We start from the raw sequence: 57,129 nt of genomic DNA on the forward strand, positions 1-57,129 counted from the left end.
CCCGGCGAGCGCACGACGTTCACGGTGACGCTCCCGCTGGAGGCAAAAAAATAAGCCAGTCGCTAGGAGATTCGCGGGGCTCTGTCGAATGTTGCACGTTATGACACGAAAACCGCTATCCACTCGCCAATATATCGCCGTCGCCGCGCTTTTCTTCGCCGTCCTTTTGGGGCTCAGATGGTCCTGGACCCATCTCTTCTTCCCGATCGAGCATCCCGTAATCGAGGACGGCGTGCTCGATCTGCGCGGCGTCGACCTGGAAGCCTCTCACCCGTTCGCGCTGGACGGCGAGTGGCTTTTTTACCCCTCCCGCCTCCTCTCCGAGAAGAAGCCAGGGCGGAGACGTACCCGTCCCGCCCTATTCATGTGCCCGGAGACTGGCGGAGCGCGCTGGACGCCCACGACGGAGCGCCCTCCTATGGCTATGGTACGTACCGGCTGCGCATTCTGACCGATCCGCTGAAGAAGCCGGTAACGGCGTGGCTTAGCCGCGTCCAGTCCGCCACGGTCGTGTCGATGAACGGCTTTTCGGAAGGAACGATCGGCCGGGTGGGCGCGACCAAGCAGACCTATGTGCCTAAGAGCGTCTCCTTCACCTCGACCTACGACGCTGAAGGCGTGACGGAGATCGACCTGCTCGTGCAAGTGTCCAACTTCGACCACCCCTTCCAGGGCGGCTTCACCCGCTCCGTGCTGTTCGGCGCGCAGTCGTCGATCGACTTCACCAGATGGTATTCGATCGGCTTCCAGATGATCACCTTCGTCGTGCTGATGCTCCATGGCTTCTACGCCTTTATCCTGTACCTGCTCAACCGGCGCGACCGGACGTTCCTGCTCTTCAGCCTGCTCACGCTCGCCGCCGGATTGACCGTGACTTCAGATCATGACAACTTGCTCATGCTATGGCTGCCGATCGACTTCGCCTGGAGCCTGAAAATCCGGCTATTCTCTTACATGTGGCTGTCCTATCTGATCCTCCTGCTTTACAAGCGGTTCAGTTCGGAGCCGCCCTGGAAGGCGGGCTCGCGTATCTTCGCCGCCGCGTTGTGCGCCTATACGGCGTTCGCCGCGATCGCGCCGGCCTCTTGGGTGTACGTATCGCGCCATTATTTCCTATTCGGCGCCTTCTATCTCCTGCCGTTCGCGAGGATGGCCTGGCTCATCGTCCGGATGTACGTCCGCAGGCGCAGCGACGAAGGCTCCGTGTTCCTTATGGCGGCGGGCTTGGCTGTGCTGTCGAGCGTCATCTGGGGCATCATCGGCTTTACGCCCACGCACTATCCGATCGATATCATCGTGGCGATCATCGGCTTCTCGTCCTACTGGTTCCAGGTCTACTTCCGCAACGCCAGGGAGAACGCGCAGCTTAACGAGCGTCTGCGGGCCGCCGACAAGGTGAAAGACGAGTTTCTCGCCAACACGTCGCACGAGCTTCGCACGCCGCTGCACGGCATCATGAATATCGCGGAAACCGTGGTGGCCAAGGAGCGCGGCAGACTGAGCGACGGCGCGCTGCAGGACATGGGCCTGCTGATCGGCGTCAGCCGGCGCATGTCCCATCTGCTGGGCGATCTGCTCGACGTCGCCCGGCTGCAGGACGGCGGCGTCAAGCTGCGGATCGCGCCGATGCGCATCCAGTCGATCGTGCCGGGCGTGCTGGACATGCTGGGTTTCCTCGCGGAGAGCAAGACCGTACGGCTGCGTTCGGACGTCCCGGACACGCTGCCGGCAGTCCTGGCGGACGAGCAGCGCATCGTGCAAATTCTATATAATCTGCTGCACAATGCGGTCAAATTCACCGACGAAGGCGTCGTCTCCGTGACCGCGGAGCTGCGGGACGGACGCGTCGTCGTCTCGGTGTCCGACACCGGCAGCGGCATGGACGAGGAGACGCAGGACCGCGTCTTCCGGCGGTACGAGCAGGGAGCCGGCGACCATGGCGACGGCATCGGGCTCGGCCTCGGCATCTCCAGGCAGCTCGCGGAGCTGCACGGCGGCACGCTGTCGGTGCGGTCGGCGCCGGGCGAGGGCTCGGCGTTCTCGTTCGATCTGCCGGCGGCCGGGCCGGCTGCCCTTAACGGGGCGGTCGCCTCCTCCTTGACCGCGCCGGTGGCCTTCGCGACGGCCCCCTTCTCGGAGGCGGGCGCAGAGGCGTCGGCTACGCGAGCGGACGACGAAGCGGCGGCGACAGCCGCGGTGGAGATCGGCGCGGTGGAGATCAGCGCTTCGGAGGCCGGCGCGGTGAAGATCAACGCTTCGGAGGTCGGCGCGGTGGAGATCAGCGCTTCGGAGGCCGCCGCCTCGGAGATTGCCGCGGCGATGTACCTGCCTCCGGAAGGCCGCGCGCTGATTCTCGCCGTCGACGACGATCCGGTGAACCTGAACGTCCTTGCCGGCATGCTGTCAAGCGAGCCCTACGACGTCTCTTTCGCCCACGCCGCGCCGGAAGCCCTCGCCATGCTGGGAGAACGGCGGTGGGACCTGCTCATCGCGGATGTGATGATGCCGCGCATGTCCGGTTACGAGCTGACCCAGCAAGCGAGAGAGCGCTACGAGATGTCTGAGCTCCCGATTCTTCTCCTGACCGCGCGCAGCCAGCCTTCGGACATCTATGCGGGCTTCAAGGCAGGCGCGAGCGACTACGTCGCCAAGCCGGTGGATGCGACGGAGCTGCGATACCGCATTCGCGCCCTCGTCGCGCTCAAGCGCTCCGCCAGCGAGCGGCTGCGAATGGAAGCCGCCTATCTGCAAGCCCAGATCCGGCCGCACTTCGTCGTTAATACGCTCAATTCCATGATCTCTTCAGGAGAGACCGATCCCGACCGCATGCGCGAGCTGGGACATGCCTTTGCCTCGTTCCTCCGCATGAGCTTCGACTCGATCAATACCGGGGAGATGGTCGTGCTGTCCCATGAGATCGAGTTGACCGAAGCCTATCTGTTCATCGAGCGCGAACGCTTCGGCGATAGGCTGAAGATCAACTGGGAGACGGAGCCCGGCCTACAGCCGCTCGTCCCGCCGCTATCGATTCAGCCGCTCGTCGAGAATGCCGTCAAGCACGGCGTGCTGCGACAGAGCGCGGGCGGCACGGTACGCGTACGCGTCTTCCGCGGCAAAGGCTGCACCACCGTAGAAGTCGTCGACGACGGCGCCGGCATGACCGAAGAGCAAGCCAGCCGAGCGCTGACGCAATCGGCCTCCGCCGGCCGCGGCGTCGGACTGTACAATACGAACCGGCGGCTAAAACGCATCTTCGGCCAGGGACTTCGAATCGTCAGCCGGCCTGGGCAAGGCACGATCGTTTCGTTCGACATCCCCGACCGGGCATCTCGCAGATCATGATGTTCAGGCGCTCCCGTGCGGCGGCTTGCCTCGGAGTTACACGGTGCTGCCGCGTAACGTCGCATACAAACGGCGGTTTGCCTCGGCGTTATACGACACTGTCGCATAACAAAACCTCCGAGCGGCAGCTTGCCGTGGAGCTACACGGATTTAGCGCACAACGGCGCTCCAGATGCGAGCTGCTTGTGCCGATAAATGCCAAAAGGCACTAACGCCCCTTCCGCGGCACTCGAGGGGGGTGCCGATACGCGCCAATAGGCACTATCGCTGCCTCCGAGCGCGCACGACAGTGCCGATAAGTGCCAATAGACACTATCGCCTGTTCCGCGGCGCTTGAGAAGGTACCGATAAGTGCCAATAGACACTATCGCCGCCTCCGTGGCGCTTACGACAGTGCCGGTAAGCGCATATGGGCATTACCGCAGGCCGGTTTATGTTACTTTTTTTCAGGGGCGATTGCCCGAGCGGCAGCTTGCCACGGAGTTACACGGCATTACCGCACAACGCGGCTCCGAACGACCGTTGATCACGGAGTTATGCGGCACTGCCGCACAACTTCGCCTTTTGTGACGGTTTGCCATGGAGTTATGCGGTATCATCGCACAACGGCTCCCCGAGCGACGGATTACCTCGGCGTTATGCGATACTGTCGCACAACGGCGAACCGCCGCCTCCAACCCACTCAACGAAAAAAAGCCCGTGCCCTCAGGCATGAGCTTCCTGCTTGCTTTCCAACCCTGCGTCCGAGCTTCTAATCCCTGCTCCGAATCTTCGCCAGCAGCCGGATGATCTCCAGATACAGCCACACCAGCGTCACCAGCAGACCGAACGCGCCATACCACTCCATGTACTTCGGCGCGCCTTGACGGGCGCCGTTCTCGATGAAGTCGAAGTCCAGCACGAGGTTCAGCGCCGCGATGATGACGATGAAGACGGAGATGCCGATGCCGAGCGGGGTGCTGTCGTGCAGGTACGGCACCGTCACGCCGAACATGCCGAGCACCCAGCTCAGCAGGTACACGATCGCGATGCCGGCCGTCGCCGCGAACACGCCGAGCTTGAAGTTCTCGGTCGCCTTGATCAGCCGCGTCTTGTAAGCAAGCAGCAGCGCGACGAAGATCCCCATCGTCAGCAGCGCGGCCTGGAGCGTGATGCCGTCGTAGTAAGATTCGTAATTCGCCGATATCGCGCCAAGGAAGACACCCTCCGCCACCGCGTAGACCGGCGCGAGATACGGCGCCGTCTTCGGCGCGAAGCTGATGACGAGCGCCAGCACGAATCCGAGGATCGCTCCGCCGATCGCGAACGGAATGACGTTGCCGCCGTCGAAGTAGTTGTTCCAGGCGACGAAGGCGCCCGCCATCAGCAGGACGAGCATGATGAACGCCTTGTTCACCGTGCCGTCGATCGTCATCGTATCCCGGCCGTAAGCCTGGCCCTGCCTTTCGAATGACTTGTCGTTCAATGTTGGATTGCCGCTGCGCATCAAGTGCGATCCCCCCGCTTCGATTTGCGAAGATTATATCATGGCTCGCCCCATGCCTACCATTAAATTCCACGATTATTCCACGTGGAACATCAAGCGCTCGCGCCGCCGACCGCGGCCAGTCGCACCGCGTCCCTCCCGCCTTGCTTGGCGGCGTACAGCGCCAGATCCGCCTGCTTCAGCAGCCGCTTGAGCTGGGTCCCCGCATCCGCGCCGGCCCCTTCGACCGCATCAGCCTCCGCACGCGCACCTTCCGCAAGTCCCGCCGCCGACCGCGCATCGCCCCCCAGTCCCGCCGTCGCGGCGATGCCGAAGCTCGCCGTCATCCGCAGCTCGCCGCCCGGCACGTCCAGGGGCTGCGCCGCCAGCTCTCGCCGGATGCGGTGCGCCGCGGACTCCGCTCTCTCCGCGGTCAACCCGGGCAGCGCGATGACAAACTCTTCGCCGCCGTATCGGGCCAGCAGATCCTCCGTCCGCAGCGCACGCCGGCAAAGATCCGCGATATGGAGCAGCGCCTGGTCGCCGACATCGTGCCCGTAGGTATCGTTAATGCGCTTGAAGTGGTCGATATCGAAAAGAATGACGGCCAGCGGCTCGCCGGCGCTCGCGGCCTCGATCAGCATCGACGTGCCCAGGCTCATGAATCGCGCCCGGTTGTAGACGCCCGTCAAGCCGTCGTAGTAGGCCATCTGCCGGAGCTGCTCCTGCAGCTGCACCCGCTGCGTGATATCGATCAGGACGATGAGCTTGCCCGCCTCCAGACCTCCGCGGTTGCGCACGACCGACGTACGTACCTGGTAATGGTACGACCGGTCCTCCACCCTCCACGGGATCTCCTGGATATCCGCACCGTCCGAAGCCTTGGCCAGCGCTTCGCTCCCCCCCATACCGGGACAGGAGCGCGGCATCCGTATGCAGCCGCCAGAGCCTGTCCAGCCGATGCCCGATGTCAGGCGCGACCAGCTCGGGGATGATCGCCGCGGCTGCCGCGTTGTAGTCCACCAGCCGGTCCTCCATGTCGAGCACGAGGACGCCGTCGCGCATGCTCTCGAACAGATTGTCCCGGGCGATCGGCACGACGTGGAATAGGCCTCGGGATGCGAGCGCCCACATATAAGCCGCGGAAGTCACCGTCATGATGACGGGAATCGGATCCACGCCGTCCGGCGTCACGCCGCCGAGGTAGAAGAAGTCTCCGACGAGGGGGAGGAGCAGTCCGATCAGCAGCGTGACGAGCTGGAAGCGGTAAGTCTTCTTGCGGCGCCACTGGACGAGCAGCAGCACGACGCCGCCGATCATGCAGCCGAAGGTATAAGCGCCCGCGATGAGATACCAGGGCCCCGCGACCAGATCCGCCTTGGGGGTGAGCGTGTCCGGACGCAGCACGATATCCCGGTAATAAAGGTGATGCGCCTCGTTCGTCATGACGAGGATCAGAGTGATCGCGGGCACGATGAAGAGGCTGATACGCAGCGAGCGCTTCAAATACTTTTCCATGCCGAGGAAGTACATGATCAACAGCAGGTTGAGCGGCGGCAGGAACGGCATGCCCAAGTACTGGATCTTGATCCAGAGGACGATCTCCTCGAGGGACCCCGCGGCCAGCTCCAGCGCGGAACCGAACGTATAGATGGCCGACATCAGGCTGAAGGCGACGAACGTCTTCACCATGGATACTTTCGAACGGCCGGACAGCGCGTAAATGCCCATAAGCACGTTGATGACGCCGGCCGTGATGATTAGCGTTAATATGGCGGAATAGGGGGTTCCCATAGATGATCGACTCCGTTAGCTCTTTGTTGGCCCGCCCTTCCCGGATCCCTGGCGATGCGCATGGCCTGTCCATTTGATCGTATCATAAATACGTCGAATCTTGCGACGAGGTTCGATACATTGTGGGCATCGCCCCTCTTTTTTGATACAATAGACCAAACATTCACACGGATAAGGGGATCGAGATGGAATATATCAGCACCCGGGGCCAGGTGGCTCCCCTTGGCTTTATCGACGCGATTCTGATGGGACTGGCGGACGACGGCGGCCTGCTCGTGCCTAAGGCTGTGCCTCAAGTGGACGCCGCGACGCTGCAGGCTTGGGGCAAGCTCACCTACGCGGAGCTGGCGCTCGAGATCTTCACCCTATATATCGGAGACGAGATCCCGAAGGAAGAGCTGCAGCGGCTGGTCGAGGACAGCTATGGCACGTTCCGCGACGCCGACGTGACGCCGGTGCGGCGGATCAACAACGGGCTATACGTGCTCGAGCTGTTCCACGGACCGACCTTCGCCTTCAAGGATATCGCCCTGCAGTTCCTCGGCAATCTGTACGCGTACGTGTCGAAGCAGACGAATTCGATCATCCACATCCTCGGCGCGACCTCGGGCGACACGGGCGCATCGGCGATCGAAGGCGTGCGCGGCAAAGAAGGCATCCGCATCTGCATCCTTCATCCGTCTGGCAAGGTGAGCAAGGTGCAGGAGCTGCAGATGACGACCGTGGACGACGCCAACGTGCTGAACCTGGCCGTGGACGGCACGTTCGACGACTGCCAGCGCATCATCAAGGAGCTGTTCGCCGACGTCGCGTTCAAGCACAAGTATCATCTGCGCGCCATCAACTCGATCAATATCGCGCGCATCCTGGCGCAGACCGTCTATTATTTCTACGCGTACCTCCAGCTCGCGCAGCAGGGGCAGTCGGAGCGGATGAACTTCAGCGTGCCGACGGGCAATTTCGGCGATATCTTCGCGGGCTATCTGGCCAAGCGCATGGGTCTGCCGATCGGCAAGCTCATCCTCGCGACCAACGAGAACAACATCCTCGAGCGCTTCGTGAACGAGGGCGTATACGCGCCCGGCGAGTTCCGCGGGACGCATAGTCCGTCGATGGACATTCAGGTGGCGAGCAACTTCGAGCGTTATCTGTACTACCTGTACGGGGAGGACTCCGTCGAAGTCTCCCGCCTCATGGGTCAGTTCACGACCGAAGGCAGCATCGTCATCCCGTCCGACCGGATCGGCCAAGTGCAAGCCGACTTCGCCGCTTACGGCGTCAAGAACGACGAGTGCCTCGATACGATCGGCGATTACTTCGCCAAGTACGATTATCTCCTCGATCCGCATACGGCCTGCGGCGTCGCGGCGAGCGATCGCCTGACCGAAGAAGGCGAGGTGACCGTCGCGCTCTCGACGGCCCACCCGGCCAAGTTCGACGAGTCGATCCGCCTGCGCGGCATCGAGCAGACGTATCCGGAGCAGATCGGCGCGCTTTTCGGCAAGGCGCAGCACCAGAAGCAGATCGGCGGCTCGAACGCAGAGATCAAGGCGGAGCTCGAACGGTTTTTCTAAGAGCGGTATCCGAATCTCGATCTGAAATATACGGTAAATGGACCCTTCACGCGCTTCTGCGAAGCCGCGGGGTCCGTTTTTTATTCTCAGGAAGCGTTCAGCGAGGGTTCACGGGAGATTCAGACAAGCGGGCTATGATGTTTATGAGAACCACAACAACATCAATCTTAGGAGGATCTACCATGATGAATCCGAAGAAGCATAAGAAGCTCGCCGTCACCTCCCTTGCCCTCGCCGTCGCCGTATTCGGCAGCGCCGTCTCCGTAGGCAGCGCGTTTGCCGCCACGACGAAGACGACCGCCGCGACCGCGCAGACCCAATCGGCGACCCCGACCGCCGCGGCTACGCAGGCCAAAGGCGACGGACAGCACAGAGGCGGCGGCTTCCGAGCCGGCTGGAACAGCGCCGAGTTGGCCGCGCTGCTGAACCTGACGGAGGACGAGCTCAAGACGCAGCTTGCGGCCGGCAAGACGCTGTCCGATATCGCCGCAGCGCAGGGCGTCGACGCGCAGAAGGTGCAGGACCTGATCCTGTCGGCGATGACCGCGCAGCTGGACAGCCGTCTGGCGGACGGCAAGATCACGCAGGCGCAGTATGACGAGCAGAAGGCGACGCTCGCCGACCGGGCAGCGGATGCGCTGACCGACGCCTTCTCCGGCAAGGGCGGCGGCAAAGGCGGACATGGCGGATTTGGCGGCGGCGGACGCGGCGGCTTCGGCGGGCTCGACCTGAAGGACAACGCCGATATCGCCGCTCTGCTCGGGCTGACAGCGGACGAGCTGTCCGCGCAGCTTGAGACCGGCAAGTCGCTCTCGGATCTGGCCGGGGAAAAAGGCGTCGCCGTAGACACGGTCGCGGCAAAGGTCGTCACGCTGCTCACGGCCGCGCTCGACCAGCGTCTCGCGGACGGCAAGATCACGCAGACGGCGTATGACGCCCAGAAGGCCAAGCTCGCCGACCGGGCGGCCCAGATCGTGAGCCGCGCCTTCACCGGCCGCGACGGCGCCCACGGCAAGGGCGGCAAGGCTCGGTGGGACGCCGACGCTTCGGGCGCCGCCTCCGGCACCTCGGCCTCCACGCCGGCTGCGACCGAAGGCTAACGAACCTCAAGCCAGCGTCGGCGTCCCTGCCGTTTTAATGGACGAGAATTGCTCCTACTATCCCCCTTTCACGTAGAGAAAGCCGCCCTGTCCGACGTTGCGTCGGAAGGGCGGCTTGGCTTTTGCGCGCCGACACTCATTTAACGGAGCCTTCGTCGGCAAAAGCGACGCTGACGCGGACCTTCACGTCCGACTGCCCGAACGCCTCTCCCCAGTTGTCCTTGACCTGCTTGAAAGGCTTGTAATGATACGCCCGCGCGTAAATGCCGAACCCGACAGGGTCGATCTTTTTCCGCTGCAGCTTGGTTATCAATGCCTCGAACTTGTCGCGCAGTTCCTTCGCGCAAGCGAGCTCGGCTTCCCGATGATGGTCGTCGAGATCCAGCGATGACAGCTTCTCCACCACGCTAGCCGAAAAGTGCACGTGCACGGAGAACTTGAACCGGCCTCCCGAATACGCGGAATCAATCTTCACTTTAACCCGCTCCGTCGCGAGGCTGACCCAATCCGCTTCTGCCGCGGATCCCGCCAGACTGGACGGAAGGCGCAGGACGAAGCCGACGGACTGGCCCGCATTTTTTTGCAAGATCCGCATCAGCGTGGTCTCCGGCATGCTCAGCATGTCGACATACCGGCCCTTATGATCGAGCAGGGACGTCCCGTCGATCATGGCGTCCTGCTTGATCGACATCTCGGTAAGAAAGGGCGTCTGGCCCTCCTCGTTCATCTGTCTGTGCAGCTCCTGCAGCGTCGTAGCCACCGACTCCGATCTATCGGAAGCCGACCTGATCATGCCCATCAGCATGAGGGGAAGGATCGGCTGATTCGGCGAATGGTAGTAGAACAGCTGATCGAGCGTACCGTCGAATACGACCACCCTCGGCGTGATCGGATTTCTTCCGTCCCTGAAATAAATGTCCATGTAACGGAACCAGTCGGGGGGTCTCCTGCACGAAGCGTTTCGACAAGGCAATGACTTTGATCTTCCTGCCGTTAAAGGAGCCCACCGTAAAAGCATCCAGTTTGCCCCGTCCCTGGCGCTGCGTATTCGCGACAACCTTGAGCTCCTGACTCTTCTTCTCGGCCTTGCTGAACACCGGGATCGACGTGTAGCTCATCGTTCGATGGTCCTCCGTGATGTCGACGCCTGCGACGAGCGACAGCGAAGCGTCCTCCAAGTCGACGCGGTCATAGCAGCCCGTCAGCGGGCCGAGCGACAGCAGAGTTAAGCCCAGCGTGCGCACGATCCGTTTCAAGGCAGCCCCCGCCGTCCGCGAATCGCGTCGTATAGCAGCAGATAGCCCATGAGCAGCACGGGAGCCGCATATTCGATAGCCATGCCGAATTTGGTGAGCCAATCTCCCATCTCATACGTGACGTTGAAGCTTGGAACGTAAAAGTAGGAGAACACGGCCGTTCCCCCCAACAGGATTCTCAAAAAAAACCGGTGATCCGCCCGCCCGGCCAGCCAGCTCATGCAAAAAGAGGAGAGCAGGTAGATTGGAATCCAGGACATGGAGAAAATAAACAGATAGAGCACGATAAACAAGCCCTCCACCTGTTCGAGAAAAGGGAGCTCGACGGCTTTCAGCATATAAATCGACAGCTGATTGATCTTCGGAAGCTCGCCCGGACTGAAAAAGGCGAAGCTCAGCAGCGTGATGAACAGGTAGGCGGACAACGTGATGAGCTGCGCGCAGCATACGCCGAGCGCCGCCTTTTCTTTGTTTTTCAGAAAAGGGTAGAGAAAGGCGGTCGAACCGAAGCCGAGAAAGTAGAAAAACGTGCTCGGCACGGCGGTCAGGACCGGCCGCCATCCTTCCGGCAGCACGGGCAGCAAATAAAGCCAATGCGTATGTCCCCACACGACGGCGAACACGAACGGGATCCACAGCGACAGCCCCATCGACACCTCTGCATATCTTCCGACGATGCGTATGCCGCCCCGCGCCACGACGTAAGCGGGGATAAGAAGCATGATCAGCGTCAAATAGGCTGGCGTTTCCTGCAAGATGCGGGCTTTGATGACGCGCGTCGAATAGACGATGCCGCCATAGGCGAAGTAGAGAAAGTACGCGGAAAAGACGATCGCCGCCGCTCGGCCGGCCCACTTGCCCGCATACTTGGAGAGCAGCTCGAGAATCGTCCCGTCGGGCATCTTCTTCATGACCTGCACGATGACCAGGTTCGCTGCCGTCGTCGTCAACGAACCGAGAATCAAGGTGATCCACCCGCTGTTCCCCGCGCCCTTGTACAGGACTTGGGGAATCTCAATGAACCCGTAGCTGATGGCAATGCCGCTTATGATAAAAATAAACTGCATCGTCGTAATCTCGTTGAAGGCGTACTTCTTCATCATCCGTCTCCTTTGGGCCGATTGTCTCCTTGCCTGCGGGTCTGCGTAGGATGAGCGCCCACCGGGCGGCGCGTCAGTTTCCAGAGCGGGCTGCGCACGACGGTATCCCGCCAATCGGAAAACCGCATCGGCGAAAACGGCGTACTGAACGGCGTGCCGAGCGTCTCAAGGGAAATCATGTGGCCGACGAGAATCATCAAGCCGACGAGCAGCCCGAATATGCCGAACATGGAGGCGGCCGCCATGAGCGAAAAGCGGATGATCCGAACGGCGGCCACCATGTCCAGGTTAGGCAGAATGAACGAGGAAATGGCGGTGAATGCGACGACGACGACCATGATATTGCTGATCAGGCCGGCCTGTACGATCGCCTGCCCGATGACGATGCCGCCGACGATGCCGACGGTCTGGCCGATCGGCGACGGCAACCGGACGCCCGCTTCGCGGATCATCTCGAGCGTCAGCTCCATGAAGGCGGCTTCGATGAACGGGGCGAACGGCACGGTTCCCCGGTACGTGCCGATCGTGATCAGGAGCTTGATCGGAACGAGTTCGAAGTTAAACGAAGTGACCGCGATGTAGAAGCCGGGCAGGGAGATCGATATAAAAAACGCAAGGAAGCGGAGCATGCGGATAAAGGTCGCGATCGACCAGCGCGTGCTGTAATCGTCGATATTCTGAAAGAAAGAGACGAAGGACGCCGGACCGATCAGCACGGTCGGGGAACGGTCGACAAGCACGGCGAAGCGTCCCTGCGCGATCTGCGAGACGGCCGCATCGGGTCGCTCGGTAATCAGCAGTTGGGGAAAAGGCGAGTACGGATTGTCCTCGATCAGCTCGGCCAGCTCGCCGGTGTTGATGATGACATCGACGTCGAGCCTCCCGATCCGATCTTCGAGTTCCCGCAGGATATCCGGATTGGCGACATCCTCCAGGTAAGCGATCGACACTTGCGTATTTCCCCTGCGCCCGACGGTGAAGTTTTTAAATTTCAACTCCCGGTTCGGCAGGTAGCGCCGGATCATCGCGATATTCTGTTCGATCGTCTCGACGAAGCCCATCTGCGCGCCCCGCAGCGACGTCTCCATTTTCGGATCGGTCGGATTCCGCTGTGGCCAGCCGCCCGTCCGCATGACGATCGCCTCGTCCGAGCCCTCGACCAACAGCACGCTGCTTCCCTTCAACACGGCGACGGTCAGATCGTTCCAGCCGTAGACCCGAACCATGCGCCCGATCTCGATCGGCATTTCACCGTTCGTTCCCGTCTGCATCAGAAGCGGCTTTATGATACTGGTATTAATCTCGGTTTTGTCGGTCAAACCGTCGATATAGACCAATGCGGCATCTTGGCCCGTTGCCCGGATGTTGAGCCGCCGCACGTTCAAATCCAGCGTGTTCGGGAAAAGCTCGCTCAGCTTGTCCAGATTCGAGCGCAGATCGGTCGCGAACGGCTCGTCCGGCAGCGCTTGGCCCCTGGGGCTTCCGGTTGGCCGTTGGGAATTTCGCTTGTGTTTGCCGCCGAATAGAGACAGAATTCCCAACGCGCTCCCCCCCCCTCGCCCAAGATTCGATTCGCCGCCGCGCTCTCGTCCGCGGTCTTCTAACAGGATAGGATATCCAGAAACAAGGAAAGTAGTCGGCGGAGCATAGCCTCGAACACTCGGGGAAGATGCGAATCCGCGAAAAAGACAAGCGAAAAAACCGCCGGAGGCGCAGGACGCGCACACCGGCGGCAACAAGCCGTAAGCGGAAGCGGGAAGCGGGTATACCGCCCGCTATTCGCCGGCCGTCAAGATATCGGGATGAGAATCGTGAAGGCAGGGTTCGGATCGTGCGAATCCTGAGCCATCGGGTACAGCTCGATATGCGTGAATTCGCCGCCCGCCGCCTTGTAGCCTTGCTTTTCGATCCAGGCGTACATATTGCTGTAGGACAGGCCGATCGACTGCCCTTTCTTGTGCTCGTACTTGGCGCAAGTGAGCGCGGGCACCTCGATGCGGACCATATCGCCGGGCACCGCGGCGCCTTCAGGCACCTCCACTGCGGCATAGTGCAGGAAGCCTTCCCGCACCTTGTGCGACGAGAGGCCGAGCAGAAGGTCAGGCTGCGACAGCTTCGGAATCTCGCCGATCCGCCGCTTCAGCTCGTCCTGCAGATCGCGAATCTCGCCCGCCTCCGCGCCTGCGAACGTCCCTTCCCACTTCAACCCGACGGCCTCGAAGCCCGGCAACTCGTAGAGGACAATGTCTCCTGCGGATGCCTCCGTGTCCGCTGCCCGACCTGGTTCATCCAATTTTAGATTGAGGTTCATCTGTACGTGCTGCGACATGGCATTCAGCTCCTTTGCGATAGCTGCCCTTCGTCTAATCCCTTACCTGCAAATCGCGGCTTTGAACCCCGGCCCAAACCACATCACTAACAGATGCGTGGAATCCATGGCGCAGATCGAGACGGCGCCTCAAATGGCAAAGGACCGCCCGGCATCATTCGCCGAGGCGGTCCTCTCCAGCACGTTTTAACGGTATCCCCTTCGATCAGGAACCAGCCTCCCTGCGTGAAGGGGATATTCTTCAAACGCGCTGCAGCTCCCTCGACTTACTCCCCTTCGGTCAAAATCGCCTGAACTCGGCCGACCTGCCCGTCCTGCAGCCGCACCTTAATGCCATGCGGATGCGTGGCCGAGTTGGTCAGCAGATCCTTCACGACGCCTCGCGTCAACTTCCCCGTACGTTGATCCTGCTTCAATACGATATCCACCGTCAGTCCGGGCTTGACGTCGCTGCGGTTCCGCCCGCTGCCTGCCATATACGCTCATTCCTTCCTGTACCAAGCACATCTGTGGCTGCCTATTCTCTCTTTGTCCGCACCCCTTCATCATACCAAGACGGCGAGTCCGGTGCATCTTCGCGATCATGGAGTAGCTGACGTATCTCCGAAATGATACAATATGTATCTAAAGGAGACGCTCTGTATGTTATTGACTGCCCGCGGCAGCGCACGGAACCCGTACCTGCTCTTGGTTCTGTCCGTATTCGATGCGCTGGCGACGGATTGCGGCATTCGACTGCAACTCATCCAGGAAGCGAATCCGATCGCAAAGGCGTTGTACGAATCCAATATCGTCCTTTTCTACGGCTACAAGACCCTCCTGCCGCTTCTTCTGCTGTTCCTGCTCCGCTATGCGCCCGAGCGCCCGATCGTTCGCTTCGGCACCGCGCTCGCTGCCGCCTTATACGCCGTCGTCGCGATTTATCACGTTGTGTGGATTGCGTTCGCCGCGGCAGCTCCCTGACTTTTGATTCTTCGGTGCCCGCCTTATCTTGCGACTGCGGCGTTCAAGCGATACGATACGTGTAGAGCCAGGGAGGCGATATCGCGATGCAAGAGCAGCCCGTAAAAGTTTATAACACCGCCGTCGAGGCGACGCTCGAAGTCATCGGTGGCAAGTGGAAGCCGGTCATCCTCTTCTACCTCACCTTCGGCAAGCGGCGCAACGGCGAATTGATGCGGCTTATCCCTTCGATTACGCAAAAGGTTCTATCGCAGCAGTTGTCCGAATTAGTGGCAGACGGCGTCGCCTCGCGCATCGTCTACAATGTGGTGCCGCCCAAGGTCGAATATGAGTTGACGCCTTACGGCCGGAGCTTGAGAGATTTGCTTCATCTCATGTGCAAATGGGGCGACGCGCATATCGAGCGTTCCTACGGAGACCGTGGACGCGTTCTGTTCGAGCCGCCGCAGGATGCCGATTGAACGCACGAAGCCGGCTCTGCCGATAAAGGCGGAGCCGGCTTCGTCCTGCGTCTGGATCAAGGGATGACCTTGCGCAGGCGCAGGTCCTCGAAGATCCCCATGAACATCTCTTCGGTGTCTATGAATTCATGGAATCCGAAGCGGCGCGCCTTCGTGCCGTCGGCAAAGAAATCGTAATCCCACGAAAAAACGAAATCCCCGAACCGCCAGGATGAGACATCGTCGTAGCTGTTCGTCGCGAGGCCGTATTTCTCGACCATCGCATCCCAAAGCGGCGCCTTGTCCGCCATCACGGTCTCAAGAGACATCTGAAGCGGAGGCGCGGTCCCGAGCCCGAAGTTCGCCGCAATCTTCGGCCATAGCTCGTTCCAGCGAAACAGGTCGCCGTTCGCGATGTTAAAGGCCTGGTTCGCGCAGCGGGGATCGGTCGCCGCCCACACCGTCGCCCTGGCCAGCAGACCGGCGTCGGTCAACTCCAGCAGGCTGTCGTATGCGTCGGGTTTGCCCGGGAAGCGCAGCGGCAGTCCCAGTTCCTTGGATATCGCGGCATAGATCGCGATGACCATCGCGAGGTTCATCGGGTTGCCTGTGGCATAGCCGGCCACGACGGAGGGCCGCAGCGCGGACCAGGTCCACGTAGAGCCAGGCTGCCTCCGCTCGAGGAATTGCTGCTGGTCGATGTTGAACTCCGGCGGCATATGACCGGCGTCCGTCTCGCGGGCGGGCGTCTTGAACGGGCCGAGGTGCGCGCCGTAGACCTTGTAGCCCTGCATCAAGCTAATGTGCCGAAGGCCCGGCGCGATCGGCTCGACGGCGTCGACCGCATGGACGAGCATCGCCAGATTCGGCTTAACGAGCTCAGCCCAAGTCGGACGGTCCTGATAAGCCGCGTAGAAAATATGCGTGATCCCGGTCAGCGCGCCCAGCTTGTCGCGGGTATCCGCCTCGTCCAATAGATCCGCCGCCACGTAACGGATGCGACCGGTATTTTCGCCTCCGCGCCTCGATACGCCGACGATGTCCCATTCGGGCAGCGTCGCCAGATAATCGATCAGGTTCCGTCCGATCACGCCGTTCGCGCCGATCACCAATGCCGTTTTGCGGCCCGACTCATTTGTATGACTCATGCTCATCTTCCTCCTCGCTTCTAATGACCCCATTGTGAAGCAGAGGAGGAGGGGGTGAACAGTACGCACCTTCAAGTCATCTAGTTACTTCCAAGTAATAAATGCATAACGACGCCGACCAAGCGTTATTCTGCCGCACCCACGTCATGCTGTCCGATGATCAGCGTAATCGGCTCCAGGTATGCGCGCAGCGCGTTCTTCTCTCCCGTCGTATCCACTTCGATATCGACAACCTTGCTGCTCACTGTACGTACTTCCCGGCGGTCGTATACGACTTCGAACTCCCTCAAGCCGAGCGGGTACGTGACGACCGACCAGCCGATCGCCAGCGAGCCGGGCACGTCCACCGCGTGGGAGAAATCGACGCGCGTCAACATCTCCTCGTTCATATCTACGATCGTCACCTGCTGCAAAATTTCCGTCTTCATTTCGTTATCCCCTTTTGTAAAAAATGACAGGCCATATTCATAGCGCACGCTGCGCGGACAAAAGCGTCCTATGGCATATATCGGCAGTTTCATGCTAAATTGGGAGTCATTCACCGGCGAATCGCCGCGTCAATAAGCAAAAAAAACGCCTCGCGCATCGATAAGCGCGCGAGACGTTCTGCTGCCATTCAAGCTTTTATTTGCGACCTTTCGGCGAAGGCGCTTTGCCGCGGCCCGTTCCGCCGCCCGGAGCGCCGCCGAAGCCGCCCCGTCCGCCCGAGGACGGCTTGCGTCCGCCGTCCCGCGAACCGCCGGCCTGCGGCCTGCCGCCACCGCTGCGTCCGCCTGACGGCCGCTCGCCGCGGGCGAAGCCGCCGGCGCCGCCGCTTGGGCCTGCGCCGAAGCTGCGCTCGCCGCGGCCCGCCGATGCGCGGTCGCCGCCGCGCTTAGGCCGCTCTGCCGGCGCGCCGTACGCCTTGGCGCCGCGCTCGGCCCTGCCGCCCAGCGCGGATGCGCCTGCGTAGCGGCCCTCGCTCGCGCTGCTGCCGCCGCTGCGCGGCCCGCGGCCCGGCGCTGACTGCGGCCGGCCTGCGCCGGCTTCGCGGCGGCCGTTGCCCGGGCCGCCCGCGCCCGGCCTGCGGCGCTGTGCCTGCGGCTCCGCCGCGCGCTCTTCGGGAGCCGGGGCGAAGTACTCGCCCTGCTCCCACCACTTGGCGGCGCGCGCCTCGCCTGCGCCGCCACCGGCACCTTCGTCGCGTCCGCCGCGCGCAGGCACGCCCTTGCCGCGGCCCGCGCCCGCATTCGCCGCGCTGCCGCGCAGGCCCCGCTCCGCGCTGCCGCGACCGCCGAGCGCCGCTGCGCCGTCCCCGCGCGCTCCGCGCACGACGCCGCCGCGTACCGCGCCGCGGCCTTCGCCCCGCGCGCCACGGTCGTCTCCGCGGCTCTCGCCGCGACGCCCGCCTCCGGCACCGCGCGTCGCGCCGCTCCGCGATCCGGCGCCCGCCGCGCCCGCGCGCTTGCCGAACGCGCCAGGCGTCCGCGTCTTCACCGTCGCAGCGCCTTCGGCTGCCACGCTGCCGCCGGCTTCGCCGATCTTGCGCCGCTCGATGAACATGCCGATGCCGTCCTCGATCACGCCCAGGTCCCCGCGGTCCTTAGGCGCGACGAACGTAATCGCCATGCCCGACTCGCCCGCCCGGCCCGTCCGGCCGATGCGGTGGATATAGCTCTCCGCGTCCTGCGGCACGTCGTAGTTGTATACGTGCGTCACGCCTTCGACGTCAAGACCGCGCGCCGCGATGTCCGTCGCCACCAGAATCTGCAGCTTCGCCTCGCGGAACTTGCGCATGACCTGCTCCCGCTTCGCCTGCGACAAATCCCCGTGCAACTCGTCGCTGCTGTAGCCCATCGCCTGCAGCGCTTCGTTCAGCGTGCTCGCGCGCCGCTTCGTCCGGCAGAAGACCATGCCAAGGTAAGGCTGGGTCTCCTCGATCATCGCCACCAGCGCCGCCTGCTTGGCCCGGTCCGTCGTCTCGATGACGAGCTGCGCCGTATCCTTGACCGTTACCTGCTTCGCCTTGACCGTCACTTCCTGCGGGTCCCGCAGATAGCGACCGGCCAGATTCCGGATCTTGTCCGGCATTGTCGCCGAGAAGAGCATCGTCTGCCTGTCCTTCGGCGTTTTGGACATGATCTCCTCAACCTCGCCGAGGAAGCCCATGTGCAGCATCTGGTCGGCTTCGTCCAGCACCATCATGCGCACGTTCGACAGCCTCACCGTCTCGCGCCGCATATGATCGAGCAGCCGGCCCGGCGTCGCCACGATCATATGCATGTTGCCTTCCAGCTTGTGCAGCTGCGCCTCGACGTCTTGGCCGCCGTAGACCGCCAGCACGCGCACGCCCTCATAGGCCGGCAGCAGCTTCCTGATTTCCGCCGTGATCTGGATCGCGAGCTCGCGCGTCGGCGTCACGATCAAGCCTTGCAGATACGGCACCTCCGGATTGATCCGCTCCAGCATCGGCAGCACGAACGCCAGCGTTTTCCCCGTACCCGTCTGCGCCTGGCTGATGACGTCCTTGCCCGTCAGGGCGACCGGGATCGTCTGCGCCTGTACCGGCGTCGGCTGCTTGATGCCCAAGCTATGCAATAATTCGGATGCGCGCGCCGCCACACCCAATGGTCCAAACTCTGCCACAATAGCACCTCATTTATATTCGCGGACCGCCGTCCGCGCATTCGTACTCCTATCCTACCACATTACGCGGCCTTTTCCGCATTTCGGCCGGGCCATTATTTCCATGGCGCCTTGTCCTTATTTTACCCATTTGAACGGTATCCCCTTCGATCAGGATACACTTTGACGTTCCCGACTCAAGCTTTGATCTTCCTGACTCAAGGGGATATCGTTCAAACGAGGCACAGACAGCCCAGACTCTCCTATCGCGGTCGGCCGCCTTTCTGAATAAAGGGGATACCGTTCAAACGATCCGCGCAATAAAAACGGCTGCACCGGAGCACGCCCGGGCAGCCGTACTTTATAGTTACAGCCAGATCACCAGCGCCAGAACGACGGCCAACACGATCCGGTAGATGGCGAACGGTACGAGCTTGATGCGGTTGATCAGGTTCAGGAAGAACCGGATCGCCACCAGCGCGACCAAGAACGCGGCGATGAATCCTGCGATGAAGAACGGCAGCATGTCGCTCGTGATGTACTGGTAGTTCTTGAGCAGCGTGATGAGACTCGCGCCTGCCATGATTGGTACGGCCATGATAAAGGTGAAGTCCGCCGCCGCACGGTGACTCAGACCGAGCAGGACGCCGCCCGAGATCGTCGACCCGGACCGCGAAAAGCCCGGCCACAGCGAGAAGCATTGAATCAGGCCGATCATGAGCGCCTGTCTGTACGTAATCTGGTCCACCGTATGCACCTTCGGCTGCTTCGGGGCCAGTCGGTCCGCGCCGATCATGAGGATCGCGCCCAGAACGAGGCCGACGAGCACCGTCTCGGTTGAAAAAAGATGCTCCTCGATCGTATCGTCAAACAGGAAGCCCAGGATGCCCGCCGGGATGAGCCCGACGATAACCTGCATCAGCTTCAGCCGGCCGGTGCCGGTACCGCTCCATTCTCCCGTTCCCTCGTGCTCCGCTTCGATACGCGCGTCTTTGCCTTTGAGTTTCCGAAGTCCGAGCAGATCCATGAACCGCCGCCAGAACAGCACGACGACCGCAAGGATCGAACCGAGCTGGATGACGACCTTGAACGCGACCGCCGCGTCCGAGCCGAGGAAGTCCTCCGTCTTGAGCCACAGATCGTCGACGATGATCATATGACCGGTAGAAGAGACGGGCGCGAATTCCGTGACGCCTTCGACGATGCCGATGATGATGCCTTTTAGAATTTCTAGGAATGACATATGTACGCTCTACTCCCTTTCCAAATTCCGATTTCCTATGGTCTAGTTTATAGGGAACGAAGGGTCCTTGTCTAATGGACTGGGGCCCAGGCTTCCGCTACTATAGTACCCTTGGGGGGAAGGATTCGAGCGCGATGGTGCAAATTTTTTGTTTCTCAGGTCAGGCAAAAAACGTCTGGGGATACTTCAGCTCCCCGTACTTCTCCTTGCGCGTCGCCGCGAGACGGGCCAGCTCGCCTTCTGCCAGCTCAAGCACCATGAACACGTCGTCCGGCACGTCGAACTGCATCAGGACAAGCCCGCTATCTACCGCAGGCTTGAAGCCGAACCGCGGGTAGTAGGACGGATGGCCGATGAGGAAAATCAGCTTGTGGCCAAGCCGCTGCGCCCGGCGGATGCCCTCCCGGATCAGCTCGCCCCCGATACCGCGTCCCTGCGCGTCAGGCAGCACGCCGATCGGCGCCAGCACGAACGTGCCCGTCGCGTCTTGGCCGTCCACGAGCTCCGCTTTGCTGATCAACATATGGCCCGCGAGCCGGCCGTCCGACTCCGCCACGAGCGACAGCTCGGGCACGAAGCCGGCGGACTCGCGGATGCGGTCCGCAAGCCGGCTTTCGTCCTCCCGGCCGCCAAAGGCGGCCAGGTGGACTTGCCTGACCGCTTCGATATCCTCATTCGTTTCCGTCCTAATCTGTATCATTGATTCTTTTCCCTGCCTTTCGTTTCCGTCTCCATCCGAGCCAACGTTCTCTTTTGCCGCCCTTAGTTCGCGGCCGATTCAGCAGCAACCGCGTCGGTCTCGACCGAGGCTCCGCCCTGCAGCTGATACATCGCATAGTATTTACCCTGGAGCCGCATCAGACGCTCATGATCGCCGCGCTCGACGATGACGCCGTGGTCCAGCACGAGGATCTGATCGGCCTGACGGATCGTAGACAACCGGTGGGCGATGACGAATGTCGTCCGGCCTTTCTTGAGCACGTCCAACGCCGCTTGGATGATGGCCTCGGTCTCGGTGTCGATGCTGGCCGTCGCCTCGTCCAGGATCAGAATCGCCGGATCGTACGCCAACGCTCTGGCGAAGGAGATCAGCTGCCGCTGGCCCGCGGACAGCGTCGCGCCCTTCTCGATGACGGGCTCGTCGAGCCCGCCGGGCAGACTCATGAACATATCGTAGGCGCCGACGTCGCGCAGCGCCTGCTCGATCCGCTCCCGCGTGATCGCGGGGTTGCCGAGGCTCACGTTCGAAGCGATCGTGCCCGTGAACAAGAACGGATCCTGCAGCACGATGCCCATATGCGTGCGCAGCTGCTGCTTCGGGATGTCGCGAACGTCTACGCCGTCCACCTTGATGCTGCCCTCTTCGATATCGTAGAAGCGGAACAGCAGGTTCAGGATCGAGCTTTTGCCCGAGCCCGTATGCCCCACGAGCGCGACCGTTTCGCCTTGGCGGGCGTGGAAATTTACGTCCTTCAGCACGTTCTCGCCCTTCTTGTAGGCGAAGGTCACATGCTCGAAGCGGACGTCGCCTCCGCTGCGAGGCGCATAGCCCTCCTCGACCGGGATGCCCGGCGCGTCGAGCAGTTCGAATACGCGGGAGGCGGATACGCGCGCGGTCTCCAGATTAGAGAGCTGGTTGACGATGCCGACGATCGGCTGGAACATCCGGTTCATGTAGTCGATGAACGCGTACAGCACGCCGACCGTGACCGCGCTGCTGAGCGATCCGCCCCAGAACATCCAGAGGACGGCCAGGAAGATCAAATTGCGTACGACGTTCACGAGATTGTGGGAAGTAATCGAGTTCAGGCTGACCAGTTTCGTCTGGTGATTGAAGTAGTCCTCATTGAGCTCGTCGAATTCCTTGGCGATCTTTTTCTGCCTGCCGAACGCCTGGATGATCGTCATCCCTTGGATGGACTCGTTGATCATCCCGTTGATATCGCTCAGCTTGGCGCGGATCACGTTGTTCAGCTTGCCCGCGTACTTGCGGTACAGGACGATCCAGATCGCCAGCATCGGAATGAGCGGCAGGGCGACGAGCGCGAGGCTCGTATCGAGCAGGAACAGCGCTCCCAGGATCGCGGTCATGTAGACGATGCCGGAGAAAAAGTTCGCCAGCACTGCTACGAACAGCTCGCGGACGGCTTCGGTGTCGTTGGTGATCCGCGAGACGACTTTGCCTGCCGGCAGGTTGTCGAAGTACTGCACCGGCAGACGATGCGTATGCGCGAATACGTCCTCGCGCATCCGCTGCACGATACGGTTCGCCGACGTCTGCAGCAGCAGCTTCTGCCCGTAGGTGAACGCCGCGGCGAGCAGCAGCAGCCCGAAGTACGCGGCAGCCAGCTGCAGCAGCATCGGCACCTCCGGCTTGTAGAACTGGTACAGTTCGGCCTTGGTCAGCTTCGCGGCGGCATATTGCGCGCTGCGGCCGTCCTTGGCGGTCACGGTCATCGTGCCGTCCGCGACGGATCGGGCACCGTCGAACGCCAGGTCGCTATCGATCCAGTAGTAGCTGCGCTTCTCCTGAAGCACGCGCTTGGCCAGTGCCGGGCTGCGGTCCGCGTCGGCCGGCAGATGGTCGCTTCTCACATACCAGTTTCCCCGGTAGGAGACCGCGTCGCTTTGCTTGGCCTGGACTTGATACCACGTCTTCTCGATGCCCAGAATGTTCTGGTCGATCATCCGCTTGGCCAGCAACGGCCCGAGCAGCTCGGCGCATACCGCCAGCGCCAGCATCGCCAGCGCCCAGATAATCGTTTTCTTATACAGCAGTGCGTAGCGGAATAAACGCTTGCCTGTCATGTTTGGTCACCTTCATTTCTTTCTCTTCTCTTCGCTTCGTTAGAGACGGCCGGGACGGCCTACACGAATACGCCGCTTAACCCTCAACGATCGCTTCGAGCTGCTGCCGGTCGTACTGCTCCTTATACCAGCCGCCGTGCGCCAGCAGCTCCTCGTGCGTGCCCCGCTCTATGACGTAGCCTTCGTCCAGCACGAGGATGAGGTCCGCGTGCTGGACCGCGGACAGCCGGTGCGTCGCGATGAGCGTCGTCTTGCCGGCCCGCTCCGTGCGGATGCCTTCGATGATCTCGGCCTCCGTCCTCGCGTCGACGGCGGACAACGCGTCGTCCAGCATGAGGATCTCCGGATCGGCGATCATCGCCCGGGCGATGCTCACGCGCTGCTTCTGTCCGCCGGACAGCGCCACGCCCTTCTCGCCGACCAGCGTCTCGAGCCCGTCGGGCAGGAAGGCGATGTCCTTGGCGAACGAGGCCCGAACGAGCGCATGCTGCAGCTGTTCCGGCGTGGCCTCTTCTTGACCGAACAAGATGTTTTCGCGGATCGTGCGCGAAAACAGGATCGGGTTCTGAGGCACGTAGCCGACCCAGGAGAGCAGCCGGTCGATGCCGATGTCCTGGATCGGCACGCCCGAGATCGATACTTCCCCGCTGCCCGCGGGATACTCCCGCAGCAGCTGCTTCAGCAGCGTCGTCTTGCCGCTGCCGGTGCGCCCGACGATGCCGAGCGTCTGGCCGCGCTTGAGCTCGAAGCCGACGTCGATCAGATTGTCTACCGCCGAAGACGGATAGCGGAAGGTCACTGCCTTGAACGCGAGCGTATCCGGTGCCGAAACCTCGGCAAGCCGCTGCGGGTCTTGGACGTCCGGCACGTAGCCGAGCGTCTCGTTGACCCGGTCAAGCGAAGCGTTGCCGCGCTGCATGATGTTGATCAGCTCGCCGATGGCGAACATCGGCCAGATCAGCATCCCGAGGAAGATGTTGAACGAGACGAGCTCTCCGAGCGTGATCTCGCTCCGGAATACCAGATAACCGCCATAACAGACGCCGATAATATAGCTCAGTCCGATCAGAACCTTATTCGTCGGCTCGAACAGCGCGTCGATGCGGGCGACCGCGATATTGCGGTCCAGTACTTCGTTCGTTTTCGCGTGAAACCGCTCTTCATCCGCCCTTTCCTGTACGTAGGCGCGAATGACGCGAACGCCGGTCACCGATTCGAGCACCTGGTCGTTCAGCTCGCCGAACGAGTCCTGCGCCTTCATGAAGCGATCGTGGATCTTGCCGCCGAAGTGCTTCATCGCCAGCGCGATGAGCGGGAGGGGCAGCATGGCCGCGAGCGTGAGTTTCCAGCTGATCACGCCCGCCATCATAATCAGGATCGTGACCATGAAGATCGACGAGTCGATCAGCGTCAGAATGCCGAAGCCGGCCGTGTTCGAGATAGCCCACAGATCGTTCGTGGCGCGCGCCATCAGGTCGCCCGTCCGGTTGCGCTCGTAGAACGTCGGCGTCATTCGGAGCAGGTGACGGATCAGCTTCGTGCGAAGCAGCCGCTCCAGCATCATCGAGCCTCCGAACAGCTGGTACATCCACACGTAGTTGATGCAGTAGCCGACGATCGTCAGCCCAAGCCATAACATGACGATCTGGTAAAAATCGCCCTGCGACATCGTCCCCTGCTGGATGCCATCGATCGTGTTGCCGAGCAGTTTGGGAGGCACGATGTCGACGATGCCCGCGATGGCGAGCAGGACGACCGCGATCGTATACCTTTTCCAATGCGCTCTGAAAAACCACTTTAACTTGATAAGTACGCTAAGCATTTTTTTCCCTCTCTTCTGTTCCCGGTCGCATCCAAGCATGCAAAAAAGGCGCACCGCCCGTAAGCGATACGCCTATTCTATGCATCCGGCCCCGGGTTTCGAACATTCGTTCGATCCGGGAGGAATAAGAAAGGGCGCACGATTACGGATACGTAATCGCGCGCCCTTGGTATCCATCGTTGGACTAAACGGGCTTTAACGGATTACGTTCGCTTCCAAAGGCAGCTGGAACAATCATGAATGTACGCATCGAACGCAATCCTCCCTTCCAATTGTGAAATGTATTTGACACTTTGCCACTTTACCATCGGCCCACGGAAGCTGTCAATGGGGTATTCGGAAAATTATGGATCGCCCCGCCTGACCCAACGCTTGAAGGGCCGGGTTCAAAGGGTATAACTGAAGTATAGACACCGCGGGCTTGCTCGCGGATTTTAGCGAAAGGCGGCGCCCTGATGGGGTTTATACTCGTCTACATACTGATCGTGTTTCTGGTCGTCGAGATTTCCGCCATCCTTATGCGCGCGACGGGACTCGAGCATCCCATCGCGCGTTTTCAGGTCATCTCGCTCCTGACCGGCACCGGCTTCACGACCAAGGAGTCCGAGCTGATCCTGGGACACCCGGTGCGCAGAAGGATCGGCATCTTTTTGATTCTGTTCGGCGCTTTCTCTCTCGCCGTCATGATCTCCTGCGTCAGCGCCATCATCGCCCCCGATTTTCATTTGTACCCACTGTCGCTGGCGTCAGGCGCGCTTGTTCTCGTTTACCTCGCGCTCCGCATACCCGCGGTGACCAAGCAGCTGGAGAAGCGAATGAGCGGCGCCTTCCGTCAATCCTTCGCGATTCACGAGCTCGCGATTCAAGAGGTGCTATACTTGGAGAAGGAAGATGCCTTCATCGACATTCCGATCGACGAAGCGTCGCCCGCTATCGGCCGTAAGATCAGGGATCTGTGCGACCGGTTGCCGGACGTGAATATCCTCCTGATCAAGCGCGGCACCATCGCGATCCGCGACCGCCGCATGGAGACGCCGCTGGAGGCGGGAGACGTGCTGTATGTATACGGGAGCATGAGACAGATCAAGCGCTCGTTCAGCGCCGAGCTTGAAGCGAAGAAGGCCATGGAACGCGACGAAAGGCAGGCGGTCTCACCTCTATGAAAAACGAGCGCATGGGCGCGGTACAACCGTTTCATCGCGGAGATGCGGCGGATCAGCTGCTCCGGGACGCGAACTTTCAATTTTTGTTCCCCTTCTCCCTGACGACCGATTGCCATAAGGATGTGAAAAATACGCTGGAGCGGGAAGGCTTCGCTGCCTTTCGCCTGAGCGCGCTGGAGTTGGAAAATGCGTTTTACGGCCCGAAGCATCGCGTGTCGCACCGGGACATGGAGCGCTATTATCTCCCGTTCACGAACCATGTCCTGTTCCCGTCGGAAGACAACGAGGAAAGCTTTCAGCGCATGAGCAAAGCATTGGGCACGACGGCCGTCCTCCGAACGCGCTATTTCGATGCGCCGTTCGTCCTGCATGCCGTAGACGTCGTGCTTTGCCCGTTCGACACCGGCTTCATTACGCTTCGCGTCCAGCTACTCAAGGAGAATATGACCTTGACGGAGGCTATCGAATTCGCCGACCGTCTCCGCGCGCTCCAGGATGCCCACAGCGAGGACCGCGCAGCGAGCGTCGAGTACGAAGGCGAGTGCTACAACGAGGTCCAGGATTTCATTTTCAAAGCCATCGTGCCCCATATGGTCGAACATCTCGACCGCATGCCGATGGACGGCGCGTACTTCGAAGAATTGCCTTACCTGATCGACGAGCGTATGTACGTCATGGCCAGCTATGCCTTTCCTGAGCGTACGGACATCTCGCTCCTCGACCGCTATCGCGCTTCAAGGCTCGACGGCCTCGACGACAACGGCGAACCTTATATCAGCGCCTACTATATGCCATACATAGAGGATTACTGCCGGGATACCGGCCTCGAGCGATGGGCGCCATACGCCTACTATCAGACCGACGAGAGCTGCTTCTGCTGCCTGAACAGCCTGCCCGAGCGCAAAGCTGATGCCATCGTCAACAAAATGTACGGCGAATATTATTACGGCCTGCTGCTGAATCTTTTTCACCGCATCGTCCTGCTCAAGCTGTCGAACGCGTATTCCCGCGTGCAAATGGAGCGTGACTCGGAGAGGACGGAGCTGCTCATCCGCGACATCACCACATTTTCCGCCAAGTACAATTTTCTAGAGGTCGTCTCGCAGTCCCAGGGGAGAGAGATCTTCCTTCAGCTGCGCAAAATGTACGGCAACGACGAGCTGTTCGAGGACGTCAAGCAGACCCTCACCGATCTGTTCAAATATCAGGAAAACGCCAACTCGCGCCGCTCCAGCTACCTGCTGACCGTCCTCACCATTTACACCGTCATCAGCGGGATCTACGGCATGAACCAGGTCATCGAGGATCTGAAGAACCCAATCAAATGGAGCAAAATGTCCGGCTATTCGCCCTTCGAATGGATCGCGCTCGCCGTCACCTTCAGCGGCCTGCTCGTCGCGTTCCTCCTCACGGGCAACATCATGTGGAAGTGGGGCCGGGAGCTGCTCAAACGGTTCAAAAGCTGATCGTCGAGCCGCCGCTCACAAGCGCATATATGCCCGACGACTTCACGTCTTGCTATAGATGCGTAGGTGAGGCGGCGCGGGTCGGGGGCCCTATCCCGCTTCGCCCGTTTTAACGATATCCCCTTCGCTCAGGATGCGAACAATAGTATGTAACTCCAGCAAAAGTGGTTCTGCGGATCTTCGTGCCTACGGCTTTTCGCGCGCGCGCCATCCTCCACCCATACCCGCCGTTTCTTGGAAGATTGACGCGAATGCCTATGCTGCGAGGCGCTTAAGATGCGATTTTATGACGTGATTTTGCATGCCTGCTACCCCAATTAATCGGTTGGATGCCACCTCTCTTTCCAACCAAATCTCGATAAATAATCGTACGCGTCATGCCGCACAATCCGATCAATTCGATCATCGCATCGCTTCGGAACATACGGCGGAAACAAAACTCGTCAAGATACGCCTGCAAATGCTTCGGACCGATCCCTCCGAACGTCCGGGCCAGCCACCTGACGGCTTCGGTCCATATTGCATTCAATGCCGAACGTTCTCTCCGATTGCGGCGATCGAAGACCTTGATCTCGTGAGATCCGTCCTCCGCAAGGATTGCATGATTCTGCAAAAAGCGTTCCAATTCGCGCGAATCATCCGGGCTGCCGTAGGCGGATTCCATGCGTTTGATCTTCAAACGCGTCATCGTGCCGGACGACTCAACTACAGAGGCGCCGACGACCACTGGCTGCGCCCTATCCTCGGCCTCCGCGCCCCTGCTGCTAAAGTGACGGCTGTATTCGTATGCGTAAAATTCCCCAAGCAGCTGTAGCTGTCCTTGCAACGGGAGCTCCCGGTCCCATTGTTCGATGGCATAGCGAAGCTTGTGGTTCATCAACCACGCGGTCTTATAAGTGACCTGAATAAGCTCGGACAACAGCTTGGCGCTGATGCCGATCTGCATGAGGTACATCGCCTGAAACCACTTGCAGAGCGGCGTGCGCGTGCCTTCGAGTACAGTGCCTGCGGTGAGCGAAGTCTGGTGTCTGCAGGACATACATTCGAACAACGGGCGTCCCCTTGATGAAACGTTGTAATGGTGCGGATGCAAACAACGGGGACATCTGTACCCGTTCGGCCATTTCGCCATAAAGAGGGCGCCTTCGCAGTCTTCCTCGCTATAAACCGGCATCCCGTCTCCAATCGAATATCGACTTTTGACCATGGCCTTTACCTCACTTAACGAGAACATTTGTTCTTATTGTAGCAAATCATGGATTTCTTGGCTACTGTTTTTTTTCTGCCTTCCGCTGCGGGTACCGAGCCTCGCGAAGCGAGAGCGTCTCCTGATCGAAGGGGATATCGTTAAAACGTATTGGGCAAGCCATCGCACCTGACTGAAGGGGGTACCGTTAAAACATATCGCATAAGCCATCGTTCCTGACTGAAGGGGATACCGTTAAAACGCGCCGGAGAGTTACCTAACCTTTGGAGAACCGGGCGGACACGGAGCGGACAGCAGCAGGTGACATAAAAAAAGAGAACGCCGAAACGCCCCCTAAGGAGCGTCTTGCGTTCTCTAAACTACGGAGCTTCGGCGGCCTCGTTCAGACGACGAGAAAGTGTACCGGCTCCTTGCAATATTCGCAGTGCTGCGGCGGATCCCAGGCGGAGAACTTGGTCTCCTGCAAATTGACGAGATCGGGCGCATCCTCGTATTCGTCGACGAAGGTGTCGATCGCAAGCTCCACGTGTTCTTTACATACGCAATACATGATGAGATGTCCTTCCTCTTGCAGAAGATCGGCTCATGTGGTTAGCCGTCGTTCTCGGTCTTCTCGACGAGCTTCACGCTGAGCTCGCCCTTCTTCCCGTCACGATAGTAGGTGATATCTAGCGTATCCCCGATCTTGGTCTTCGTATACAAGAACTTGCGCAAATCGAGGGTGCTGCTAATCAGCTGACCGTCGAGCGCTACGATGATATCGTTAAAGGCAAGACCCGCCGCCTTAGCCGGCCCGACGGCTTCGAGGACGACTACGCCTTCCGTCACGCCGTCCGGCACGACGAGCTCCTCGCCCGCCGGAACATCGTCGTCGTCGCCGTTCGAGTCGGGCGAAGCTTCGGCATCGTCGGATGGCGCTTCGTCCCCCGAGTTGGCGCTATTGTCCAGATAGATGGACAGATCCATCGAGTAGACGCCCAGATACGGACGCAGGATTTTGCCGTGCTTCATCAATTGGTCGACGATCGGCATGGCGTCGTCGATTGGGATCGAAAATCCGATGCCTTCAACGCTCGTATCCGCGACCTTCATGCTGTTGATGCCCACGACTTGACCGTTCAGGTTGACTAGCGCGCCGCCGCTATTGCCCGGATTGATCGGCGCCGAGATCTGGATGACTTCTTCCTCCCAATCGTAGACGCCATCCTGGTTAAGGGAGATCGGCACCGTCGTCTTCAGATTGGAAACGATGCCGTTAGAGAGCGAGTCGCTGAACCCCAGCGGATTGCCGACCGCGATGACAGTCTCGCCCTTGCGCAGCTTGCCCGAATCTCCGATATCGGCAACTTGATTGATTCCCTTGTCGTCCGTCTCAAGAACGGCTAGATCAGTAATCGTATCCTTGCCCACGACGGTCGCCGTCTTCTTGGTGCCATTCGACAGGACGACCTGAAGCTTCACGCTATCTGCGATGACGTGTGCGTTCGTGATGATATAGGCCTTCCCTTTTTGCTTCAGGAAGATGACGCCGGAGCCTAGGCTGGTGCCTTCTTGAATCGCCGCCTCGTTATTGGCGGATCCGCCCTGCGTCTGATTGATGACGCTCACGACGACGGGGCCGACCTTGGCGGCGGCAGAGATGATCCGCTCGTTCGTGTCATAACCGCCGGTGACGCTGGAAGATAGAGCCGGCGTCGCGGCGCCGCTTTTCGGACGGTCGACGGTCAAATAAAAAAAGGGATGCAACCAGCACGGAGCTGGCCAGCGAAGAGACGAGCGCTATTTTCAAAGCGGAGTTCTGGCGGCCCCAACGGCTCGGCCGGTTCCAGGAGCCGGACGGCTCCCGGCTGCTCCGCTTTACTTTGGTAGAGTAAAAATCGTCTTTGAAAAAGCCCATGAGACGCCTCCCTCGCTGACCGAATAAAAGCCAAGAAAAATGGAATGTACGGCGAGCGATTTGACTAAAATAGTAATAGATTCACAGATCCATAGCAAGCAAGCCGACGACAAATCCCATTGGTAATGCAAGGAGGACAAGCGCGTGAAACCCACGTCTCCCCATTGGTCGTTCGTAGACTTCGCGGCGCAGCTCGCCGATCTGAAGGACGACCGCTATCGCCAGCTGCTGGCGCTTACCACGCTGATCGAAGTGCTGGTCGATAAAGGCATCGTCACCGCAGAGGAGCTGCGCCTGAAGTCGGAAGAGATGGAAGAAGAGCTGGAGCGCCATCTACTCTGATGGACTTATGCCTTCACCAGATCCCAAGCCGTAGGCCGGTCCGCATACGTATCGCATAAGGCGAACTCATGCTTCTGGTAGAAAACGCCGTTATCTTCTAATACGGTATTCACCGTAAGCTTCGCTAAATCCATCAAATTGTGCTCCTGGCTCAAATGAGCGAGGTACACGCGTTTGGTGCGGCCTTCGGAAACGAGCCGGCATAGCGTATCGCCGGCCGCTTCGTTCGACAGATGGCCCATGTCGCCGAGGATGCGGCGCTTGATATTCCAAGGATATCGGCCCATCCGCAGCATGTTGATATCGTGGTTGGCCTCCAGCACGAGTACGTCCGACTCCAGCAGCTGACTCATGACCTTGTCGCTGACATAGCCCAGATCGGTGGCCAGCGTCAGCTTCGCGCCGTCGGACCGGAAGCAATAGCCCACCGGCTCCTCCGCGTCGTGCGAGATGGCGTACGATTCGATTCGCAGGTCGAACAGCTCCATCACGCCGCCGGTCGGCAGCACCTTGCGCTGTTCGTCCGGCAGCTCGCCGACATGCTTGTTCATAGCGCCCCACGTCTTCTCGTTCGCGTAGACGGGGAGGCCGTATTTGCGGGCAAAAGCGCCCAGTCCTTTAATATGGTCAGAATGCTCGTGCGTCACGAAGATGGCGTCCAGCTCGCTGCCCGACACCTCGCGCTCCTGCATGAGCGATTCGATTTTTTTGCCGCTTAGACCGGCATCGATGAGTACCGTCGCCGCGCTTGAGGACACGACGGTCGCGTTGCCCGTCGATCCGCTGGACAGCACCGTGAAGCGAAGTCCCATAAGCTTAGTTTCCCTTCTCTCTTCTCTCCGGCAAGGCTATATGTCTCTCTAAGGATCTTTATAGTCGCGCACTCTATTTTATTCTATCAGATTCGAGCCCTTCAGCGTTAATTACTTCAAGTCGCGCTTGCGAATCTTACGGTTCAGACAGCGGTTCGAGCGAAGTTTCTTTGTCCGTGGAAACTTCGCCGCTGGCCGCGTTGACGTAGAACACGCCTCCGTCTTCAAGCAGGATACGCCAGGACGGCGCAGCCACCTGCGTATCGGAGTTGAAGATGCCTTGCCCGTGGTAGCCGAGCTGCACTTCCTTGACGGCGGCGCCTGCCGGCAAATATTTTTTGAGGATCAGGCTCGTGAGCGCCTGGGTCGCCGGCAGCACTTTCTGGTCCGGCCCGCCCTCGGACGGCAGCGTCTCGATCAGGTCCTGTCTGTATCCCTGAATTTTCTGCTCGCTGTAATAGAGGATCAGCTTCGCGTCGAATAGAGGCAAGCCCTCCACCGTGCGATTGAACGCGTACTCGCCTTCTCCGGCGCTGCCGTAATAATCGAATTGATATCTCGTCAGATCGGGAATGACGTCCCCCAACGCCTGCTGAAGCTCTTTGTTGTTGAACACGATACGCGTCTCCCGGGGCGGTTCGATCGCGATTCGCCTGTCGCCTGCGGTACCTGCGGGCACCTGCTGCTTGTACGTAATATCGCGCAGACTTGGGGTGTCCGTCGGAATCTTGGCCTCGATACGGATGTTCTTCTCCTGCATGATCTGCCTGGCCTCGGCGGGCAAGGAGGTCCAGTCGACCGTCGAGTCGATTCTCTCCCGCCATTCGAGCCACAGCTGATAACCGAGCACGATGTTCAGCGCAAAAAAAAGCGACGATGAGCACCGTCTTCGCTCTTCCCCAGTCCACCTTCGCTCCCCCCCTTCCTCGGAAAATTTCTTTTGCCGCTCTGATCAGCTGGCAAAGCGAACTTCGCCGCTTGACGTGCGTATCGCCCATACCGGCTCCAACACCAGCTTGTCCTGCGCCAAAGTCGTGCGGTAAGCCGGGAATAGTGACTCGACCTGCTGCCCGCCTGCCGCTTGGCGGATCTTAACCAGCAGTTGGTTGCCCGAAATCAGGCTGTACGGCTGCGCCTTTCCGACCTTGTCCCCCAGTACGAGCAGGGACCGTTCATAAGAGCTGACGACGCCCTGCTGCACGGCGAGCTGCATGTAGCCGAACCTGAACTCGCCTTCGGAGAGAAGCGGCACGTCGCCGTAATATTGTTGGAAGCGGATCGATGGATCCGCGTCGTTCGACTCGTCCGAGCCCGGCGCCTGCGTCAAGCGAAACGCGCCGTTCCAGCCGCCGTGTTGATTGACGAACTGGACGGCCGACGTGATGTTCTCGGCGGGATCGTCTCGCCCTTCGGCCCGTGCGACGGGATCCTTGTAGGACAACCAGCCGCCTCCCTGCTCGATCTTGAGCCCTCGCTTCGTGTCCCTATAGATCTGCGCGCCGTCCTGACTGTCCTGGATCATGCGCGTCGTCGTCGGGTCGTTGAACAGATTGCGCTGCATCTGATCGGCCGTATATTTGGTGAAGCTCACCGCGACACGGCTCAGCGCCAGCGATTGGTCCGGCACGTAGACGCCGTTGGCCCAGTAACTGAAAGGCTTCCAATACTGGCCGAAGCCGACGCTCTGTTCGACGTCCTGGGCGGTCAGATCTACTTGAGCCGCCTCGTACACCTGGGTGCCGTCGGCGTCCAGAAAGAAGCTGCGTACAACACCGCTGTCCGGACGGGCGAAGATCCAGATCCGGTCGACCGCGCCTTCGGCGAGGAGCGCTTCGCCGTCGATGCCTTTGAACGCGCGCTGGAGCATCGAGAAGGGAATATCGCGCCCGAAGCGGATCTCGATGCCCTCGTCCTGTTTGCGCACCTGTTCCCAGTCGATCGCGCTCGCCTCGGCTCGCTGGAAGCCTTTGAACTCGCGGCTTGACAGCTTATCCAGCACCATCCCGTAAAAAGTGTCTTGCGGGTAAAAGACGGTATGCTTGTCCTGTCCCATATGAATAACGAGCGATTCCGGGAAAATCAAGTTCTCGACCTTCTCTTCAGGTCCCAGCTCTTCGGTCTTGACATAGTCCTGTTCGGTCTTCACCTGCGTCTCCAGGTTCGGCATGCTGTAGGCCAGGAAATAGCTCTGTACGAGACTGAGGACGACGAGCAGCGCGAGCGCGACGGATTTAACTTTATCGATCAAGCGTACTCACTTCCTTCCTGCACCATCGGGAGCGTGACCGTCACGGTCGTGCCGACCCCCGGCTCGGAATCAAGGAGAATGCTGCCGCCGTTGGCACGGACGATTTCCCGGGCAATCGACAGGCCGAGCCCGGTTCCGCCCATATTGCGCGAGCGCGCCTTGTCCACGCGGTAAAAGCGGTCGAAAATATGCGCCAGATCCTTCTTCGGGATCCCGATGCCCGTGTCGCGCACGGAAATGGAGAGCTGACCCGACTCGGTCGGTCCCGCCGACAGACGCACCGAGCCGCCGTCGAGGGTATACTTGATCGCGTTGGACACGATGTTATCGAGCACCTGGTCGATGCCGTCGCGATCGATCCATACTTTGGCCAGGTTCGGATCGACCTCGACCTTGACCGTGATCGCCTTCTGCCGCAGCTGCAGCGAAAAGCGGTCGACGACGTCCTCCATCATCTCGCCGACGTCGGTCATCTGGCGCCGAAGCTGCGCCTGCTTGGAGTCGAAGCGCGACAGATGGAGCAAGTCGTTGACGAGCCGAATCATTCGCTCCGTCTCGCTGCGGATGACGCCGACGAAGCGCTCCGCGAGGGGCGGCTCGGCGAGCGCGCCGTCGTCGAGCGCCTCGGTGTAGCTTTTGATCGTCGTAAGCGGCGTGCGCAGCTCGTGCGAGACGTTCGCGACGAACTCGCGACGCGAGTTGTCAAGCTTCTCGGCCTCGGTGACGTCGTGAAGCACGGCGATGACGCCGACCACGCCCTTGTCTCTGCGGCGGATTGGGGTGAGCGACGCGCGAAATACAAGCTCTTCCTCGCGGACGGCCTGCATCCGGGAGATGAGGCGCGTCGACTCCTTGCCCTCGAGCGTGCCGGCAATAGCGGCCTTGTCGATGGCAAGGCACTCGGACAGCGTCATCCCTTCGATCGTCTCCTGCTCGAGCATCGCCCGGGCGCGGCGATTGGCGACGATGACCCGACCGATCTCGTCGGTGGCGAGCACGCCGTCGTTCATGTTGGAGAGAATGGACGATAGCTTCTCGTTTTCCTCCTCGTTAATTGAAAGCGCCTCGCTGAGCCGCTCGGTCATCTCGTTAAACGCGGCGCTGAGCTGTCCGATCTCGTCGTTGCCTAGGATCGGCACCCGCTCGTCGAAGCGGCCTTCGGCTACGGCGGCGACCTGGAGCGTGAGCGCCTTGATCGGAGACGTAATCGTGCCCGACAACAAGATGCCGAGCACCGCCGTCAAGCCTAGCGCAAGCAGCATGCCCGAGACGAAGATACGGTTGATCCGCTCCACTGTATTGTACAGATCGGACATGGAAGCTACGACGTAGACGGCGCCGATCACCCTGTCGCCGCTGAGGATCGGCTTGGCGATGACCTTTTTTGCGGATATGATCCTCGTCGATCAGCTCGCCGGTGTTGTCGCTGATGCCCTGAAGCGAGCGGCTCACGAGGAGCGACGTGTTTTTGCGTCCGATGTAGCTCTGGTGCGACTCTAGCGATGTCGAGAGTACGCGTCCGCTAGCGTCGAGCACCTGCGTCTCCGTGCCGCTCTGGCTAAAGAGCGTGCCGACCAACTGCTTGAGCGACTCGATCGCTTCCTCGGACCGGTTGCCCTCGCCGTCCTGCTTGGCAAATTCGCCCGTGCCGAGCATGACCGACAGCAACTGCGCCTGGTTGTTGATCTGAGACGTGAAGCTGTCGATAAGCGACTTCTTCATGGTGCTGATAAAGTAAACGCCGATCAGTTGCACCGCGATGAGAATGAGCAGGAGCACCATCATGATCAGCTTCGCCTGAATCGTGCGCAGCGGCGCGAACAGCTTCATCCCCCCGTACCCGCCCGCCATCTTCGGACTGCGCATCAGATAGCCGAGGCCTCTGCGGGTCATGATCAGCTCAGGCTTGCTCGGATCGTCCTCGAGCTTCTCTCTGAGCCGCCGGATCGTCACGTCCACCGTCCGCACGTCGCCGAAGTACTCGAAGCCCCAGACGGCCTGCAGCAGATGCTCTCGCGTCATGACCTTTCCGCTGTTGCGCGCCAAATAATGCACGAGCTCGAACTCGCGATGCGTCAGATCCAACGGCTGGCCGTTCTTGTATACGACGTACATATCCGTATCGATAAAAAGATTGAACAGCTTGAGGCCCTGCCGCTCCGGCTCCGTCTCCTGCTCGGCTCCCCCCGCGGGGCTCGTCCAGCTTGCGCTGGCGGCGCAGATGCGCCTTGACGCGCGCGAGCAGCTCCCGCGTGCCGAACGGCTTGGTGACGTAGTCGTCCGCGCCCAGCTCGAGGCCCAGCACCTTGTCCAGCTCGGTATCCTTGGCCGTCAGCATGATGATCGGCGTTGACAGCCGGCTGCGAACCTCGCGGCAGACGTCCATCCCGTCCTTGACCGGCAGCATGAGATCGAGGAGGATCAGGTCCGGATCGTGCTCGAAAGCGAGTTGCACGGCCTCCCCGCCGTCGAAGGCGCAGATGACCTCGTAGCCCTCTTTTTCCAGGTTGAACTTCAATATATCGGCGATCGGCCGCTCGTCGTCCACGACCAGAATTTTGCCCGGCATGCGCTGGCCTCCGTATCCCTATCCCGCTTCCTCGGAACTTTATCGTCCGGCGGCTATGATTAGCCTTATTTTAACATACCCTAGGTTTCTGCCCAACAGAGAACGCCCTCCGAAAGCGCGTTTCGAAGGGCGTTTGCATGGGTAAATGTTTACAAATAATCCGCAGGGTTCTTCAGCTTGCCGTTCAAGTAGACTTCGAAGTGCAGATGCGTGCCGAAGGAATGGCCCGTATTGCCCATCACGCCGATGGCTTCGCCCTGCTCGACGACTTGCCCGGCCTTGACGTTAATCTTGCTCAGATGACCGTACAGCGTCTTATAACCGTTGTTATGATTGATAATGATGGCGTTGCCGTAACCGCTCATGCTGTCGTCTGCGAGTTCGACGACGCCGTTGTCGGCGGCCTTCACGCTGCTGGAGCCGACCATGTCGAAGCCTTTGTGCAGCCTTCCCCATCGCTTGCCGTAGTAGCTCGTGATCCTGTGGCCCGCTACCGGCCAGATGAAGTTGCCCGAACCTTCGCTCGGCGTCACCTTCGTGCCCTTCAGCACGACGGTCGAGAGGGCCGGCGTCACCACCTTGGTCGACACCTGCTCTTCTTCGATGACGAGTCCGTTGCGCTGCAGCAGCTTGTAGGTGACGATTCGCTTGCCGGCGGACCCGGGTCTGACGATCTTCGATACGCCCGCCTTGAGCTCGTCCGTCTGGCGAATCTCTAGGGGCGCGTCGATCGTCTCCGTCTGCATCACCGTTTCTTCCGAACGGACGTTCAGGAGCGGCTCCTGGACGGTCAGGTTCAGCCGGTCGCCGATCTTGATTTTGTCTTCTTCGATCCACGGATTGTTCTGATAAATGAGATCTTCGGACACTTGCTGCTCGTCCGCGATGCAGCCGATGCAATCGCCGGCCTTCACCGTATAGACGCGCTGCACGGTATGTCCCGCGATCAGCCGCTTGACGAGCGCTTCGTCGTCCTCGATCTGGCTGGCATCGATCTCGGCCGGCTCCGCGATCGCCACCGTCTCCTCGAAGGTCGCGCTGTCGTCGGCCGCTGGCGCCGCCTTGCCCGACGCGGCGGCTTGTCCGCTGCCTGCTGCCGGGAGCTCGTCTCCCGACGCCGAAGCTTGCGCGCTGAAGGACAGCGACCGGACTTCCTTCGCGGCAGGCTTCTTCGCGCTTTTCGCGGTCGCTGCTGCAGGCGCCGGCGCATAGTGCGCCTTGATCTGCTCCAGCACGCGCTCCGCCGTCTCCTTGTCCCGTACGACCGCGATCGCCTTGCCGTCGACCATCAGCTTGACGCCGGTCGGGTGCGTCTTCAGCGCATCGCCGACTTGGGCCGCCACGGCCGCGTCGTCCAGCTTTTTGCCGTAGGCCTCGGCATCCTTATATACGATCTGCCCTTCATCGAGCTCGTACAAGATATCGCTGCCCGCCTGGGCCAGCTGGGCCGCCTTGGCGGCGACGCTGCGCTCGATGACGCTTCGGTCGCCGACGTCCCCGACATGCTCGCCGCCGATCCATACTTCCGAATAAGATAACGTATGGGCCTCGATATGCTGCTTGACCAGTACCGTGCCTCCGCCTGCCGCGACGACCGCCGCGCATACGACGATCGCGGTCTTGCGTCCCGCCCGGCGCTTGACCCAGACGGCCGCTCCCTTGACGGCTCCCGCAATTCGCTTGCTTCTGCTGCCGTTATTCATAGATAACTCCTTGATCGCTATGTAAGATTAATTGCCGCTTACAAAAAGCGACATCTTCCACACTGTAGCATAGCGTCTATCGGGCTATCAATGAAACGGGGCTTAGAATTCTCTCATCAAAAATAGACTACTGTGCCTGCGGCACCTTCAGCGCCTCCATCATCGTCGCATACTCTTCGTCGCTCAAAATAGGCTTCAGCAGCGCCTCCACTTGGGGCACCTCCTCGTCGGTCAAGCCGTTGCGAATCAGCCCTGTCAGCTGGGCCAGCTGATCGCTCGTCAGCTTGCTGACCACGATGGAATAAATCTGCTGCTTCTCTTCGTCCGTAAGCCCGGAGACCGCAGACGAGCCGTTTTCCGCGTTCCATACGGGGACCGCCCCGTCGCCCTGCAGGCTGTCCTCGCCCGTATCGCCCTGCGAACCTGCCGCTTGCCCGTTCGTCACCGATCCGCTCGGCTCCGGTCCCGGCTCCGGCGATGGCACGCTCTCCGCATCGCTGGCTGGCGTAGCTGCAGTTCCACCGCTCCCGGCTGCCGCATGCGTATCGGGTGAGGGTGAAGCTGACGCGCCCTTCTCATCCTTCCCCGCTTCCGCTTCGGCATCAGGTGACTTCGGCGCCTCCGGCGTTCCGACTGCCTGCTCGTCAGCGTCGCTTCCTGTTGAATCCTTTTTTTCCTCTTGCGCCGCGTTCTTCTCGCCATCCGCTCCCCACAGCTTGCCCCATACGCCGCTCATCGCAAATGGCTGCTCATCCAGCGTAATGCCGTAATCTGCCAGTGCCGTCTGCACGTAACTCGTCACGATATAGCCCGTCGTCCAGATGCTTAAGAAGCTGACGAGCAGCGCCGCTCCGATTAATTGCCCCGCCCAGCCGATCCACTTCCACATGATGCGCCCTCCTACTCTATGAAGTTTCATAGCATCAGTATGGGCAATCGGCAGGAACGGCATTCCGCCCCAGGCAAATAATAATGGCTGTGCGCAGCGTTTTAACGGTATCCCCTTCGGTCAGGAACGGTCGTTGTGCAGCGTTTGATCCATATCCCCTCCAGTCAGGAACACACCCTGCTTAGCGGTTTGTCGTTATCCCTTTCGATCAGGAACTCAGGCGACTCGTTCAGGCGGCTAATCCACAGATCACTGGAGGCCGGCATATGCAAAATCCCCCTCCATCAGCAACGGAGACCCGTTCCCTGACCGAAGGGGATATCCTTCAAAAGGCGCAAAATCGACTCAATAGCCACCGCGCGCGCCAGACTAGTATTTGAATCGCATAAGCAGCAGCTTGCGAATGCCGATGGTGCTCAGCACGCAGCCCAGCACGAAGCCGATATCGTAACCGAGCCGCTCGCCGGCGTTAAGCCTGAACAGTTCTGTGCCGAGTAAACCCGCCACCATGGAAACGCAGAGGACGAAGCCGAATCGCAGGACTATCTCCCCTCTTTTGAAAATCATCAGTTTGCCGTTGTTCTCCGTCAGGTTGCGGCTGTAGGCGAAAAGGCCCCCTGCAAAGCTGACGATCGTGATTGCCAGCAGAGACAGCGCATTCGTCCACGTAATATCCGGGTACTGCGCGGACGCATAATTGAAAAAATTGAACCATGCCCGGAGCATATCTCCCCACATGACCGGCGAGTAGGAATCGTACCCGCCCTGCCTGGGCATGTAGATGCCATGCGCCTGCAGCGAAAAGTCGAGCAGCTCGACGAACACGATCGGGAGCGCGACCAACACCCAGGTGAGGATCGTCTGGGAGGCGACGCTGCCTGTTAACGCCCCGATGAGGAGTGCGCAGGAGTAACCAGCCAGCACAACAAGCAACGAATAGCCAAATTGAAAGACGAAATAGTCGACGCGCAAATAGTTCGATGCGGACGAGATGGCCACCACGAAGGCGTCAATCACCGTGTTCAGCAGAAGCGAGCCTCCGAACAACGAAGCGCCAAGCAGCCACTTGGCCAAAAAAGATCTGTCCGCGCGTATACGGCAGCGAGAATAACAGCTCCTGCGAGCCATTGCGCCGCTCCACGCCGAGCTGGACGAGCGCCAGCACGAAGGCCGCCAGCAGCAGCCAATACCGTCCTGCAACTTCGTGTATGCCATTTTCATAGATTCTATGGATTGGATTGCCCGCGGTACTGAACATATAGTCTTTCACAGACTCCCGCGTCCAGCCGCTCCATAACCATCGGTTCATTCGCGGCAATCCCAGCGTGAGGAAGTGCACGATCGGCACCGCAAAAATAAACAGCCGCGCTTGCGCATATTCTCTGCCGAGAAGCGGACGCATTCTCTTCAGCCAGGCAATGGCATTATCCCTCATCCGACTCACCTCCAAGCTTCCACACGTACAGATCCTCCAAACGGACGGGCAGTGGCTCCATGAGCAGCGGCATCATCGCCTCCAGCTCGGCGACGGCGACACTGCCGGGAGCGCCGTTCAACAGCAGCGTATACACGCGGCCGATATGATCGAGCACTCGCACGTCGGGGGAGGACAGCCACGCTTCGGGCACTTCGCCCTGAAAGACGACCTGCAGCTTCGTAACGATGCCCTCGGCGGCACCTTCCGAGTCATGCGTCTCCACGCTGCCCGATCTCATCAGCAGGATCGTATCGGTCATCCGCTCCAGCTCCTCCAGCAGATGCGACGAGACGATGAGCGACATGCCGTCCGCTGCCGCTTCCATCAGCAAGGTGAGCACCTGCTTTTTGGCGATCGGATCGATGCCGTTGGTCGGCTCGTCCAGCAGCACGAGCTTCGCGCGCGTAGACAAGCCCAGCGCCGTGCTGAACATCATCCGCATGCCTTTGGAGAAGCGGCGGATGTTGCGGTCGAGCGGCAGACCAAACCGATTCATCGTATCTTTAAAGTAGGCAGGATCGAATCGCGGATAGATCTGACTGAACATATACGCGGCCCCCCATCCCGTATACCCGTACCAAGCTTCCGGCGTGTCCGGAATGAACACCAGCTCGCGCTTGACCTCCGGCTCCTGGTGGACGGATCTGCCTTCGAACAGCACCTCTCCGCCGTCGGGGTCGAGGATGCCGGACATCACCTTGAGAAGCGTGGTTTTGCCGGCGCCGTTGCGCCCGATCAAACCGGCTACCCGGCCCTCTCCGAGCTCGAAGCTTACGTTTGTCAGCACCGATTTGCCGTCAATCTTCTTGCGTAGATGGCTCGCCTCAAGCATCTCGATCCCTCCCGTACTCTTGCATTTCTTCCGTCAGCCATGCCTGGAGACGGTCGCTTCCGATGCCCAGATGATGGGCCTCGACCGCGATGCGTCGCAGCTCGGCGCGCAGACGCAGCAGCCGCTCCCGCTCCATGCCGGGCTCCTCCGCGGCCTTCGTCACGAATGCGCCTTTGCCCCGCAGCGACACGATGACTCCTTGGCGTTCGAGCTCTTGGTACGACTTGGCCACCGTATTGTGGTTGACGAGCAGCGTCGCCGACAGCTCTCGTACCGAGGGGATCCGATCGCCCTCCGCCAGACCTCCCTTCGCGATCAGCGCTTTGAAGCTCTGCACGATCTGCTCGTAGATCGGCGTCGGACTCCTCTCATCGATTCGTATCATAAGGCAAAAGGGTCAGCTCCTTTTATGTGTACCACTTCAACTAGTACACATTATACAATTTCAGGCATTCCCATGCAAACCATTTTTCGGAAATAAAAAAAGCTCCCCCGCCGATCCGCGAGGGGAGGGCAAGAGAGCTTGAGATAATCTAAGGTCTATGGGTAGCTATGCTTTCGATTAAGCGTAGATCTCCGTAACTTGGTTCGTCTGCTCGCGATTGCGGCCGACGGAGAAGATCGCGATCGGGATGCCGGTCAGCTCGGAGACGCGCTGCACGTAGCGGCGGGTGTTCTCCGGCAGATCCTCGAGCGTCTTGGCGCCGGTAATGTCTTCGCTCCAGCCCGGGAGCTCCTCGTAGACGGCTTCGCACTCGGCGAGCATCTTGAGGTTGGCCGGGTAGTGCTCGATCAGCTGGCCGCGATAGTTGTAGGCGGTGCAGATCTTCACCGTCTCGAGGCCGCTAAGAACGTCGAGCGAGTTCAGCGACAGGCCGGTGATGCCGCTCACGCGGCGGGCGTGACGGACGACGACGCTGTCGAACCAGCCGACGCGGCGCGGACGGCCCGTGACGGTGCCGTACTCGTGGCCTTTGTCGCGGATCCACTGGCCGAGATCGTCATGCAGCTCGGTCGGGAACGGACCGTCGCCGACGCGCGTCGTGTAGGCCTTGGCTACGCCGATGACTTGCTGAATCTTGGAAGGGCCGACGCCCGAGCCGATGCATACGCCGCCTGCGGACGGATTGGAGCTCGTCACGAACGGATACGTGCCTTGGTCGATATCGAGCATGACGCCCTGGGCGCCCTCGAACAACACCTTCTGGCCGGCGTCGATCGCGTCGTTCAGCACGACGGACGTGTCGGTCACGAGCGGGCGCAGCACCTCGGCGAGCTCGAGGTAATCGGCGATGATCTGCTCGGCGTCCAGCTTGTCGCCGCCGTACATTTGCTCGATGACTTGATTCTTCTCCGCTACGAGACGGCGCGTCTTGAGCGTGAACTCTTCGGCATCCATCAGGTCGGCGATGCGAATGCCGTTGCGCGCGGCCTTGTCCATGTAGCAAGGCCCGATGCCCTTGCGCGTCGTGCCGATCTTGTTGTCGGCCTTGCGGTCCTCTTCGAGCGCGTCGAGCACGAGGTGGTACGGCATGATGACGTGCGCACGGTCGCTGATGCGCAGATTGTCCGTGCTGAAGCCGTTGTCGCGAATATATTGGAGTTCTTCCACCAACGCGGCCGGATTGATAACCATGCCGTTGCCGATGACGCATACTTTGTTTTCGTTAAAAATGCCGGAAGGAATCATCGTCAGCTTATACTTTTTGTTTTGAATGAGGATCGTATGTCCGGCATTGTTGCCCCCCTGATAGCGGGCGACGACGTCTGCCTTTTCCGCCAGGAAGTCCGTGATCTTGCCTTTGCCTTCGTCTCCCCACTGCGTTCCTACAACAACTACTGTAGACAATGCAATCCCTCCATCCGGCGTATCGGCGCTTGGCCAGCCGGCATGATTAGTGCCGCCCGCACGGATGCGAGGATGCCGAGGGCGCCGACTTCGAGCGCACGCGACAACGCACCGGGAAGAGTCCTCTCCCCCGATGGACGGCAAATGGCCGCTATCGCGGCATTGTCTGAGTTTAGCAAGCTAAAGCGTTCAAGTCAAATAAAAAAACCGAACGATCCGGATGGGGCACCCGTGATCGTTCGGAAATGTTCGGATTTTCGCCATCAGGAAGCGCTGCCGACCATCGCTTCCCCGTGCGCCCGGTCCAGACTGACGAACTTGTTGAAGTTCTTCAGGAAGACGAGCTCTACGGTGCCGACGGGCCCGTTACGCTGCTTGGCGATGATGATTTCGATGATGTTCTTTTTCTCGGTATCGTGGTTGTAGTAGTCGTCCCGGTACAAGAACGCGACGATGTCGGCGTCCTGCTCGATCGATCCCGATTCCCGAAGGTCGGACATCATCGGACGCTTGTCCTGCCGCTGCTCGACCCCCCCGCGACAGCTGCGACAGCGCGATGACCGGCACTTCGAGTTCACGGGCGATCTGCTTGAGCGTACGCGAGATCTCGGAGACTTCCTGCTGCCGGTTCTCCCCGGCTTTGCCGCGGCCCTGGATGAGCTGCAGGTAGTCGATCAGGATCATGCCGAGCCCTTTTTCCTTCTTGAGACGGCGGCATTTGGCCCGAAGCTCCGCTACAGTAATGCCCGGCGTATCGTCGATATATACTTGCGCCTCGGACAGCGAGCCGATTGCCATCGAGAGCTTTTCCCAGTCGTCGCCTTCGAGGAAGCCGGTTCGCATGCGCCCGGCGTCCACGTTAGACTCCGCGCAGATCATCCGCTGGACGAGCTGCGCGGCCGACATCTCGAGACTGAAGATCGCGACCGTCTCCTGCGCGCGCACCGCCACGTTCTGGGCGATGTTGAGCGCGAAGGCAGTCTTGCCGACCGAAGGACGGGCGGCGACGATGATCAGGTCATTGCGCTGGAAGCCGGACGTCATCTTGTCCAAGTCGATGAATCCGCTCGGGATGCCCGTGGTGCCGCCCTTGTGGTTGAATAGGAACTCGACTCGTTCGAACACGTCCATGAGTACGTCGCGGATGCTGATGAAGCCGTGCGCCGCGCGGCGGTTGGATAGCTCCATGATGCGCGCCTCGGCGTCGTTCAGCAGCGCGCCGACGTCGTCCTCGGAGGCGTAGCCGCTGGAGACGATCTGCGTCGCCGTGCGGATGAGCCGGCGCAGCATCGCCTTCTCCTCGACGATCTGCGCGTAGTAGTCCACGTTGGCTGCCGTCGGTACGGCGCTCGCCAGCTTAGCGAGATACGAGACGCTGCCGACTTCCTCCAATTGGCCGCGGTCGCGCAGCGTCGCGGTGATCGTGATGAGGTCCATCGGCTGGTTGTCCTCGTTCAGGTCGACCATCGCCTCGAAAATCCGTTGATGCGCGACGCTGTAGAAGTCCTCGGTGTTCAGCCGCTCCATCGCCGTGATAAGCGCTTCGGACTCGAGCAAGATCGCGCCGAGTACCGCCTGCTCCGCTTCGAGGTTCTGAGGCGGTACGCGATCGAACGTCAGTTGATCGCCCCGTTCGCTCATGCCGTCACTCCTCCGTGACCTGCACGTTCAGCGTACCCTTGACGTCCGGGTACAGCTTGAGCGGCACCTGGGTGACGCCGAGCGTGCGGATCGGTTCGTCCAGCTCGATCTTGCGCTTGTCGATCGTGATCTTCTGCTTCTCGAGCGCTTCGGCGATCTGCTTGCTCGTGATGGCGCCGAACAGGCGTCCGCCTTCGCCGGCCTTCGCCTTGATGACGACGGTCATCTCGCCGAGCTTGGCCGCGAGCGCCTTCGCGTCTTCCTTCTCCTGCATCTTTTTCTTGTCGACGGATGCCTGGATCTGATCGAGCGTCTTCTTGGCGCCGTCGGTCGCGATCTGCACGTAGCCCTTCGGCAGCAAGAAGTTGCGCGCGTAGCCTTCCGACACTTCCTTGACTTGGCCCTTCTTGCCTTGACCCTTGACGTCCTGCAGGAAAATTACTTTCATTCGAAAAGACCCTCTTCCCCGTTAATATCGTTAAGCACTTTTTTTAAGCTTCGATGCGACTTCTTGGACGGTGCCCTGCACCTGGCAGGCCGCGTTCGTCAGATGGCCGCCTCCGCCGAGACGCTCCATGACGACCTGCACGTTCATCTGCCCGAGCGAACGGGCGCTGACGCCAACCGTGCCGTCCGGACGCTGGGCGATGACGAACGATGCCTTGATGCCCGTCATATTAAGCAGCGTATCGGCCGACTGCGCGATCAATAGCTGCGGCACCGGCTTCGCCGGATCGGCGACCGCGATCGCGATATAGTCGTAGTACGTCTCCGCGTTGCGGATGATCTCCGCCTTCTTGATGTATTCTTCCAGGTCTTCCTTGAGCATTTTCTGAATTAACGCCGGATCGGCGCCGTTGCGGCGGAGGAACGAAGCCGCTTCGAACGTCCGCGAGCCGGTGCGCATCGCGAAGCTCTTGGTATCGACCGTGATGCCGGCGAGCAGCGCCGTCGCCTCGCGCACGTCGAGGACGATGCGTTCGTGGATATACTGGAGCAGTTCGGTAACGAGCTCGCAGGTCGAGGAAGCGTACGGCTCCATGTAGACGAGCACCGCGTCCTCGATGAATTCCTCGCTGCGCCTGTGGTGGTCGACGATGACGATCCGATCCGTCTGCTGGAGCAGCTTGGGCTCGGCGACCATCGACGCCCGGTGCGTGTCGACGACGACCGCCAGCGAACGCTTGCCGGTGAGCTGCGAAGCCTGCTCGGGCGTGATGAAGCGGCGGATCAGCTTTTCGTCTTCCTTGAGCATATGCATCATTCGCTGAATGGCGGGATTCACGCCTTCGAGCACGATGAAGGCTTCCTTGCCGACGTGCTGCGCCGCCTTGAGCACCCCGATGGCCGCGCCGATCGAATCCATATCGGGCATGCGGTGCCCCATGATGATGATATGGTCGCTCTCCTTCATGAGATCGCGCAGCGCATGCGAGATGACGCGCGCACGTACGCGCGTGCGCTTCTCCACGGCGTTGCTCTTGCCGCCGTAGAAGCTCTGCCGCTGGCCGAACTTGACCACCGCCTGGTCGCCGCCGCGACCGAGCGCGATATCGAGGCTGCCCTGCGCGAGCTGGCCTAGCTCCGCGATGTTGTCCGCGCCCGAGGCGAAGCCGATCGACAGCGTCATCGGCAGCTTCAGGTTCATCGTGATCTCGCGCACCTCGTCGAGCAGCTCGAACCGGGATTGCTCCAGCAGCTTGAGCGCCGCCTGGTTCGCGATGACCATATATTTGTCTGACGACAGCCGTCGCAAGAACAAGCCGTACTTTTGCGCCCACTCGTTGATCTCGCCCGTCACCTTGGACAGCATAAGCGCCCGCTGCTGTTCGTCCATGCCCTGGGCGACTTCTTCGAGATTGTCCATCATGACGATGCCGATGGCGAGCTTTTCGTCCTCGTAGCGCTTCGAGAGCGTCCAGTGATCGGTCACGTCCGTGACGAACAGCATGCGCTCCGTCGGGCGGAACAGGAGTTCATACACCCGGCCGTTCAGCGTCGTCTCCCACCGGCCCAGCGTCTTGTCTTTTTCCTTCGCTTGCTGGATGCCGGGGAACAGCTCCGACAGCGGCGCGCCGACAGCGGACGTTCGCTCCATGACGCTGGATATGAAGCCGTTGTGCCATTCGACCTCGCGGTCTTCGTTATAAAGAATAATACCGAAAGGCAATCCTCCGACGACCTCCGTGCCGACGCCCCGGATGCGGGAGGACAGCGTCAGCACGTAGTCGTTCCATTCCTTGCGAAAAGCCCGCTCGGCGAGCAGCGAGAAGACGCCGACGGCGCCTCCCGCCACCAGTGCGACGATCCCCAGGGGCCAGTAGAACCAGGTCAGCGCGGCCGTGAGCAAGAAGATAAGAGCGAGCGCCCAGACATTGTGCATGCCGTGCCACCGCTGAACGAGAAATTTGGGCATTGTGGCTTCGCTCCCCTACTTCTTGTCAAAATAACGGCGCAGCGGAAACGCCGTATCCAGCAGACCGATCAAATACAACGGTTGAATGAGAAACAACGGGATCGCGATCAAGACGGGTACGACATTCGACCATTTCTTCTGATGCGCTAAGTAAAAGAAGAACGCGAGCGCCTGAATGCGGAACAAGAAGTCCAGAACGGGTACCGCATTGTCCGAAGCTACCGCCCAGAAATTGGAGCTGTTCGCTGGCATGGTAAACTGGATGATCCAGACAATCACGTACAGCAGCACCGTGCTCTTGGGCAGCATCCAGCTGCGCATCGGCGTCAGCGCGGGCACGACGATGCCCGACCAGGCGAGCACCCTGCGGGAGATGCCGTGCGTAATGATCGCCAGCAGGAACGAGCAAAGCATAAGCAGCATCGGCAGCAGGCGCACGACGGCCTCGCCGAACGCCTGTGCGGTGCCGGTCCAGTCCCCCGTCAGCATGTTGCTTGCCTGTAGCTCCTGGATGCGCTCGTCCAGAAAGGACGCGAGCTGCGCAGTAAAGTCAATGTCGTATTGGATCGAGAACAGCGTAAGCTCCGTCACCAGCTGCGCGAGCAGGATGATGAAGCCTACCGTGACGACTGTTTTAGCGGCAACCCGCTTTTTGTATAAATGCCCCATGACGATCGAAGGCACGAGAAAGAAAAACCCGAACGTAAGCGCCAGCGCACCGGAGCTGCCGAGGATGAGGAAGGCCAGCACGGCGATGCCAGCGATATGGACGGCAAACGAAACGGGCCGCAGCATCGTATAGAGCACGACCATCGGCGTCATCAACAAAAATATCGTAATACCGCTTAACGGGGTAGCGACGCTGAGCAGCATCAGCAGCGCCACGGCACTCCAGGCCAGCGACTTCAAGGCCGTGTTCAACGAGTTTTCACCTCTTGCGAATGTGTTCTTCCAGCGCCGAGAGGTCGCGGTACTGATCCTCCAGCTGATGTCCCTCCTGCTTCAGGCGGCTAAGCTTGTCTTCGACCGCCTTGTCGAGGTCGCGGTAAGAGATACCCAGCCGGCGGCCAAGGATGTACGCGCTCGCGATGAGCCCGGACAGACTGTCCGTGATGCGAGCGGTGCTGCCTTCCCACATGGCCTTGAACAGACGGGATACCTGGTCCAGCACCTCGCTCTTAAGCCATTCGATAGACCGGGCTCTCCCGGCGACATCCAGATTCTGATCGATTGAAGACAAGTCGTGTCCCTCCTCCGAAAAAATCCCTGTCTGACGGCTGCCGCATGCGAATATCGCGCTAAAGCTGTATCCATCATTATAGCACATATACTCGCCGCTCCCACAATGGCATTTGCTAGTCTAAGGCGGCGCGCGTGCGGTCCCGGACCGCCTGAATATTCCTTTCTTGTCAGGCTCTTGCCCTTGCGAAAATCAAAAAGCCGCACCGGTTCAACCGCCGGTGCAGCTATATTGGGTGGTCACTCTGCGGGAGCGAAGACGGACTCGCGAGGCGAGGCGTATCGCTATCCCCTCCTGACGGCTGTCCAGACATGCTGTCCGGTCTCTCGGACATCCATGCCCATTCGCATCAGCACCGCGAGCGGCACGTAGTCCCGGATGCCGATCGACAGCAGCTCGGCCTCTCCCTCCGGCCAAGTCAGCCGGTGCCCGCGCTCTAGCATCAATTCGCCGGATTCTGGCGCCGTTCTAGCTGTTGCCACGAACCCTTCCGCCATGGAGGCTTGATCGGCTGCCGCCGTATCGCTGACGCCAGATCCGTTTTCAACACCCGCCTCCGCTATGAACGTATGCGACCGCCCATCCCAGCTCAGCGTGCAGCCTAGCGCTTCAATCACGCTTACGTCCGTATATGCTTCTCCGCGATAGAATACCGCCGGCCACGAAGTCCGCGAAGTCTTCGTTTCGAACTTGAGTATGCCTGCCCCCTCTTCGGGCACGCGGACAAATTCGCTGCGGATCGGCTCGCCGGCGCGCACGTTCTTGTGCAGCCCCTGGCCGTCCAGCGCGAGCCGGCCGCCGATCAGCACGTAGCGGATGCCCGCCGAAGGCAGTTCCGGCCGCTCGACCGTGGACCGGTCGCCGATCTTCCCGTAGTCGAAGATCACGATATCCGCGTCCATCCCGCGCGCGATCCGTCCCTTTTTCCGCAGCGCCGGCGCTTGCCGCTCGAGACGCTTGGCCGGCATCAGCGACATCTTCGCCACGGCGTCCATGAGCGAGATGGCGCGATGCTCGCGCACGTACAAGCCGACGGTGCGGGCAAACGTGCCCGATGCGCGCGGATGGTTGTTGTTGCCTGGCTCCAGAATGGCGTCGCTGCCGATCATGACGAAGGGCGCGGCCAGCGAGTCCTCGATATCCTGCTCGGGGATCGCGTAGGCCACGGCGAGCTTCCCTTCCCTTTTGAACGTGCCGAACGTCGTCTCCGTCAGCCGCTCCGACGTGCCCGCGATCTGCAGGTCCTTGTAGGTGATCCTGAAGCGCTCCTGCCAGCCCTCGTCGAACCGCGCCGAGTTAAGGTACGTCCCCCAATAATCGTAAGGGTAGGTGCATGCGGTGATGTCGAGCCCTTCAGCGCGCGCCTTCGCCAGCATGTCGAGCGACTGCTTCATGGAGAACGTGCCGCCCGTACTGTTGATGTGGTCGACGTGCACGGATGCGCCCGTCTCCCGCGCGTAGCCAATGATTTCGTTCATCGCGTCGATATTCGTGCCCGGCTCGGTCATGTCGGAGTATCTCGCGTGAAAATAAACCGGCACGTTGTACTTGTAAGCGAGCCGCATGAGCGGCAGCACTTCATCGGCGCCGATGCCCGGCACGTACTCCAGGCTGAACGAGATGCCGAGCACGCCGTCCTGCAGCGCCTGCTCCGCCTCGGCTGCAAGGCGCCGGATTTGCGCGGCAGTCGCGGGCTGGTACAGGCCGATTCCCAGCTTATTGCGCGCCTTCGTATAGAAGAAGGAAGCGCCGTAGTGAAGCGGCGTCTCCGCGCGCTCGTAGTAGGGGTACCATTTGCGCGGCGCATCCGTGCCGCCGTGCATGGCGATGTTAGCCGTGACGCCGTCGGCGATCTTGTTCCAGACGCCGAGCGGGTTCGGGTCGTAGGACAAATTGTCGATAAAGCCCGGCGCGACCACGAGCCCGCGCGCGTCGATCGTTCGCCGCCCTTTGACCGTCCGATCCGTTACCAGCGCGATACGGCTGCCTTGGACGGCGACGTTGACGCCTCTGCGGTCGAGCCCCGTCTCCGGATTGATCACCCTGCCGCCGACGATGACGGTGTCGTACACGCGAGCTAGCTCCGCCTCGGAGGGATCGGCAAGAACGGATGCCGGCATCGACCCGCTCGCTACGCTGGTCCCTCGGTGCTGGGCTGCCGGCGCCGCTTTTTCCGGACGACTCAAAGAAGCGGCTTCCCGTGCCGGATACCCGAACGGACTGCCGCTTCCTTTTACAGCCGCGACAGCGATGGATGCTGCCGCCAGGGCCGCGATCGAATAACCGATCGCTTTCCATGGTTTCTTTTTTATTCATGCGGAATGCCTCCAAGGTAGCTTCGAATGGCGCCCGCTGCTTGCGATGCCATCCTTTTCCACCTTTAAGCTTCCCGTTTTACCTTTTTATCATCCATGCCGTGTCCGAGCAACGATCCGGCGCAATAGTCGATGATATCGCTGCGGCGAACGATGCCGATGAACGCGCTGGTATCGTCCACGACCGGGACGAAGTTCTGGCCTTTGGCGAGCGAGATGAGATCTTCCATATTGGCATCGATTTGTACCGGCTTGTTCGTGGTCCGCAGAGGCACTTCTGATAATGGAATGCGAGCGGTTTGCTCGAATGATAGCCCTTCGCGATTTTTGAGATACCACAACAAATCGCCTTCCGTAACGGTCCCGACGTACTTCCCGTCCTCGCCGAGCACGGGCACGGCCGTATACCGATGGCGCTCCATCCGCTCGAGCGTCTGACGCAGCGTGGCGTTCGAAGGCAGGCATACGACCTCCTGCTTCGGCAGGAGGAAAAACGCGATATTCATTTGTTCCTCTCCTCTAGCGCGTTGCGATTCGATTCCAACCCATTATACCATGCGCCGCAGGCGGCCTCCAAGGCGAATAGAGAGAGCGCTTCCTCTTGCTTCCACGTTATTCGCGCGAACGCAAAAAAGGACCCCCCTCGCCTCCGGGATGCGGAGAAAAGGGGGCTCCTTTGTTAAGCCGACTCAGTCGGTCGTGTAAGGCAGCAGCGCCATTTGGCGGGAGCGCTTGATCGCAACCGTCAACATGCGTTGGTATTTTGCCTTCGTGCCCGTCACGCGGCGCGGCAGAATCTTGCCACGCTCGGAGATGAACTTGCGGAGCAGGTCCAGGTCCTTGTAGTCGACGTGCGTGATCTTGTTAACCGTGAAGTAGCAAACTTTGCGGCGCTTGTTGCGTCCGCGACGGAACTTGCGGGGCTCGCGTTGTTCGCGGTCGCCGCCTCCACCTGGTCCGCGGTTCTCGCGGGGCGTATAGGTGCGCTCTTCACGAGCGGCTGGTGCTTGTTGTTCGCTCATTTATAGTACCGTCCTTCCCTGTCTTAGAATGGCAAATCATCGTCCGATATATCGATCGGCTTGCCGTCGTCGGCGAATGGATCCGATTGGTTGTTGCCGCCTCTGGAGCCGGAGCTGCGGCCGCCGCCGGAGTTGCCTCCGCCGTACCCGCCGCCACCGCCGTATCCTCCGCCGCTATTGCCGCCACCGCTGCCGCCTCCGCCGAATTCGTCCCGTCCTTGCGATCCGCCTTCGCGGTTCGGCGATTCGAGGAAGCGTACGTTATCGGCGATGACTTCGGTGACATAGACGCGGCGACCTTCGTTGTTCTCGTAGTTGCGCACTTGAATGCGCCCCTCGACGGCGGCCAGACGGCCTTTCCGAAGGTAGTTCGCGCACGTCTCGGCCAGTTGGCGCCAAGTGACGACCGGGATGAAGTCCGCCTCGCGTTCGCGTTCGCCCCCGCCTGAATCGCGGGAGAACGGGCGGTCTACAGCCAGCGTGAATTGGGCTACGGCCACGCCCGCAGGCGTGTAGCGAAGCTCGGGATCTTTGGTTAAGCGTCCGATCAGAATAACACGGTTCAACATCTTCGGTCCCCTCCTGCGAGTGACGACTTGAACGGCGTTAACCGCCGGGTATTGCGTGCTGTGCTGACTTAAGCGACTGCCTTAAGCGACATCGCGTACGACGATGTGACGAATGACTTCGTCGGTGATCTTGAGTACGCGTTCCAGTTCGGTGACCACAGCCGGCTCGGCCGTGAAGTGAACCAGCACATACGTCCCGTCGCGGTGCTTGTTGATCTCGTAAGCGAGGCGCTTCTTGCCTTGTACCTCATGCTTCGTGAGCTCGCCGCCGTTCGCGATGATGCCCTGGAATTTCTCCGTGACAGCTTGAACGGACTCTTGGTCCACGTCCGGACGAATGATGTACATCAACTCGTAGTTGCGCATCTTCGTTACCTCCTTTTGGTCTTTGGCCCCTCGATTCGATACCGTAGAACCTGTCCACGGCCGAGGAGCAAGGAGTATGCCTTTTTTATTGCATACCTGAATACTTTATCACAATCGCCCGCATACCGCAAGGTTTTTCCCGCAACACTAAGGCCGGGAGGTGATCATAAAATGGGCGAGCAAACGCAATTCGAGCCGGGCGACCGCGCGCCGAACAACGGTCATTACATGGAAGTGAGCGAGGACGCTTTTCACATGAACATCGAGGACCCGAAGCACGTCACGCTGGAGAAGGGCGAGCGGTTCCCGGAGACGACGAATCACAACCGCAAGTGGAAAAAGGTGAAACAATTTTAAGCGGCGCGTATATTGCTCCCCGAATGCGGACATTCTAATTACCGGCGACGAACAGAGAGGTGTTGGTTCCGTTGAACCTTTGCAGGCAACAACCCGCAGGAGGAACGTCGAAGACGGAGTAGGAAGCGAGGGGTTGTGTCGCAGACATGGTCTTGCAATACACGTTATCGCGTTAGCGAGCCTTCAAGTAGCCGAAGCGCCGGGATGAACCGGCAACGTCAAGCACGACAGGGAATATCAGCTTCGATTAACGTCGCCCGGAGGACCCCGCAAGGGGTCTTTCGTCATTTCGTTATTCCGTTTCGGCGCCGCATCCGCATCGGACAAGCGTCAAGGTTCCGGTTTTGATACCGAATGGTAAACTGTGCTACACTTTGGTAAAGTTTACTCGAAAAGGGGGACTGCCGATGGTTAAAATGAATCCGACGCGCTCCGCCGGCGATCTGATCGCCTGGCTGCTGCTAGCCGTATTCATGATCTTCTCCACGCCCACCCCTTCGATCGAATCGTCGCCTGGCGAGTCCGCAGCATCGGGCCTTCGCGGCACCGAGTTCCATACGCACGTCCAATCCCGTACGCCCGATCCCACGGCAGCCAAGCCGCGCCCGGGCGCTCCCCTGCTGGTCCTCTTGTTTGCGCTGATCGTCCGCATGTCCAGATTGCCCTACCGTCTTTCCGCCCACCACCGCGCGCACATCGCCTCGGTGCACGTTCTGCTGCGCAGACGCTTGTTGCGTCCGCTTCAGTTCACCTCCACTTACGTCTCCTAATCCGCCCTTCGTCAGCTTCGCTCGCGCTTCGATTCGGGGTCGCGTGTATTTAAGCCTGCCTATCGGCGGCGAAGCCTTGTTCATGCATAGCGAATCTCCGCATCTTCCCGCTCCATTCCGCGCTTTCCGGCTTCTTACGCATGCTCTTTTCCGATGACCCACTGATGCTGAAGCAATTTCAGAATTCTTGAACGAAGAAAGGATGTTAACCATGGATATTCGAGAGACGGATCTGCCCGGCGTCGGTCGGAAGTACCGGATCCTTACCCGCAGCGGCGACCGGCTCGTCGTCGTCGTTCATGATGACGGCCGGCGCGAGCTGTACCATTTCGACTATGAAGACCCGGAAGACAGCATCTCCATGATCACGCTCGACGACGACGAGGCTCGTTCGATCGCCGCGATCGTCGGAGGCATGACCTACAAGCCGCGCACGCTCGAATCGATCGAGATCGCGTTAAACGACCTCGTTATTGAATGGTTCAAGCTGGAGTGCCGCAGTCCATGCGTGGGCATCTCCATCGGCGCGCTCGAGATTCGCCGTCATACCGGCGCAACCGTACTCGCGATCGTCGAGAGAGATCAATCCAAACATATCGCGCCCGGTCCCGAAGTCGTGCTGTCAGCCGAATGCATGCTGATCGCGGCAGGCGAGCGGGAAAACCTGAAGGCGCTCAAACGCATCCTGACCGGCGGGGAGGCTTAAAATGGATCATCTCGTCCTCGAAGTCGGCCTGGCCGTCGCGCTAATCGCGCTCGCAGGGCTCATCTCCGCCAAGCTGCGATTTTCCGTCATTCCGTTTTATATCCTTATCGGCATGGCCGTAGGTCCCCATTCTTTTAAACTCTGGTATCTCGACTTCCGCTTTATCGAGAGCGCCTCGCTCATCGAATTCATGGGAAGGATCGGCGTACTGTTTCTCCTCTTCTACCTCGGACTGGAGTTTTCCGTCGGCCGGCTGCTCAGATCGGGCAAGTCGATCGCGTTCGGCGGCACGATCTACATCGCGATCAACTTCACCTTGGGCCTGGGCTACGGCTTCCTGACGGGCTTTCCGCTGGCGGAGACGCTGGTGATGGCCGGCATCACGACGATCTCCTCCAGCGCGATCGTGGCCAAAGTCCTCGTCGATCTGAAACGCACCGCGAATGCAGAAACCGAACTCATCCTGGGCATTATTATGTTTGAGGACGTCTTCCTAGCCGTCTATATTTCCATCCTGTCCGGCCTCGTCTTGAGCGACTCTTCCTCGGTCTGGGGCGTCCTCGGTTCGGCGGGTATCGCCTTCGCCTTCATGCTCTTCATGCTGGTCGTCGGACGCAAGTGCGTCCCGCTCCTGAACAAGGCGCTGAACGTCCGCTCGAACGAGCTGTTCGGCTTGATCGTCTTCGGCGGTCTTTTCCTCGTCGCCGGTTTCTCCGAGACGATCCATGTCGCCGAAGCGATCGGCGCGCTTCTTTTCGGCCTGGTGCTCGCCGAGACCGAGCATATCAAGCGGATCGAGCACTTCATTCTGCCCTTCCGCGACTTTTTCGGCGCGATCTTCTTCTTCAGCTTCGGCCTGACGATCGATCCGCTGACGCTCGGAGACGCGCTGTGGCTGTCCCTTGGCGCCGTCGTCGTCACGCTGATAGGCATCTATGCCGCCGGCCTTCTGGCGGGCCGCAGTGCCGGCCTCTCGAGCAAAGCCTCCTCCAACGTCGGCTTGACGATCGTCGCGCGCGGAGAGTTTTCCATCATCATGGCGAACATGGCGAAGGCCGGCGGGCTGCTCGCCGTCCTCCAGCCTTTTGCCGCATTGTACGTCCTCATCCTTGCGATTCTCGGTCCGCTGCTGACGAAGGAATCCAAGCACATCCACAAGCTGATCGGGAGAGTGTTCAGATGGAACCGTTCGGCGGATAACCAGGCAGCTTAGAGCTACGTAATGCAATGTGTCTTATCCTAACGAATCATCCCGATTTTCAGCATCCCCATCTCTTCGCGATTAGGAGGAACGCTATGGATCTCTCTAAGAATGCCTCTCTCTTTCCCACGTTCGGCCTGTCCCTCAGCCGTATCGCGTGCGTGACCAGTCGCCGGGCAGCTGATATTAACGAAGCGGTCTCGGCGCAACTTAACTTAAAACGCCTGTGGGCCCAAGGCGACACGCTCGGCTATCCCGTGTTCCGCATCGAAGCCGTCGCCCTGTCCCGAATCGCACGCGCGATCGATCCGGCTTGCTCAATCGAGGTCATCCTGCTAAGGCGGAGATAGACGGCGCTGCACGAAGAGGAAGAGACCCGAATCTTGCATTCGGGTCTCTTCGCTTAGCTACAAAAAAAGCGGCTCCCGAATGGGAACCGCTTGATGTCTTATGTATGGCGGAGAGGGTGGGATTCGAACCCACGCACGCCTTGCGACGCCTAGATGATTTCGAGTCAACCCCCTTGGACCACTTGGGTACCTCTCCGCAGCAAGGAATATCGTATCACAATTCAGGACAACTTGCAACCCTGTTTTGAGATCAAAATGTACAAGCTTATTCCGCTTCTTTTTCGGGCGAATGGCCCTCTTCCCGCGGCGCAGCCTGCAGCATTTTTTTCATGCTTTTCTCAAACTTCGCCCGGGGCAGCAGGATGCTGTGCTTGCACTTGACGCACTTGATCCGGATGTCCATCCCCATCCGGATGATCTCCATCTCATTGGCGCCGCAGGGATGCGGCTTCTTCATCTGCACGATGTCGCCGAGTCCGAATTCCTTCCTTTCCATCCGTCAGCTCCCCGCCCTCTCCATGGCCTCAATCGAATAATAACGCGGATTGCCCGCGGCTTCGAATGCCTTTTTAACCTCCGCATTCAGATGCCTGGATACGGCCGACTGCGTATTGGGCCTGCACAGCACCGTGAGCCGCAATATCACGTCGCTCGCGGTTACCGACTGAATGCCGAGGAATTCCGCCCTGCCTACGATATTCGTATCTTCGAATTTCGCCGCGGCGCTTTTCACG

The 57,129-nt window shown here is 60.3% G+C and carries 53 protein-coding genes, 1 tRNA gene and 8 pseudogenes (2 of these 62 running past the window's edge); 15 read left to right on the top strand and 47 right to left on the bottom strand.

Annotation, left to right across the window (positions count from 1 at the left end; genetic code table 11):
• Positions 1–104 carry the 3' portion of a sensor histidine kinase gene (locus OMP38_RS36750; RefSeq protein WP_477100094.1) on the top strand. Its footprint begins 1,111 nt before the window's first position, so only the last 104 of its 1,215 coding nucleotides appear in the window; its start codon lies beyond the left edge, outside the window; it ends in the stop codon at positions 102–104.
• An 11-nt stretch (positions 105–115) separates the two neighbouring features.
• On the opposite strand, the gene OMP38_RS33445 is transcribed toward OMP38_RS36750, so the two are convergent.
• Positions 116–271: a hypothetical protein gene (locus OMP38_RS33445; RefSeq protein ID WP_277568886.1), complete on the bottom strand. Its 156-nt coding sequence runs from the start codon at positions 269–271 to the stop codon at positions 116–118.
• 500 nt (positions 272–771) lie between these two features.
• On the opposite strand from OMP38_RS33445, the pseudogene OMP38_RS36535 reads away from it, so the two are divergent.
• Positions 772–1,998: pseudogene (locus OMP38_RS36535) on the top strand (sensor histidine kinase); the annotation flags it as partial.
• A 243-nt stretch (positions 1,999–2,241) separates the two neighbouring features.
• On the opposite strand, the pseudogene OMP38_RS36540 reads toward OMP38_RS36535, so the two are convergent.
• A pseudogene (locus OMP38_RS36540) lies at positions 2,242–2,370 on the bottom strand (hypothetical protein); the annotation flags it as partial.
• Between the two features lie 39 nt (positions 2,371–2,409).
• Here OMP38_RS36540 and OMP38_RS36545 point away from each other — a divergent pair.
• Positions 2,410–3,342 (top strand): annotated as a pseudogene (locus tag OMP38_RS36545) (histidine kinase); the annotation flags it as partial.
• 751 nt (positions 3,343–4,093) lie between these two features.
• Here the strand turns inward: OMP38_RS36545 and OMP38_RS33455 are convergent.
• From OMP38_RS33455 to OMP38_RS33465, 3 genes are all read right to left on the bottom strand, one after another.
• On the bottom strand, positions 4,094–4,828 hold the full coding sequence (locus OMP38_RS33455; RefSeq protein ID WP_277569034.1) for a Bax inhibitor-1/YccA family protein: 735 nt from the start codon (positions 4,826–4,828) through the stop codon (positions 4,094–4,096).
• A 92-nt stretch (positions 4,829–4,920) separates the two neighbouring features.
• Positions 4,921–5,469, bottom strand: coding sequence for a GGDEF domain-containing protein (locus OMP38_RS33460; RefSeq protein WP_277568888.1), 549 nt, complete (start codon positions 5,467–5,469; stop codon positions 4,921–4,923).
• A complete protein-coding gene (locus OMP38_RS33465; protein ID WP_277568889.1) occupies positions 5,375–6,601 on the bottom strand; it encodes a histidine kinase N-terminal 7TM domain-containing protein in 1,227 nt (408 codons plus the stop codon). Before OMP38_RS33465 ends, OMP38_RS33460 begins: the two co-directional genes overlap by 95 nt.
• Before the next feature lie 185 nt (positions 6,602–6,786).
• On the opposite strand from OMP38_RS33465, the gene thrC reads away from it, so the two are divergent.
• The gene (thrC, locus tag OMP38_RS33470; RefSeq protein WP_277568890.1) at positions 6,787–8,175 is read left to right on the top strand and encodes a threonine synthase; all 1,389 of its coding nucleotides are present in this window, start codon (positions 6,787–6,789) and stop codon (positions 8,173–8,175) included.
• Between the two features lie 182 nt (positions 8,176–8,357).
• Positions 8,358–9,275 (top strand): SHOCT domain-containing protein, encoded by a 918-nt coding sequence (locus tag OMP38_RS33475; RefSeq protein ID WP_277568891.1) that lies wholly within the window; start codon positions 8,358–8,360, stop codon positions 9,273–9,275.
• A 136-nt stretch (positions 9,276–9,411) separates the two neighbouring features.
• Here the strand turns inward: OMP38_RS33475 and OMP38_RS33480 are convergent, their stop codons facing one another.
• The 6 genes from OMP38_RS33480 to OMP38_RS33505 form a co-directional block, all read right to left on the bottom strand.
• Positions 9,412–10,152 (bottom strand): Ger(x)C family spore germination C-terminal domain-containing protein, encoded by a 741-nt coding sequence (locus OMP38_RS33480; protein WP_477100091.1) that lies wholly within the window; start codon positions 10,150–10,152, stop codon positions 9,412–9,414.
• Complete coding sequence (locus OMP38_RS33485) at positions 10,046–10,531, bottom strand: Ger(x)C family spore germination protein (protein ID WP_277568893.1); 486 nt, start codon at positions 10,529–10,531, stop codon at positions 10,046–10,048. Before OMP38_RS33485 ends, OMP38_RS33480 begins: the two co-directional genes overlap by 107 nt.
• Positions 10,528–11,634, bottom strand: coding sequence for a GerAB/ArcD/ProY family transporter (locus tag OMP38_RS33490; RefSeq protein ID WP_277568894.1), 1,107 nt, complete (start codon positions 11,632–11,634; stop codon positions 10,528–10,530). Before OMP38_RS33490 ends, OMP38_RS33485 begins: the two co-directional genes overlap by 4 nt.
• The gene (locus OMP38_RS33495; RefSeq protein WP_277568895.1) at positions 11,631–13,172 is read right to left on the bottom strand and encodes a spore germination protein; all 1,542 of its coding nucleotides are present in this window, start codon (positions 13,170–13,172) and stop codon (positions 11,631–11,633) included. Before OMP38_RS33495 ends, OMP38_RS33490 begins: the two co-directional genes overlap by 4 nt.
• 248 nt (positions 13,173–13,420) lie before the next feature.
• Positions 13,421–13,960: a GyrI-like domain-containing protein gene (locus OMP38_RS33500; RefSeq protein WP_277568896.1), complete on the bottom strand. Its 540-nt coding sequence runs from the start codon at positions 13,958–13,960 to the stop codon at positions 13,421–13,423.
• Between the two features lie 266 nt (positions 13,961–14,226).
• Positions 14,227–14,436: a YwbE family protein gene (locus OMP38_RS33505; RefSeq protein WP_277568897.1), complete on the bottom strand. Its 210-nt coding sequence runs from the start codon at positions 14,434–14,436 to the stop codon at positions 14,227–14,229.
• Between the two features lie 166 nt (positions 14,437–14,602).
• Between OMP38_RS33505 and OMP38_RS33510 the strand changes: the two genes are divergently transcribed.
• Positions 14,603–14,923 carry a DUF5658 family protein gene (locus OMP38_RS33510; RefSeq protein WP_277568898.1) on the top strand — a complete coding sequence of 107 codons (321 nt, stop codon included), beginning with the start codon at positions 14,603–14,605 and terminating at the stop codon, positions 14,921–14,923.
• 86 nt (positions 14,924–15,009) lie between these two features.
• Positions 15,010–15,384, top strand: coding sequence for a winged helix-turn-helix transcriptional regulator (locus tag OMP38_RS33515; protein ID WP_277568899.1), 375 nt, complete (start codon positions 15,010–15,012; stop codon positions 15,382–15,384).
• Between the two features lie 56 nt (positions 15,385–15,440).
• On the opposite strand, the gene OMP38_RS33520 is transcribed toward OMP38_RS33515, so the two are convergent.
• From OMP38_RS33520 to OMP38_RS33550, 7 genes are all read right to left on the bottom strand, one after another.
• On the bottom strand, positions 15,441–16,511 hold the full coding sequence (locus OMP38_RS33520; RefSeq protein WP_277568900.1) for an SDR family oxidoreductase: 1,071 nt from the start codon (positions 16,509–16,511) through the stop codon (positions 15,441–15,443).
• A gap of 125 nt (positions 16,512–16,636) precedes the next feature.
• A complete protein-coding gene (locus tag OMP38_RS33525) occupies positions 16,637–16,939 on the bottom strand; it encodes a hypothetical protein (protein WP_277568901.1) in 303 nt (100 codons plus the stop codon).
• A 196-nt stretch (positions 16,940–17,135) separates the two neighbouring features.
• Positions 17,136–19,136, bottom strand: a complete 2,001-nt coding sequence (locus OMP38_RS33530) for a DEAD/DEAH box helicase (RefSeq protein WP_277568902.1) — start codon at positions 19,134–19,136, stop codon at positions 17,136–17,138.
• 346 nt (positions 19,137–19,482) lie between these two features.
• Positions 19,483–20,358 carry an undecaprenyl-diphosphate phosphatase gene (locus OMP38_RS33535; RefSeq protein WP_277568903.1) on the bottom strand — a complete coding sequence of 292 codons (876 nt, stop codon included), beginning with the start codon at positions 20,356–20,358 and terminating at the stop codon, positions 19,483–19,485.
• 160 nt (positions 20,359–20,518) lie between these two features.
• The gene (locus tag OMP38_RS33540; protein WP_277568904.1) at positions 20,519–21,058 is read right to left on the bottom strand and encodes a GNAT family N-acetyltransferase; all 540 of its coding nucleotides are present in this window, start codon (positions 21,056–21,058) and stop codon (positions 20,519–20,521) included.
• A gap of 62 nt (positions 21,059–21,120) precedes the next feature.
• Positions 21,121–23,166: an ABC transporter ATP-binding protein gene (locus OMP38_RS33545; RefSeq protein ID WP_277568905.1), complete on the bottom strand. Its 2,046-nt coding sequence runs from the start codon at positions 23,164–23,166 to the stop codon at positions 21,121–21,123.
• 76 nt (positions 23,167–23,242) lie between these two features.
• Positions 23,243–24,988 (bottom strand): ABC transporter ATP-binding protein, encoded by a 1,746-nt coding sequence (locus OMP38_RS33550; protein ID WP_277568906.1) that lies wholly within the window; start codon positions 24,986–24,988, stop codon positions 23,243–23,245.
• 455 nt (positions 24,989–25,443) lie between these two features.
• On the opposite strand from OMP38_RS33550, the gene OMP38_RS33555 reads away from it, so the two are divergent.
• On the top strand, positions 25,444–26,151 hold the full coding sequence (locus tag OMP38_RS33555) for a TrkA C-terminal domain-containing protein (RefSeq protein WP_277568907.1): 708 nt from the start codon (positions 25,444–25,446) through the stop codon (positions 26,149–26,151).
• Positions 26,148–27,617, top strand: a complete 1,470-nt coding sequence (locus OMP38_RS33560; RefSeq protein WP_277568908.1) for a magnesium transporter CorA family protein — start codon at positions 26,148–26,150, stop codon at positions 27,615–27,617. Before OMP38_RS33555 ends, OMP38_RS33560 begins: the two co-directional genes overlap by 4 nt.
• A gap of 271 nt (positions 27,618–27,888) precedes the next feature.
• On the opposite strand, the gene OMP38_RS33565 is transcribed toward OMP38_RS33560, so the two are convergent.
• The 4 genes and pseudogenes from OMP38_RS33565 to OMP38_RS33575 all read right to left on the bottom strand — a co-directional run bounded on the left by OMP38_RS33565 (position 27,889) and on the right by OMP38_RS33575 (position 30,570).
• The gene (locus tag OMP38_RS33565) at positions 27,889–28,563 is read right to left on the bottom strand and encodes a hypothetical protein (RefSeq protein WP_277568909.1); all 675 of its coding nucleotides are present in this window, start codon (positions 28,561–28,563) and stop codon (positions 27,889–27,891) included.
• Between the two features lie 87 nt (positions 28,564–28,650).
• A pseudogene (locus OMP38_RS36550) lies at positions 28,651–28,851 on the bottom strand (transposase); the annotation flags it as partial.
• A 355-nt stretch (positions 28,852–29,206) separates the two neighbouring features.
• Entirely contained in the window at positions 29,207–29,374 is a 168-nt protein-coding gene (locus tag OMP38_RS33570; RefSeq protein WP_090116825.1) for a CxxH/CxxC protein, read from the bottom strand.
• A 41-nt stretch (positions 29,375–29,415) separates the two neighbouring features.
• Positions 29,416–30,570: a S1C family serine protease gene (locus tag OMP38_RS33575; RefSeq protein WP_277568910.1), complete on the bottom strand. Its 1,155-nt coding sequence runs from the start codon at positions 30,568–30,570 to the stop codon at positions 29,416–29,418.
• 295 nt (positions 30,571–30,865) lie between these two features.
• Here OMP38_RS33575 and OMP38_RS33580 point away from each other — a divergent pair, with 295 nt between their 5' ends.
• Complete coding sequence (locus OMP38_RS33580) at positions 30,866–31,063, top strand: hypothetical protein (RefSeq protein ID WP_090116827.1); 198 nt, start codon at positions 30,866–30,868, stop codon at positions 31,061–31,063.
• Positions 31,064–31,068: 5 nt separating this feature from the next.
• Here the strand turns inward: OMP38_RS33580 and OMP38_RS33585 are convergent, their stop codons facing one another.
• From OMP38_RS33585 to rpsF, 22 genes and pseudogenes are all read right to left on the bottom strand, one after another.
• Positions 31,069–31,875, bottom strand: a complete 807-nt coding sequence (locus OMP38_RS33585; RefSeq protein ID WP_090116828.1) for an MBL fold metallo-hydrolase — start codon at positions 31,873–31,875, stop codon at positions 31,069–31,071.
• Between the two features lie 136 nt (positions 31,876–32,011).
• A complete protein-coding gene (yycI, locus tag OMP38_RS33590; protein ID WP_277568911.1) occupies positions 32,012–32,725 on the bottom strand; it encodes a two-component system regulatory protein YycI in 714 nt (237 codons plus the stop codon).
• Between the two features lie 102 nt (positions 32,726–32,827).
• Positions 32,828–34,123 (bottom strand): YycH family regulatory protein, encoded by a 1,296-nt coding sequence (locus OMP38_RS33595; RefSeq protein WP_277568912.1) that lies wholly within the window; start codon positions 34,121–34,123, stop codon positions 32,828–32,830.
• Positions 34,120–35,953, bottom strand: a pseudogene (gene walK / locus OMP38_RS33600) (cell wall metabolism sensor histidine kinase WalK). The gene OMP38_RS33595 and the pseudogene walK overlap by 4 nt, the downstream one beginning before the upstream one ends.
• A 9-nt stretch (positions 35,954–35,962) precedes the next feature.
• Positions 35,963–36,692 (bottom strand): annotated as a pseudogene (yycF, locus tag OMP38_RS33605) (response regulator YycF); the annotation flags it as partial.
• Positions 36,693–36,841: 149 nt separating this feature from the next.
• On the bottom strand, positions 36,842–38,395 hold the full coding sequence (locus OMP38_RS33610; protein WP_277568913.1) for a LysM peptidoglycan-binding domain-containing M23 family metallopeptidase: 1,554 nt from the start codon (positions 38,393–38,395) through the stop codon (positions 36,842–36,844).
• Between the two features lie 127 nt (positions 38,396–38,522).
• A complete protein-coding gene (locus OMP38_RS33615; RefSeq protein ID WP_277568914.1) occupies positions 38,523–39,284 on the bottom strand; it encodes a hypothetical protein in 762 nt (253 codons plus the stop codon).
• Positions 39,285–39,653: 369 nt separating this feature from the next.
• A complete protein-coding gene (locus tag OMP38_RS33620; RefSeq protein WP_277568915.1) occupies positions 39,654–40,358 on the bottom strand; it encodes a hypothetical protein in 705 nt (234 codons plus the stop codon).
• Complete coding sequence (locus OMP38_RS33625; RefSeq protein WP_277568916.1) at positions 40,294–40,719, bottom strand: hypothetical protein; 426 nt, start codon at positions 40,717–40,719, stop codon at positions 40,294–40,296. The genes OMP38_RS33620 and OMP38_RS33625 overlap by 65 nt, the downstream gene beginning before the upstream one ends.
• A complete protein-coding gene (locus OMP38_RS33630; protein ID WP_277568917.1) occupies positions 40,709–41,593 on the bottom strand; it encodes an ABC transporter ATP-binding protein in 885 nt (294 codons plus the stop codon). Before OMP38_RS33630 ends, OMP38_RS33625 begins: the two co-directional genes overlap by 11 nt.
• The gene (locus OMP38_RS33635) at positions 41,586–41,978 is read right to left on the bottom strand and encodes a GntR family transcriptional regulator (RefSeq protein WP_277568918.1); all 393 of its coding nucleotides are present in this window, start codon (positions 41,976–41,978) and stop codon (positions 41,586–41,588) included. The genes OMP38_RS33630 and OMP38_RS33635 overlap by 8 nt, the downstream gene beginning before the upstream one ends.
• Before the next feature lie 177 nt (positions 41,979–42,155).
• Positions 42,156–43,442, bottom strand: a complete 1,287-nt coding sequence (locus tag OMP38_RS33640; RefSeq protein WP_277568919.1) for an adenylosuccinate synthase — start codon at positions 43,440–43,442, stop codon at positions 42,156–42,158.
• A 263-nt stretch (positions 43,443–43,705) separates the two neighbouring features.
• Positions 43,706–45,083: pseudogene (gene dnaB, locus OMP38_RS33645) on the bottom strand (replicative DNA helicase).
• Positions 45,084–45,087: 4 nt separating this feature from the next.
• On the bottom strand, positions 45,088–45,531 hold the full coding sequence (rplI, locus tag OMP38_RS33650) for a 50S ribosomal protein L9 (RefSeq protein ID WP_277568920.1): 444 nt from the start codon (positions 45,529–45,531) through the stop codon (positions 45,088–45,090).
• Positions 45,528–47,499: pseudogene (locus OMP38_RS33655) on the bottom strand (DHH family phosphoesterase). The gene rplI and the pseudogene OMP38_RS33655 overlap by 4 nt, the downstream one beginning before the upstream one ends.
• A gap of 15 nt (positions 47,500–47,514) precedes the next feature.
• Complete coding sequence (locus OMP38_RS33660; protein ID WP_277568921.1) at positions 47,515–48,420, bottom strand: DUF2232 domain-containing protein; 906 nt, start codon at positions 48,418–48,420, stop codon at positions 47,515–47,517.
• A 7-nt stretch (positions 48,421–48,427) separates the two neighbouring features.
• Positions 48,428–48,730, bottom strand: coding sequence for a MazG-like family protein (locus OMP38_RS33665; protein ID WP_177244283.1), 303 nt, complete (start codon positions 48,728–48,730; stop codon positions 48,428–48,430).
• A 293-nt stretch (positions 48,731–49,023) separates the two neighbouring features.
• Entirely contained in the window at positions 49,024–50,925 is a 1,902-nt protein-coding gene (locus OMP38_RS33670) for an amidohydrolase family protein (RefSeq protein WP_277568922.1), read from the bottom strand.
• Positions 50,926–51,119: 194 nt separating this feature from the next.
• On the bottom strand, positions 51,120–51,560 hold the full coding sequence (locus tag OMP38_RS33675) for a CBS domain-containing protein (RefSeq protein WP_277568923.1): 441 nt from the start codon (positions 51,558–51,560) through the stop codon (positions 51,120–51,122).
• Positions 51,561–51,743: 183 nt separating this feature from the next.
• The gene (gene rpsR, locus OMP38_RS33680) at positions 51,744–52,076 is read right to left on the bottom strand and encodes a 30S ribosomal protein S18 (RefSeq protein WP_217596509.1); all 333 of its coding nucleotides are present in this window, start codon (positions 52,074–52,076) and stop codon (positions 51,744–51,746) included.
• Between the two features lie 23 nt (positions 52,077–52,099).
• Positions 52,100–52,645 (bottom strand): single-stranded DNA-binding protein, encoded by a 546-nt coding sequence (gene ssb, locus OMP38_RS33685; RefSeq protein WP_277568924.1) that lies wholly within the window; start codon positions 52,643–52,645, stop codon positions 52,100–52,102.
• Positions 52,646–52,726: 81 nt separating this feature from the next.
• Positions 52,727–53,011, bottom strand: coding sequence for a 30S ribosomal protein S6 (gene rpsF, locus OMP38_RS33690; RefSeq protein WP_271751162.1), 285 nt, complete (start codon positions 53,009–53,011; stop codon positions 52,727–52,729).
• Positions 53,012–53,182: 171 nt separating this feature from the next.
• Between rpsF and OMP38_RS33695 the strand changes: the two genes are divergently transcribed.
• The 5 genes from OMP38_RS33695 to OMP38_RS33715 all read left to right on the top strand — a co-directional run bounded on the left by OMP38_RS33695 (position 53,183) and on the right by OMP38_RS33715 (position 56,395).
• Positions 53,183–53,368 carry a YjzC family protein gene (locus tag OMP38_RS33695; protein ID WP_090116849.1) on the top strand — a complete coding sequence of 62 codons (186 nt, stop codon included), beginning with the start codon at positions 53,183–53,185 and terminating at the stop codon, positions 53,366–53,368.
• Between the two features lie 407 nt (positions 53,369–53,775).
• Positions 53,776–54,138: a hypothetical protein gene (locus OMP38_RS33700; protein WP_277568925.1), complete on the top strand. Its 363-nt coding sequence runs from the start codon at positions 53,776–53,778 to the stop codon at positions 54,136–54,138.
• Between the two features lie 211 nt (positions 54,139–54,349).
• Positions 54,350–54,844 (top strand): cation:proton antiporter regulatory subunit, encoded by a 495-nt coding sequence (locus OMP38_RS33705; protein ID WP_277568926.1) that lies wholly within the window; start codon positions 54,350–54,352, stop codon positions 54,842–54,844.
• A gap of 1 nt (position 54,845) precedes the next feature.
• Positions 54,846–56,057 (top strand): cation:proton antiporter, encoded by a 1,212-nt coding sequence (locus tag OMP38_RS33710; RefSeq protein ID WP_277568927.1) that lies wholly within the window; start codon positions 54,846–54,848, stop codon positions 56,055–56,057.
• A gap of 83 nt (positions 56,058–56,140) precedes the next feature.
• Positions 56,141–56,395, top strand: coding sequence for a hypothetical protein (locus OMP38_RS33715; RefSeq protein ID WP_277568928.1), 255 nt, complete (start codon positions 56,141–56,143; stop codon positions 56,393–56,395).
• 105 nt (positions 56,396–56,500) lie between these two features.
• Here OMP38_RS33715 and OMP38_RS33720 read toward each other — a convergent pair.
• The 3 genes from OMP38_RS33720 to OMP38_RS33730 form a co-directional block, all read right to left on the bottom strand.
• Positions 56,501–56,591, bottom strand: a tRNA-Ser gene (locus OMP38_RS33720).
• 69 nt (positions 56,592–56,660) lie between these two features.
• Positions 56,661–56,891 carry a DUF951 domain-containing protein gene (locus OMP38_RS33725; protein WP_277568929.1) on the bottom strand — a complete coding sequence of 77 codons (231 nt, stop codon included), beginning with the start codon at positions 56,889–56,891 and terminating at the stop codon, positions 56,661–56,663.
• A gap of 3 nt (positions 56,892–56,894) precedes the next feature.
• Positions 56,895–57,129 carry the final stretch of a mechanosensitive ion channel family protein gene (locus OMP38_RS33730; RefSeq protein ID WP_277568930.1) on the bottom strand. Its footprint extends 560 nt past the window's final position, so the window shows 235 of its 795 coding nt (coding positions 561–795); its start codon lies off the right edge, out of view; it ends in the stop codon at positions 56,895–56,897.

This window comes from Cohnella ginsengisoli (genome assembly GCF_029525555.1).
Lineage (GTDB): Bacteria > Bacillota > Bacilli > Paenibacillales > Paenibacillaceae > Cohnella > Cohnella ginsengisoli.

What these genes read in the sequence shown, in the direction of transcription:
- rpsR (WP_217596509.1), bottom strand. Translation starts at nt 52,076, where the DNA reads ATGAGCGAACAACAAGCACCAGCCGCTCGTGAAGAGCGCACCTATACG.
- OMP38_RS33695 (WP_090116849.1), top strand. Translation starts at nt 53,183, where the DNA reads ATGGGCGAGCAAACGCAATTCGAGCCGGGCGACCGCGCGCCGAACAAC.
- OMP38_RS33710 (WP_277568927.1), top strand. Translation starts at nt 54,846, where the DNA reads ATGGATCATCTCGTCCTCGAAGTCGGCCTGGCCGTCGCGCTAATCGCG.
- OMP38_RS33465 (WP_277568889.1), bottom strand. Translation starts at nt 6,601, where the DNA reads ATGGGAACCCCCTATTCCGCCATATTAACGCTAATCATCACGGCCGGC.
- OMP38_RS33560 (WP_277568908.1), top strand. Translation starts at nt 26,148, where the DNA reads ATGAAAAACGAGCGCATGGGCGCGGTACAACCGTTTCATCGCGGAGAT.
- OMP38_RS33490 (WP_277568894.1), bottom strand. Translation starts at nt 11,634, where the DNA reads ATGATGAAGAAGTACGCCTTCAACGAGATTACGACGATGCAGTTTATT.
- OMP38_RS33460 (WP_277568888.1), bottom strand. Translation starts at nt 5,469, where the DNA reads ATGAGCCTGGGCACGTCGATGCTGATCGAGGCCGCGAGCGCCGGCGAG.
- OMP38_RS33505 (WP_277568897.1), bottom strand. Translation starts at nt 14,436, where the DNA reads ATGGCAGGCAGCGGGCGGAACCGCAGCGACGTCAAGCCCGGACTGACG.
- OMP38_RS33570 (WP_090116825.1), bottom strand. Translation starts at nt 29,374, where the DNA reads ATGTATTGCGTATGTAAAGAACACGTGGAGCTTGCGATCGACACCTTC.
- OMP38_RS33675 (WP_277568923.1), bottom strand. Translation starts at nt 51,560, where the DNA reads ATGAATATCGCGTTTTTCCTCCTGCCGAAGCAGGAGGTCGTATGCCTG.
- thrC (WP_277568890.1), top strand. Translation starts at nt 6,787, where the DNA reads ATGGAATATATCAGCACCCGGGGCCAGGTGGCTCCCCTTGGCTTTATC.
- OMP38_RS33520 (WP_277568900.1), bottom strand. Translation starts at nt 16,511, where the DNA reads ATGAGTCATACAAATGAGTCGGGCCGCAAAACGGCATTGGTGATCGGC.
- OMP38_RS33715 (WP_277568928.1), top strand. Translation starts at nt 56,141, where the DNA reads ATGGATCTCTCTAAGAATGCCTCTCTCTTTCCCACGTTCGGCCTGTCC.
- OMP38_RS33610 (WP_277568913.1), bottom strand. Translation starts at nt 38,395, where the DNA reads ATGAATAACGGCAGCAGAAGCAAGCGAATTGCGGGAGCCGTCAAGGGA.
- OMP38_RS33705 (WP_277568926.1), top strand. Translation starts at nt 54,350, where the DNA reads ATGGATATTCGAGAGACGGATCTGCCCGGCGTCGGTCGGAAGTACCGG.
- OMP38_RS33585 (WP_090116828.1), bottom strand. Translation starts at nt 31,875, where the DNA reads ATGGGACTTCGCTTCACGGTGCTGTCCAGCGGATCGACGGGCAACGCG.
- OMP38_RS33555 (WP_277568907.1), top strand. Translation starts at nt 25,444, where the DNA reads ATGGGGTTTATACTCGTCTACATACTGATCGTGTTTCTGGTCGTCGAG.
- OMP38_RS33635 (WP_277568918.1), bottom strand. Translation starts at nt 41,978, where the DNA reads ATGATACGAATCGATGAGAGGAGTCCGACGCCGATCTACGAGCAGATC.
- OMP38_RS33500 (WP_277568896.1), bottom strand. Translation starts at nt 13,960, where the DNA reads ATGTCGCAGCACGTACAGATGAACCTCAATCTAAAATTGGATGAACCA.
- OMP38_RS33625 (WP_277568916.1), bottom strand. Translation starts at nt 40,719, where the DNA reads ATGAGGGATAATGCCATTGCCTGGCTGAAGAGAATGCGTCCGCTTCTC.
- rplI (WP_277568920.1), bottom strand. Translation starts at nt 45,531, where the DNA reads ATGAAAGTAATTTTCCTGCAGGACGTCAAGGGTCAAGGCAAGAAGGGC.
- OMP38_RS33515 (WP_277568899.1), top strand. Translation starts at nt 15,010, where the DNA reads ATGCAAGAGCAGCCCGTAAAAGTTTATAACACCGCCGTCGAGGCGACG.
- OMP38_RS33700 (WP_277568925.1), top strand. Translation starts at nt 53,776, where the DNA reads ATGGTTAAAATGAATCCGACGCGCTCCGCCGGCGATCTGATCGCCTGG.
- OMP38_RS33630 (WP_277568917.1), bottom strand. Translation starts at nt 41,593, where the DNA reads ATGCTTGAGGCGAGCCATCTACGCAAGAAGATTGACGGCAAATCGGTG.
- OMP38_RS33510 (WP_277568898.1), top strand. Translation starts at nt 14,603, where the DNA reads ATGTTATTGACTGCCCGCGGCAGCGCACGGAACCCGTACCTGCTCTTG.
- ssb (WP_277568924.1), bottom strand. Translation starts at nt 52,645, where the DNA reads ATGTTGAACCGTGTTATTCTGATCGGACGCTTAACCAAAGATCCCGAG.
- OMP38_RS33550 (WP_277568906.1), bottom strand. Translation starts at nt 24,988, where the DNA reads ATGCTTAGCGTACTTATCAAGTTAAAGTGGTTTTTCAGAGCGCATTGG.
- OMP38_RS33545 (WP_277568905.1), bottom strand. Translation starts at nt 23,166, where the DNA reads ATGACAGGCAAGCGTTTATTCCGCTACGCACTGCTGTATAAGAAAACG.
- OMP38_RS33475 (WP_277568891.1), top strand. Translation starts at nt 8,358, where the DNA reads ATGATGAATCCGAAGAAGCATAAGAAGCTCGCCGTCACCTCCCTTGCC.
- OMP38_RS33565 (WP_277568909.1), bottom strand. Translation starts at nt 28,563, where the DNA reads ATGCAGATCGGCATCAGCGCCAAGCTGTTGTCCGAGCTTATTCAGGTC.
- OMP38_RS33535 (WP_277568903.1), bottom strand. Translation starts at nt 20,358, where the DNA reads ATGTCATTCCTAGAAATTCTAAAAGGCATCATCATCGGCATCGTCGAA.
- OMP38_RS33615 (WP_277568914.1), bottom strand. Translation starts at nt 39,284, where the DNA reads ATGTGGAAGTGGATCGGCTGGGCGGGGCAATTAATCGGAGCGGCGCTG.
- OMP38_RS33455 (WP_277569034.1), bottom strand. Translation starts at nt 4,828, where the DNA reads ATGCGCAGCGGCAATCCAACATTGAACGACAAGTCATTCGAAAGGCAG.
- OMP38_RS33525 (WP_277568901.1), bottom strand. Translation starts at nt 16,939, where the DNA reads ATGAAGACGGAAATTTTGCAGCAGGTGACGATCGTAGATATGAACGAG.
- rpsF (WP_271751162.1), bottom strand. Translation starts at nt 53,011, where the DNA reads ATGCGCAACTACGAGTTGATGTACATCATTCGTCCGGACGTGGACCAA.
- OMP38_RS33725 (WP_277568929.1), bottom strand. Translation starts at nt 56,891, where the DNA reads ATGGAAAGGAAGGAATTCGGACTCGGCGACATCGTGCAGATGAAGAAG.
- OMP38_RS33540 (WP_277568904.1), bottom strand. Translation starts at nt 21,058, where the DNA reads ATGATACAGATTAGGACGGAAACGAATGAGGATATCGAAGCGGTCAGG.